Here is a 57671-nt window from a genome sequence, read left to right on the forward strand (position 1 = left end):
TTCGCAGATCAACGAGGCGATCCAGCAGCTCGACAAGGTGACCCAGCAGAATGCCGGTGCCTCGGAAGAAATGTCGGCGACATCTGAGGAACTGGCCGCACAGGCCGAGGAACTGCAGACGTCGATCTCCTTCTTCAGGGTCGACCGGGCTGGCACCCGTGCCAGCGGCTCGCCGCAGCGATCGGCGGCAAAACCCGCCGCCCGGCAGCCGGCCGCCTCATCTGCACCGCGCCGCCCTGCGGCCGCTGCCGATCACTCGATTGCCGCCCAACAGGCCCGGGCCAAGGGCTTTGCCCTCGACCTGTCGATGGGCGGACCAGACTCCGATGACGCTCAATTTAGGGAAAGTGCATGATCATGGCCAATCCTACATCTGAATCGCAATTCGTAACCTTCAGTCTCGGCGAAGAAGTCTTCGCCGTGCCTGTCGAAACCGTCCGCGAAATCCTCGATCACGAGGACGCGTTCAAGATCCCCCATGGGCCCGACTATCTGCTGGGCCTGCGGGACGTACGCGGCCAGGGCGTGCCGGTCATCGATCTCCGGCTGAAGCTCGGCATGACGAAGACCGTCAAAACGCCGCATACCCGCATCCTGGTGCTCGACATACCGCTCAAGGAACGGGTGCTCGCACTCGGCCTGGTCGCCGACAAGGTCTTCGAGGTCACGCCGTTCCGGCGTGACCAGATCGAGACCGCACCGGATATCGGGATACACTGGCGTTCGGACTATATTGCCGGCATCGTCCGGCGCGAAGGCGATTTTGTCGTCATCGTCGATCTGGCACGGCTGTTCTCCGATACCGAAAATACCCTTCTCCACACCGGCGAGAAGTCGATGGCCGTCGCCTAAGGAGCGTAAGAGCGTATGAGTGTGAGTATCGCGGTAAAACCTCAGAGCGCAGACGAGCGCCTGAGCGACAAGAACTTCCAGCTGCTGTCGGGCTATATCTATAACTACAGCGGCATCAAGATGCCGCAGACCAAGATGACCATGCTGGAGGGTCGGCTGCGCAGGCGCGTCCGGGCGACGGGCCTGCAGGGTTTCAACGACTATTGCGACTACTTGTTCAAGCACGGCGGGCTGGAAGCGGAGAGCGTCTATCTGATCGACGCCGTCACCACCAACAAGACCGACTTCTTTCGCGAACCCAACCATTTCACCTATTTGGAACAGGTGATCCTGCCGGAGTTCAAGGCCTCCGGCCTGCGCCGCATCCGGGCCTGGAGCTCGGCCTGCTCGACAGGTGCCGAGCCTTATACGATGGCGATGGTGCTGGCTGAATATGCGGAAAAAGGCGGTCCGGATTACTCCATTTTGGCCACAGACCTGTCCACCGAAGTGCTCTTAAAGGCACGGTCCGGCATCTACCAGGCCGAACTTCTCAAGCCCGTTGCGCCCGACCTGATGGCCAAATATGTCATGCAGGCCGTCGACAGGACCCGCCATGACGTGCGGATCACGCCGTCGCTGCGCGCCAAGGTCGGGTTTGGCCGGCTCAACCTGATGGACCAGAGCTATCAGGTCGGCGAACCCATGCATTTGATCTTCTGCCGCAATGTGCTCATATACTTCGACAAGAAGACCCAATCCCATGTTCTGACGCAGCTTTGCAAACATCTCGCACCGGGAGGCTATCTGTTCATCGGTCACTCGGAATCGGTCACCGGCATCGATCTGCCAGTGCGCCAGGTCGCTAACACCATTTTCAGAAAGGACTGACAACGTCACACGATGGGAAAAAAGATCCGCGTCCTAATCATTGATGACTCCGCGAGCGTCCGGCAAACGCTGACCACCATCCTGCAATCCGATCCGGCAATCGAGGTGCTCGGCGCGGCGTCCGATCCCTTCATCGCCGCAAAGCGGATTCAGGAGGACATCCCGGATGTCATTACATTGGATGTGGAAATGCCGCGTATGGACGGCATCACCTTTCTGCGCAAGCTGATGTCGCAACGGCCGATCCCGGTCGTCATGTGTTCATCGCTGACCGAATCCGGCTCGGAAACCCTGCTGCAGGCGCTGGAGGCCGGTGCTGTCGATGTCATTCTGAAGCCCAAGATCGGCGCCGCCGACTATCTGGCCGAACAGGCGATGCGGATCTGCGAAGTCGTCAAGAGTGCGGCCCATGCCCGGGTGGGTCCCGGCCGTGCCGCCAGCCGCTTTGCCGTTGCCTCTGGCCCGGCCGCCAAGCTGACGGCCGATGCCGTACTGCCGCCGCCGACCGGCAAAGCCATGGCCCGTACCACGGAAATGGTGGTCTGTGTCGGCGCCTCGACCGGCGGCACGGAAGCCCTGCGGGAAATGCTGGAAAAGCTGCCCGCCAATGCGCCGGGCCTGGTGATTGTCCAGCATATGCCGGAAAAATTTACCGCTGCCTTTGCCAAGCGCCTCAACAGCCTTTGCGAGGTGGAAATCAAGGAGGCCGAGGACGGTGATCCGGTTCTGCGCGGCCATGTGCTGATCGCTCCCGGCGACCGGCACACCCTGCTGGAGCGTCAGGGCGCGCGCTACCAGGTCTCCGTCCGTGCAGGACCGCTGGTGTCCCGACACCGGCCTTCCGTCGACGTGCTGTTTCGCTCGGCTGCCCGCTCGGCCGGCTCGAATGCCATGGGCGTCATCATGACCGGAATGGGCGACGACGGCGCAAAAGGCATGGAGGAAATGCACCAGGCCGGTGCCTTCACCATCGCCCAGGATGAAGCATCGTCGGTTGTCTTCGGCATGCCGAAGGAGGCCATTGCGCGCGGTGGCGTCGACAAGATCGTGCCGCTCAATCAGATTGCGCGGGAAATCCTGGCGGAGGACAAGCGGCGCTAGCCTTTGGCAAAACGTCGAGCGGCGCCCTGTTTACAACTTATTAACCATAATTCGCAACTATGGGATCGGGACCATGTAACGGTGCCGGTGTTGAGCGATGACGGCTCGTATGCTCTGATGGAGATCGAAAATGCCAGTCGTCACATTTGCCAACACCAAGGGCGGAGCGGGCAAAACCACGGCGGTGCTGCTGCTGACAACGGAACTCTTGCGTCGCGGTTATCGCGTCTGCCTGATCGATACGGATCCGCAACGCTGGATCTCGAAATGGTTTGACGCCGCCGAGCGACAGCACAATCTGACCGTCGAGACATTCGTATCCGCTGCGTCTCTGCAGCGGACCGTCAATGATTATCGCGCTGTGTGCGACTATGTGATCGTTGATCTTCCCGGCGCCCAGACGCCCTTGCTGGCGACAGCCATCGGCCTGTCCGACCATGTTCTCATCCCGATCCAGGGCAGTTCGATGGATGCCCAGGGTGGCGCTCAGGTGCTGGACCTGCTGCGCTATCTCGACCGCAAAGCCGACCTGCGCATTGCCCATTCCGTCGTTCTGTCGAGGGTCAATTCCTTTGTGACGACCCGTGCCCTGCAGGCCGTCAAGCAACTGCTGGCCGAGCAGAGTGTGCATGTACTCGACACCCCGATCATCGAGCGTTCCGCCTATCGCGACATGTTCGATTTCAAGGCTTTCCTGCACACGATGGACGGCGCCAAGGTCAGCAATCTCGACAAGGCGATCGAAAATGCCGTCAGCTTTGCAGACGAGGTGCAGCGCCTGGTGCCCGTTGCACGAAAGGCTGCCAAGAGCGGACAGCTGACAGCCGGCAGCCTTGAAAAGGCCGCCTGAACGAGGCTCTCACTTCAACCAGATCAAAACAGCGCGTCGGCAAAGAGATCGTCGTCATTGACGATCTCGGCCTTCGGCGGTTCCTGAGCCAAGGCGAATGTGCCGGCGGAGGGCAGATAACGGGTGTGGATGTCGCGCTCCTGCACCATCGTATAGATCCGGTAGATCTGCGCAGACAGAGGCGCTGCCTTTTCGGCCATGCCTGAGAGATCCGGTTCGTTGCCGGGCGACAGATCGGCGGCGAGCGACAGGCATTCGTTCAGCACATCACCCAGTTCACTTTCGAAATCGAGCTTGGTCACGGCAGCACTGATCCGGCTAAACACCGCCTGGCCTTCGTTTGCAAATTCGCCAAGCCCCTTCTCCATCTCGGCACTGACGCCCTGGATGGCCGACAGCGCATCCTGCAGCGGGCCGGCGATATTGCTGATCTCGACCGATGCTTCGCTCGCCAGATATTGCGTGGCGGTTTCGACACGCTGCAATTCCGTGACGATGGCATCCGCCGGCGTTTCAAGCCTGGCGGCAAAGGTGCGCAGCTCGCCGCTCACCACATTGACGGACCGGCCTTCATCGCCAAGCCGCGAGCAGCGCAGATTGGAGTTCAGCGCCATATAGTGGATATCCGTCTTGATCGAGCGGATCACTTCGATGCCCATCAACAGGTCATGGGCGGTCTTGGTCACCGACCCGACCACCTCATCGGAATCGGTGCTGCGCTCCTGGACACGGGTCGCAAGCTGGCAACCGTTTTGCATATCGACTTCCATCGATTTCAGCGCATTCTGGTCCTGACCGCTGCCCTGTTCGGTCAGCTTGTCGCGCAGCACCAGGATCTGCGTGGCATTCTCGGTGAAACTGGAAATATTGGTGAAGATGCTGCGGCACTGCTGGCGGAAATCGGCAAGTGTCTCATCGAGCTGCGCATGGGCAAGGTGGAAGATCGCTGTCTGCAGGTCGTCAATCTCCGTAGCGCTCAGCGCCGCACCGTCCGGTGAGGACACGAAGGTATCGAACATCTCCATGGCGCTCTGGATATGTTCGATCCGCTGACGGGTGATGTCGCCGATCTGCAGGGCCGAAAGCACCGAGGCGATCTTGTTCTGCACGTTGCGCGTCACGGCCTTGACCTGCGCGGCAACGGAAACCATCTGCTCATGCTGCTTGGCGATCTGGCCGGAACTTTGGTTGAGATTGAGGACGATCTGCGGGATGGTGGCGTCGAAATCCTGGCGGATACCCTGCGAGAAGGTCCGCGCCCGGTCGAGCTGCGAGCGCATCAGTGCCAGTTGCCCGCCGAACTTTTCGACTTCCATGGCGCCCGACTGGATACGGTCACGGATCTCGTCGGCAAACTCGCCGAAGCCCGCAAGCCCCGCCCCGGTGATCTTCACGGTGATCGCAAACGTTCTGAGGTAGCGAATGGATTCCTGCATGTCCTGAACGTGCTGGAAGGTCGAGTGGCAGATCTCGGATATCTCGCTGAAGGTCGACTGACGCATCTCGGCCAGCTGCGGCAGGGTCGCCAGATCGGCAACCGTCTGGCGAAGCCCGTCGATCGTGCTGGCGGTTTTCTGTCCGTCCAGGGTTCCCGTCAGCCGATCGAGGATATCGACCAGACCGTTGAGGATTTCCATGACGGAGACCAGAACGGCCCCGCCATCGAGAAACGCCTTTTCGATTCGGGAATGCGCCAGCGTCAGCTTGGCTTCAAGCTCGGCACGATAATCCGGCTGTGCCGAAATGACCTTGAGATTATGCTTCACATTGCACCCCAAACTATAAATCTGAGGCAACACTAGCGCAAATGTGGAAACGAGCCGTAAACCCAAGACCCTCGCCAGGTCCAATAGTGTCGGCGATCGCTTTTAAGGTTAACCGTCACTGTCTGCAGTAAAACGCAGACGGTGACGACACTTAGGCTCAGGTCCGCAGCACCCGGTAGATTGCCGGAATGACCAGAACCGTCAGCAGAGTCGACGATGCAAGACCGAATAGCAGGGAAATCGCCAATCCCTGGAAGATCGGATCGGTCAGGATGACCACCGCACCAATCATCGCCGCAACGGCCGTCAGCAGGATGGGCTTGAAGCGGATGGCGCCGGCTTCGATCAGCACATCGGTCAGCGGACGGTCTGGCCTGCTGGCGTGGCGGACGAAATCGACCAGCAGGATGGAGTTCCGCACGATAATGCCGGCCAGGGCTATGAAGCCGATCATCGAGGTGGCCGAGAACGGCGCGCCGAACAGCCAATGGCCGGTCAGGATGCCGATAAAGGTCAGCGGGATCGGCGTCAGAATGACCAGCGGCACCTTGAACGATCCGAACTGCGCGACCACCAGGATATAGATGCCCAGCAATGCGACGATGAAAGCAGCCCCCATGTCGCGGAAGGTGATCCACGTCACCTCCCACTCGCCGTCCCACAGAAGGACAGACTTGCTCTGGTCGATCGGCTGGCCATGCAGAACGATCTGCGGCTTCTGCAAGCCGGTCCAGTCCATCGCGTCGATTGCATCCTGCACGGCAAGCATGCCGTAAAGCGGCGCTTCGAAGGCACCGGCGAGTTCCCCCGTGACCATTTCCGCATAGCGGCCATTGTGCCGGAAGATCGGGAAGGAGGCCCGCTCCTCGCGGATGCGCACCACGTCGCCCAGTTCCACCACCGAGCGCGACCCGGGCAGCACATTGGCGGGGATCGGCGTCGCAAGCAGGGTCTCGTCCATCACTTTCATGCCCTTCGGCCGGCCGATCTCGATCGGGATCGGCGCTCGGCCCTCGCCGCGATGGGAGTATCCGATGACGGTCGTATCGTTGAGGATGGACAGCGTGTCGAAGACGTCGCTTTCGCTGACCCCGAAGAAATCGAGATCGTCGGTCGAGATCGTTGCTCGCAGGCGCCTGGCCGGCTGGCCGAAACTGTCGTCCACGTCGACGATGAACGGCACGGACCGGAACGCCTCCGTCACCTGTCGCGCCGTCGCCCGGCGGCTTTCGGCATCCGGCCCATAGATCTCGGCGAGCAGCGTCGCCATCACAGGCGGACCCGGCGGCGGTTCGACGACCTTCAGCGACGTACCGTCGGGAACCTTGACGGAGGACAGCAGCCGCTGGCGAAGATCGAGCGCGATGGCGTGGCTCGATCGGTCCCGCTCACCCTTGGGCGCCAGGTTGATCTGGACGTCGCCCATATACGGACTGGAGCGCAGATAGGCCTGGCGCACCAGCCCGTTGAAGTTGAAGGGCGCCGCAGTCGCGGCATGGGTCTGGACGGAAAGGACTTCGGGCGTATCGAGCACGATCCCCGCCACCGCCTGGGCAACCGCGTCGGTCGCCTCGACTGAGGATCCTTCCGGCAGATCGATCAGAACCTGGAGTTCGGACTTGTTGTCGAAGGGCAGCAGCTTGACCGTGACATCCTGGGTATAGAACAGCGCCAGGGATCCGAGCGTGGCGACACCGACCAGCATCAGGAAGGTCCAGCTGCGCGCCTTGGAGGCAAGGATCGGCCGTGCGACGGCGGAATAGATCCGGCCGAGGTGCCCGCCTGCGGCGTGATCGGCATCATGATGCAGGGGAGCCTTGCCGGCCACCTTCAGCATCAGCCAGGGCGTGACCAGCACGGCCACGAAAAACGAAAAGATCATCGCCGCCGAGGCATTGGCCGGGATCGGGCTCATATAGGGGCCCATCATGCCGGAGACAAACAGCATCGGCAGCAGGGCCACGACCACCGTCAGCGTCGCGACGATCGTCGGATTGCCGACCTCCGCCACCGCTTCGATGGCCGCCTGGCGGCGATCGATATCGGGCGCCATGCCCCAATGCCGCGCGATATTCTCGATCACCACGATCGCGTCATCCACCAGAATGCCGATCGAAAAGATCAGCGCGAACAGCGACACGCGATTCAGCGTATAGCCCATGATATTGGCGGCAAACAGCGTCAGTAGGATGGTAACGGGAATGACCACGGCCACCACCATCGCCTCGCGGCGGCCGATGGCCACCCAGACAAGGGCGATGATCGACAGGGTCGCCAGACCCAGATGCAAGAGCAGCTCATTGGCCTTCTCATTGGCCGTTTCGCCATAGTTGCGGGTCACTTCGACATGCATCGAATCCGGCAAAAGGCTGCCTTCCAGCTGCTCGATTCGCTCCAGAATCTGCTCCGATACCAGCACGGCATTGGACCCCGCACGCTTGGCCACCGCCAGCGTCACTGCCGGGACCCGGCGCACCGCGCCGTCCTCGCCCCGAGTGACCGTTGACGCGCGGGCTTCGCTGGTATCGGTCGCGAAGGATATCTCGGCAACATCCCGCACATAGACCGGCCGGTTGTCGCGGGTGGTCAAAAGCAGATTGCCAATCTCGACGGGTGTCGCCAATGTTTCACCGGCCATCAACTCGATCTGCTCACCCTTGTCGCGCAGAAGTCCCGTCGAGAAGGAGCGGTTGGCCGCCGTCACCTTGGCAGACAGCGTCTGCAGCGTCAGGCCGTAGAGCGCCAGTTTCTCAGTGTCCGGTGCAATGCGGATGGCATCGCCGGTCTCGCCGACCAGATAGCTGATCCCGACATCATCGATCTTGGAGATTTCGACCCGGAGCTCCCGGGCGATGCGCGTCAAAGCGACGGCATCCACGCCGGCGCCCTTGTCGACCGACGGCGTCAAGGTCAGCGAAACGATCGCCACATCGTCGATCGTGCGGCCGACCACCAGCGGTTCGGGAATGCCGACCGGGATACTGGCCATATTGGCCATGATCTTGTCGTGAATGCGCAGCACGGCAGTATCGCCCGATGTCCCAACGATGAAACGGGCCGTGACCAGAACCTGATCGTCCGTCGTGTGGGAATAGACATGCTCGACATCATTGATGCCCTTGACGAGGGTCTCCAGCGGCTCGGTGACCAGCTTGACCGCATCCTCGGCCTTCAGGCCGTCGGCACGCACGATGATATCGACCATCGGCACGGAGATCTGCGGCTCCTCTTCGCGCGGCAATGTCATCAGGGCGATCAGCCCGAGCGCAAAGGCCGCCAGCAGGAAGAGAGGTGTCAAGGGCGAGGTGATGAAGGCTTTGGTCAAGCCGCCGGCAATGCCGAGACCAGGCTTTTTCATGGAATTATGACCTCGTCGCCGGCCGCAAGGCCCGAGACAATCTCGCTCATGACCACGCCGTCCCATGGGATCGGACGGCCCGTGACCACGGCGCGTTCGGCTGTCGCGTCACCACTTTTCACGATGACGAAATCGCTTCCGTAACGGTTGGCAATGGCTGCCAATGGCACCAGCAGGGCGTCCCGTTCGCCGACCGGCACACGCACCAGCAGCCGCCGGTTGACGAAGCCGGTCGGCAGATCGTCCACCTCGACATCGGCGATCACCCGGCCATTGTCGATCTCGGGATAGATCTTCGCCAGGCGGCCGGCACTTTTCAAGCCGTCGCCGCCTTCGATCTCGATCGTGGCATTTTCCTTCAGCAGGTCGGCATGCCGTTCGGGGATCGCCAGCCGCAGAAAAAAGCCTCCGCCGCCAATGGTGGCAACGGTTTCGCCCGCCAGGATCACCGCATCGCGCGTCACGGGAACACTGAGAACCGTACCGGCAACCGGCGCCAGCACGGCACCCTCCTTGCCCTGCTGGACAATCACCGAACGCTCGGCTTCCGCAGCGGCAATCTGGTTGCGGACGACATCGACCTGGGTACGCAATGCATCAAGCCGCTGCGCCGTGGTCACGCCGCGCTTGATCATTTCTTCGCTACGGGCCAGTTCCGACTGCGCATTGTCCATCGAGGCGTGCAGACCCAACAATTGCGCATCGATCGCCGCGATCTGGAATTCGATCTTATCGTCCTTGACCGACGCGATGACGTCGCCCGCCTTGACAGGATCGCCCTCCGTTACCTTGAGGTCGATCAACGTTCCGCCGATCCGCGCCCGTGCCGGCACGCTGTCGCGCGCCTCGACCCGTCCGTAGACAGCCTTCCATTCGGGAATCGACTGTGGCTCGACACGCAGAGTGCCGGCATGAGCGGCACCCGACAGAAGCGCAAGCAGCGCAAGGGAAGGGGCGAATGGCAAGCCGTGCATCGATCTGCTCCTTAAGGACAAAGCCGCTTAGAAGGCGGTTCCGGGGCGGATGCCGAGTTTCCGAAACAGCATCGCAGCCGGGCAGAAACCGGTGAAGGCCGATTGCAGCAGATTGGCACCGATGAAAACCGTGAACCAGACAAACAGCGGATGCACGAAAAGAGTGAGGACAACGGACAGCAGCACCATCGTGCCGGCGAAAGCCAGAACCATACGATCGAGAGACATGGAAACCTCCAAAGAGATGTATCTACATATCTTCGTATATATGATTTAATATATGTTACAAGCACTATTTGTTCATGGGCGACGCCATCATGCAACGAAAAACCCGGGCCTCCCTTGCGGGAAGCCGGGTTTCAGAGGTCAAGCCGAGGAAATGCGTTCGCTCAGACTTCGAGAACGATCAACAAATCCTTGGCGTCAATCTGGTCGCCGGTGCGCACCAGGACTTCGGCGATCTTGCCATCCTTTTCGGCATGCAGGGCCGTTTCCATCTTCATCGCTTCGATGGAGAGCAGCACGTCGCCGGCCTTGACCGCCTGGCCGGCCGTCACGGCAACGGTCGAGATGACGCCCGGCATCGGCGCACCGATATGGGCGGCATTGCCGGCCTCCGCCTTGCGGCGCACGGCACTGGACGCACCGCGGTTGCGATCGGGAACCTTGATCGGACGCGGCTGGCCGTTGATCTCGAAGAACACCTTGACCATGCCCTTCTCATCCACTTCGGCCTGGGCCTGGTTGAGAACGACCAGCGTCTTGCCCTTCTCGATATCGGCAAACAACTCCTCGCCAGAGGCAAGCCCGTAGAAATAGGCCGGCGTCGGCAGAACGCTGACCGGACCATAGGTATCGGCGGCCAAAGCGTAGTCGGTAAAGACCTTCGGATACATCAGGTAGGAGGCGAATTCGAAATCGTTGATCGGCCGCTCCAGCTTGGCCTCGATCTCCTTGCGCTCCGCATCGAGATCGGCCGGTGCCAGAAGCGAACCGGGCCGCACCGTATAGGGCTTTTCACCCTTGAGCGCCTTCTTCTGCAGCACTTCCGGCCAGCCGCCGGGAGGTTGCCCCAGGTCGCCCTTGAGCATCGACACGACCGAGTCCGGGAAGGAGACATCCTTGTCCGGATTGACCACATCGGCCACCGTCAGATCCTGGCTGACCATCATCAGCGCCATATCGCCGACCACCTTGGATGACGGCGTTACCTTGACGATATCGCCGAACATCTGGTTGGCATCGGCATAGGTCTGCGCCACTTCGTGCCAGCGGGTCTCAAGACCCAGCGAACGGGCCTGCTCCTTCAGATTGGTGAACTGGCCACCCGGCATTTCATGCAGGTAGACTTCGGACGCCGGACCCTTCAGGTCACTTTCGAAGGCCGTATATTGATGGCGCACCGCCTCCCAGTAGAAGGAGATGCGGCGGATCCATTGCGGATCAAGACCCGGATCGCGGTCCGTGCCGCGCAGCGCTTCGACGATCGAGCCGAGACAGGGCTGCGACGTATTGCCCGACAGCGAATCCATCGCCGCATCGACCACATCGGCCCCGGCCTCGACGGCGGCCAGGATGGTGGCAGCCGCAATCCCCGACGTGTCATGGGTATGGAAGTGGATCGGCAGGTCGGTTGCCTCGCGCAGCGCCTTGAATAGCACCCGCGCCGCCGCCGGCTTCAACAGACCGGCCATGTCCTTGACGGCGATGATATGCGCGCCGGCCCTGTCGAGTTCGGCGGCCAGCGCCGTGTAGTATTTCAGATCGTATTTCGGCCGGGCGGAATTGAGGATGTCGCCGGTATAGCAGATCGCCGCTTCGCAGATCTTGTTCTCTTCGGCCACGGCATCCATCGAGACGCGCATGTTCTCCACCCAGTTCAGGCAGTCGAACACCCGGAACAGGTCGATCCCGCCGGCGGCGGCCTGGCGGACGAAATATTTCACCACATTGTCGGGATAGTTCTTGTAGCCGACGCCATTGGCGCCGCGCAGCAACATCTGCAGCAGCAGGTTCGGCGCATCTTCGCGAATCTTCGCCAGGCGCTCCCACGGATCCTCGGTGAGGAAGCGCATCGACACGTCGAAGGTCGCACCGCCCCAGCATTCCAGCGAGAACAGATTGGGCAGTGCGCGCGCATAGGTGCCAGCGATGCGGGCGATATCGTAGGTCCGCATGCGGGTCGCCAGCAGCGACTGGTGGCCGTCACGCATGGTGGTATCGGTGATCAGGACCTGCGGCTGGGCCCGCACCCATTCGCCGAATTTCTTCGGACCGAGTTCGTCGAGCTTCTGCTTCGTGCCGGACTTGATGTCGACCGGCGTGAACGGCACGACCGGCTCGGCAATATCCTTGGACGGCTTGGGGCGGCCCTTGGCTTCCGGATGGCCGTTGACGGTCACGTCGGCCAGATAGGTCAGAAGCTTGGTGGCGCGGTCCTGCCGCTTGACCTGCTGGAACAGCTCCGGCGTCGTATCGATGAAGCGCGTCGTATAGGTATTGTCCTTGAACTTCGGGTGGCCGATGATGGCCTCCAGGAAGGTCAGGTTCGTGGCGACACCGCGAATACGGAATTCGCGCAGCGCCCGGTCCATGCGGGCGATGGTCTCCGATGGCGAGGGCGACCACGCCGTCACCTTTTCCAGCAGCGGATCATAATAACGGGTGATCACGGCGCCGGAATAGGCGGTGCCACCGTCCAGCCGGATACCGAAACCGGTCGCGCCGCGATAGGCGGTGATCCGGCCGTAATCGGGAATGAAATTGTGTTCCGGATCTTCCGTGGTGATGCGGCACTGCAGGGCATGGCCGTTGAGCCTGATGTCTTCCTGCTTCGGAACGCCCGATTCCGGCGTGCCGATCGCACAACCGTCGAGGATATGGATCTGCGCCTTGACGATGTCGATGCCCGTGACGACTTCGGTGACGGTATGCTCGACCTGGATGCGCGGATTGACCTCGATGAAGTAGAACTTGCCGCTGTCCATATCCATCAGATATTCGACCGTGCCGGCGCCGACATAATTGGTCGCCTTGGCAATCCGCGTCGAGTAGCTCGCCAGTTCCTGGCGCTGTTCCTCGCTGAGATAAGGTGCCGGAGCCCGCTCGACGACCTTCTGATTGCGGCGCTGCACCGAACAATCGCGCTCGAACAGATGCACCACATTGCCATGGGTGTCGCCAAGCACCTGGCTTTCGACGTGGCGGGCCCGCTCGACCAGCTTTTCCAGATAGACCTCGTCCTTGCCGAAGGCAGCCATGGCCTCGCGCTTGGCTTCCACGACTTCCCGTGCGAGATCCTTGGGATCGCGGATGGCGCGCATGCCGCGCCCACCGCCGCCCCAGGAGGCTTTCAGCATCACCGGATAGCCGATCTCCTCGGCCATCCGGGCCACCACCGCCATATCATCGGGAAGCGGTTCGGTGGCGGGCACCACCGGCACGCCGATCTCGATCGCCAGATTGCGGGCCGCCACCTTGTTGCCGAGCCTGCGCATCGTATCGGCACGAGGACCGATAAACGTAATACCTGCAACGTTGCAGGCGTCTACAAATTCCGGACTTTCCGAGAGGAGACCATAGCCTGGATGAATGGCATCGGCACCTGAGAGCTTTGCGACGCGAATGACTTCGTCGATCGACAGATAGCTCTCGATCGGCCCAAGTTCCCGCGCCAGATGCGGCCCGCGCCCCACCTGGTAGCTCTCGTCGGCCTTGAAGCGGTGCAATGCGAGCTTATCCTCTTCAGCCCAGATCGCGACCGTCTTGATTCCGAGTTCATTGGCGGCACGAAAGACGCGAATCGCGATTTCGGATCGATTGGCAACAAGAATCTTGGAAATAGACAAATTGGTCTCCTCATCTTGCAGACGTCGATATGCTGCGTCTGCGAAGAGATTTCATAGCCGTTTGTCGGGCGATGCGCAATTTCCCGGAAGGCTGCTTGAAGAAATTATGACGATAGTCAGCTGATCAGACCGAGGCGAAATGCCAGCGCCACGACATGCTGCCGATTCTTTGCATTCAACTTGTCCTGGATGCCATTTACATACCAGTCGACGGTGTGATTGGAGATCTCAAGGATCTTGGCCGTTTCGTTCGACGTCATCCCTTCAGCCAGGTAATTGAGGATCTCCATCTCCCGCCGCGTCATGCGGGTGTCGACCTGACCCGCTGCCTCCAGTTCGCCGGCCTGCTTGGTAAGCTCCATCAGCCGCCAGAAAGCCTGTCTGGCAACAGCATCGAACAGCGTCATCTCGACCGGCGACAACTCGATCGCCTTGCCGCCCACACTCAGGTTTCCGAGCAGCCCGCTGCGTCCATGAATCGGGAAATTGTAGCCATCCTCAAGCCCGTAGCGATGGGCCTCGGTCATCATCCGGCCCATGCGCTTGATATGCGGATCGCTTCTGAACGCCATCATCGCATCCCGCCAACGGAACCCGCGCTGCGCTTGGCCGAGATGGCGGACCGTCGGATCGATGAGAACGAATTTCTTGGAAATATAGAGCTCAGGCCACTTCGCCGGCCAGCGTCCGGCCAGGACGAGGGTCATGGGATTTTCGGTCGGCTTGGGATTTCGAACCACGCCATAGTAATCGAATTTGTAGGTTTGGAGCAATTTTTCAAGCTCGGCGACCAGCTCTTCTGCGGTTCTACATGCTCTCGACACGACCAAAAATTGTATAATATGATTTATGCTCACCAATACCTCCTTGTTTGCTTCAAAGAAGACAAACCGTATAATCAATAGTCAAACGAATTTTTTGGTCATGCTGCGTTCATATCTAATGCCCCATCCTCTTATAGGGGTATTAATTCGCTTTTCCGAAATCTTGCATTCGCCATGGTTTCGGAAGGGAAATTAGTCTTCCGGCGATATCGAATCCGGTTTGCGGGATCGATGTCACGAGGTATAGGGCAATTTGCCGGCCATTTTCGCGGGTTATCGACAGGCTGCGAAAAAACGCGCGGCAGCGACCGGAAAGTGCGAGAAAAATCCGGCGTAAGAAGACGAGGTCATCGGTGTCACTCTTCCAAGTCTACATGCGGGCGTTGAAATATCTGGCAGCCTATCGGCTGAAGGTCACGGTGGTCGTGATCGCCAATATCGTGCTGGCCGTGATCACCATTGCCGAACCCATCCTGTTCGGCCGGATCATCGACGCCATATCCGAAGGCGGCGACGTGACGCCTATTCTTGTCATGTGGGGCGGCTTTGGCGTGTTCAACACGGTTGCCTATGTGCTCGTTGCCCGCGAGGCCGATCGCCTGGCCCATGGTCGCCGCGCCACGCTTTTGACCGAAGCCTTCGGCCGCATCATTTCCATGCCGCTGACCTGGCACCACCAGCGCGGCACGTCCAACGCGCTGCATACCCTGCTGCGCGCCAGCGAAACGCTGTTCGGCCTGTGGCTGGAATTTATGCGAACCCATCTGGCAACGGCAGTCGCCCTGGCCCTGCTGATCCCGACCGCCTTTTCCATGGATGTCCGCCTGACCATCGTGCTGCTGGTGCTCGGCGCGCTCTACATCCTGATCGGCAAGATGGTCATGAGCCGCACCAAGGAAGGCCAGGCCTCGGTCGAGGGACACTATCACACGGTGTTTTCCCATGTGAGCGACTCGATCAGCAATGTCTCGGTGGTGCATAGCTACAACCGCATCGAATCCGAGACGCGGGCCTTGAAGGAATATACCGAAAAGCTTCTGGCCGCCCAGTATCCGGTCCTCGACTGGTGGGCGATCGCCAGCGCCCTCAACCGCATCGCCTCCACCATCTCCATGCTGATCATCCTGATCATCGGCACCATGCTGGTCCAAAAGGGCGAACTCAAGGTTGGTGACATCATCGCCTTCATCGGTTTTGCCGGCCTGCTGATCGGACGTCTCGACCAGATGCGCGCCTTTGCCACGCAGATTTTCGAAGCCCGCGCCAAGCTTGAGGATTTCTACCAGCTGGAAGATTCCGTTCAGGAGCGCGAAGAGCCGAAGGGTGCGGCTGAACTCTCAAAGGTCCGCGGCGATGTCGAGTTCCGCAATGTCTCCTTCGATTTTGCCAACACCACGCAGGGCGTCCACGACGTGTCCTTCTCGGTCAAGGCAGGCCAGACCATTGCCATCGTCGGCCCGACCGGCGCCGGCAAGACGACGCTGATCAACCTTTTGCAGCGCGTGCATGAGCCGCAGCAGGGCCAGATTCTAATCGATGGCACCGACATTTCCAAGGTGACGCGCAATTCGCTGCGCCAGTGCATCGCAACCGTGTTTCAGGATGCCGGCATCCTCAACCGCACGATCGGCGAGAACATTCGCATCGGCCGCGAGCATGCCAGCGACGAAGAGATCATCAAGGCAGCCGAAGCAGCGGCGGCCACGGAATTCATCGAAAGCCGGCTCAACGGTTTTTCCACCGAAGTGGGAGAACGTGGCAACCGGCTCTCCGGCGGCGAGCGCCAGCGAATCGCCATTGCCAGGGCGATCCTGAAGGATGCCCCGATCCTGGTCCTGGACGAGGCGACCAGCGCGCTGGACGTCGAGACCGAAGCGCGCGTCAAGACCGCGATCGACCGGTTGCGCCAGGATCGCACCACCTTCATCATCGCCCATCGTCTTTCCACGGTGCGCGAAGCCGATCAGGTCCTGTTCCTTGATCATGGCCGGATCGTCGAAAAGGGCGGTTATGAGGAGCTGAGCCAGATGGGCGGTCGCTTTGCCTCCCTGCTGCAGACCAGCGGTCTTTTGGCTGACGATTGATCGTCTGAATTTCTGCCATCACACAGAAAAACGTCAATGCCCGGCTTGCCGGGCATTGTCATGTCAGGTCTTGGCCAGCCAGGCTTCCGTCAACTCGACCCAGAAATTCGTGCCGATCGGCAGGATGTCGTCGTTGAAATCGTAGCGCGGATGGTGCAGCGGCGGGTCGTTGGGAGTTCTCTGGGTGCCGAGGAAGAAATAGCTGCCCGGTCGCTCGGCCAGCATATAGGCGAAATCCTCGCTGCCCATAGTCGGCCGCTCCATGTCGACCACCTTGTCTTCGCCGGCAAAGCGTCGTGCCAGATCCCGGACGAAATCCGTTTCGGCGGGATGGTTGATCGTCGCATTGTAGCCGCGGCTATAGTCGATGGTGACGCCCATGCCATAGCTGGCCGCCTGGCCTTCGGCGATCATGCGAATCCGGCTTTCGAGCTGGTCGCGCACCGCAGGACTGAAGGAGCGGATGCTCAGCACCATTTCGGCGCGCTCCGGGATGACATTGCTGGCCGCACCGGCGTGAAAGGCGCCCACGGTGATGACACTCGGATCGATCGGATGGATGTTACGCGAGACGATGGTCTGCAGCGCCATGATGATCGATGCGCCGCAAACGATCGGATCGGCGGTATCCTGCGGCTCGGCGCCATGACCGCCGCGACCATCGACGGTGATCCTGCATTCATCGACCGCCGCCATGATCGGCCCCTCGCGCACGGCAAATGTGCCAAACGCAATGCCCGGATCGTTGTGCAGGGCAAAGACCGCGTCGCAGGGGAATTTTTCAAACAGCCCGTCATCCATCATCAGCTTGGCGCCGCCGAAATTCTCCTCGGCAGGCTGGAAGATCAGGTGCAGCACGCCATCGAAATTGCGCCGCTCGGAAAGGATTTTGGCAGCACCCAGAAGCATGGTCGTGTGCCCGTCATGGCCGCAGGCATGCATGACGCCGGGCGCCTTGCTGGCATAGTCGAGGCCGGTTTCCTCCAGGATCGGCAAGGCATCGAAATCGGCACGAATGCCGACGCTTCTGGTGCTGGCCCCGTTGCGCAGCGTGCCGACCACACCGGTCTGGCCGAGCCCCCGCGTCACCTCGTAGCCCATCTTCTGCAATTGCTGCGCGACGAAATCCGAGGTCTTGAATTCGGAAAGCCCGATCTCCGGATTTTCATGGAGAAAGCGCCGCGTTGCCACAAGGTCGGGCATCGAATTGGGGAACTGCATCGTCATCGTCAGGCACCACGGGTTGGAATGCGATTTTCGAAATAGCGGAAGGTCATGACAAGGATTCCGGTCAGGCAAAGATAGATCAGCGCCAGCAGCAACAGCGGCTCATAGGTCAGGAACGTGTCCTGGCGGATCTTGGACACGACGGCATAGAGATCGACAACGGTAATGGTCGCCACCAGCGGCGTCGATTTCAGCTGCAGGACGGTCTCGCCGTTCAGCGTCGGCAGGACGCGGTGCACGGCGCGCGGCAGCCAGATGCGGCGGAACACCGTGAACCGCCCCATGCCGAAGGCGCGCGCCGCTTCCAGCTCGCCCTTCGGCACGCCGGCAAAGGCGCCGCGCATGATTTCGCCTTCATAGGCGGCAAAGGACAGCATCAGGGCGGCAAATCCATAGGGCCAGGCCTGGCGCAGATAGGGCCAGAAAATCGATGAGCGGATCTCCGGATATTGGGCAAAGACGGAACCGAGACCGTAATAGAGCAGCCACAGTTGCAGCAGCAGCGGCGTGCCGCGGATCAGCGTGCAGAAACCCCGCGCCAGCCAGGCCAGCGGCCGCGGTCCGCTGACCTGCACGAGCCCGATCGGCACCGCCAGCAGGAAGCCGACAAAGGCCGTCGAAAACAGCATCAGCAGGGTCTGCCAGAGGCCGGCCAACAGCCGTCCCTGATATTTCGGCAGCCAGTCCCAGCGCATGAACCAGATCGCGCAAAACAGGATCAGCGCAAAGATCGCCATCAGCAGGATGCGATGCGGCTCCAGGAAGCCACGGGCCTTCGGCGGCAGATAGACGGGCATGCCACTCGGCGCTTCGCTCATCCTAGATCGGCTCCGCGATACCGCGCCGCGAACGGCGCTCGATGATGCCGATGACGACATTGGACACCAGCGTCAGCAGCAGGTAGAGCACGCCTGCCGCCAGGAAGAACAGCATATAGGCCTTGGTGCTGAAGCCGACGACCGCCAGAAGGGCCGTGTCCTTGGTGGCGATCAGCCAGAGATTGGAGAGGCCCGGAATGGCATAGGGCAGCATGGCCGGCAGCGTGACGCGGCGCATGACCTTGAGGGGCGACATGCCGAAGGCCCGAGCCGCCTCGATCTGGCCGGGCGGCACCGCTTTGATGGCGCCGCGCAGCACTTCGGTCGCATAGGCGCCCTGCACGACGCCGATCACGAAAATGCCCGCGACCAGCCCGCTGATGTCGACCGGCGGCATGTTCATGAGGCCCAGCAGCGCATTCAGCGCGTCTGTGCCGGCATAGTAGAGGAGCAGGATCAGCACCAGTTCCGGCACGGCACGGATCACCGTCGTATAGACCTCCAGCAGATCTTTCAGGATAGGCCCGCCATAAAGCTTACCGAAGGCGCCACCGACGCCGATCAGCATGCCGAGGATATAGCCGCCGAAGGCCAGTTGCAGGGAATGCAGGAAGCCGACCAGGAGAACCCCGCCCCACCCGGGTGGAGAGAGCGCCAGAAGACTGAGATCGAACATGCCGCCGGTCGGTGCTGCCATGATGAGTGCCCGGTTGCGAGAATGTCGACGCGCCGGACAGGTGCCGGCGCATCGAGACTGTCAGACGAAATCAGCCGCCGTAGACGTCGAAGTCGAAATATTTCTTCGAGAACGTGTCATAGGTGCCATTGGCGCGGATCGCCTTGATGGCAGCGTTGATCTTGTCTTTCAGCTCGGTCTCGCCCTTGCGCAGGCCGACACCGACACCGGCGCCGAGAATGGCCGGGTCGTCCTTCACATTGCCCTTGAGGTCGCAGCAGGCGCCGGGTTCCGATTTCAGGAAGGCGTCGAGCGCAATGGCATCGGCCTGAACGGCATCGACGCGGCCGGAGGCGAGATCCTGGTTGGCTTCGTCCTGGGTCTGGTATTCCTTGATCTCGGCAGCCTTCTCGCCAAAATACTTGGTGGCGTAATCCTGGTGAATGGTCGAGACCTGCACGCCGATGATCTTGCCGGCCAGGCCTTCCGGTGTCGCTTCGAACTTTTCGCTCTTCGGGCCGATGACGCCGGTTGGCGTGTTGTAATATTTGTCCGAAAAATCGATGGTCTTCAGGCGCTCTTCGGTGATCGACATGGAGCCGACGATCATGTCGATCTTCTTCGAGGTCAGCGCCGGAATGATGCCATCCCAGGCAACCGGCGTGATCACGCAGGTGAGTTTTGCTTCAGCGCAGATCGCCTCCATGAATTCGACTTCCCAGCCGACCCATTTGCCGGAGGCATCCGGCGAGGTGAACGGCGGATAGGGCTCGGCGGCAAAGCCGACCTTGACCTCCTGAGCAACTGCGCCCATGGCGCCGGCACCGAGCGCCACGGCCAGAACGGCGATTTTCAGAGCATTTTTCATGAGACTTCCCCTGTTTTGTTTGATTGGTCTTGTGTCGAAATGGTCTGTATTTCAGTGGATCGAGCTGATGAATTTCTTCAGCCGCTCGGATTTCGGCGCGCCGAACAGCACATCGGGAGGTCCCTGCTCCTCGATGATGCCGTTGTGCAGGAACACCACGTGGCTGGCGACCTCGCGGGCAAATTTCATTTCATGGGTGACGAGGATCATCGTCCGTTTTTCGCGCGCCAGGTCGGCGATTACCGAGAGCACCTCGCCGACCAGTTCCGGATCGAGCGCCGATGTCGGCTCGTCGAACAGCATGACCAGGGGCTGGATGGCCAGCGCCCGGGCAATGGCCGCACGCTGCTGCTGGCCGCCGGACAGGAAGGCCGGATAGGCATCGCGCTTCTCATAGAGACCGACACGCTTCAGCAAGGTCTCGGCGATCGCCATGGCCGCATCCCGCTGGACACCCAGCACATGGATCGGCACTTCGACGACATTCTGCAACACCGTCATGTGCTGCCACAGATTGAAGCTTTGGAAGACCATGCCGAGCCGGCTGCGGATCCGCTGGACCTGCCGCCGATTGGACGGCATGAGCCCGCCGTACCCATCCTTTTTCATGGCGATGGTCTCACCGTGGATGGTCACCGAGCCGGCGCTCGGCAGCTCCAGCATGTTGATACATCGCAGAAAGGTTGATTTCCCAGATCCGCTGCCGCCGATAATGGCGATCACATCACCCTGTCGGGCCGACAGGGAGACCCCTTTCAGGACCTCAAGGGGTCCGAAACGCTTATGCAGGTCCCGAACGTCTATGGCTTGCGCCGGTTCCGTCATCAATACCGCCAATGCCCGGAGAAGCCTCCGGTTTCGCTGCTGCAACTGTTCCCGCCAGCTTCTGGTTAACCCGGTGCGGCGCTGGCTCCGCCCGGCTATTGGCAGCGAGTTTTGCACTTGTGCCGTAATTATTCAAGCGTATAATAAAAAGAAATTAGATCGCCGGACAGCGTGGGGCATTCGGTGCGAAACGGGAAGCACATCATGAAGAATTACGGATCGCAGGATATGGCCTCGAAGCTCGCACGCGTCCTGATGCGTCGCCCCGGCCCGAGCCTGCTATCCGCCGATCCGGCCAAATGGCATTATGGCCCAACCTTCGACGGCGCAAAGGCGGTTGCCCAATATACCCGGTTTGCAGAACTCGTCGCCCGCTCCGGTGCTGAAATCCTCTGGCTGGAGGATCAGGGCGACGGTCTGGCCGATGCCATGTTCACCCATGATCCCTCGCTGATGTCAGACCATGGCGCGATCATCCTGCGCATGGGCAAGCCCCTGCGCATGGACGAGCCGGGGCTGCATGAAAAGGCCTATGTCGAGGCCGGCATCCCGATCCTCGGCCGCATTGAGGCGCCCGGCACGATTGAAGGCGGCGACTGCGTCTGGGTCGATGCCACAACATTGGCGATCGGCCGCGGCGTGCGCAGCAACCAGGCCGGCATCGAGCAGATGCAGGCCTTGCTGAAGCCGCACGGCATCGACGTTCTCGGCTTCGATCTGCCGCTCTGGCACGGCGAAGCGGCCTGCCTGCATCTGATGTCGGTGATCAGCCCGCTGGCCGCCGACCTGGCGCTGGTCCATACGCCGCTGCTGCCGGCGGCTTTCTATTTCCTGCTCAAGGAGAAGGGCATCCAGCTGGTTGTGGCACCGGCAGAGGAGTTTGCGGCCAGCAACGGCCTGAACCTCAATGTTCTGCCGACCTCGCCGCGCCACGTCATCATGGTCGAAGGTTTCGACAAGACCAAGGCCGCCATGGAAGCGGCCGGCTGCACGGTCGAGACCTTCGAAGCCGATGCGCTCTGCATTGCCTGCGAAGGCGGACCGACCTGCCTGACCCGGCCCATCCTGCGGCAGATGCCATGAACCGACGCAGCTTCCATCGGGTCGGCGAAGCGGAGCGGCGGCAGGACCTGATCACCGCGACGCTCGACTGCATCGCGGAATTCGGCCTGCAGGGCGCAACCGTGCGCCAGATCGCGGCGCGGGCCGGCGTGACCGGCGGACTGATCCGCCATTATTTCGATGGCAAGGACCAGATGCTACAGGCCGCCTATCGCGAGACCATGGTGGCCATGGGCACCCCGGCGATTGCCGCCGCCGATCGGGATGGTGCCACAGCCCGGCAACGGTTGCACGACTTCATCGTCGCCAACCTGACGCCACCGGTGACCGATGCCCGTACCCTGTCGCTTTGGGCAGCCTTTATCAGCCATGTCCGCGTCGATCCGGAATTCGCCCGGATTCATCGGGAAAACTACCTTTCGTTTGTGGACGCGCTGGAAACCCTGGTCCGGCAATTCCTGACCGAAAGCGGACGCCCGGCCGATCCGGCCGAGTGCCGCGATTATGCCATCGCCATCAACGGCCTGATCGACGGCCTCTGGCTGGAAGGATCGCTGGCCGGCGATCTGTTCGACGACAAGCCGCTGCCGGGCCTGGCGCTCAAATCCGTCGGCGCTCTGCTGGGCGGCCTCGACCTTTCGGGCAACGACCAGACCCACTAAAACACCAGAGCCTTTAAGAGAAACGGGATCGCCATGCGCTACGCCTCCATCACCGAACGCCTCGCCCATCTCGGCTCCGGCAAATGGGCCACCCATATCGAGGCGCGCGCCATGGCCGCACAGGGCATTCCCGTGATCGAACTGACGATCGGCGAACCCGATGTCATGCCGGATCCGGCACTTCTGGCCGAATGCAGCCGGGCGATGAATGCCGGACGGACGCGCTATTCGAACGGCCGGGGCGAACAGTCCGTGGTTCGGGCTCTGGTCGGCAAATATGCAAAACGTCGCGCCGACGTGACCGAGCGCAACGTCCTTTGCTTTCCAGGCACCCAGACCGCCCTCTTCGCCGTGATGCTGGGTCTGGTCGAACAGGGCGAAGGGGTGCTGGTCGGCGATCCCCACTACGCCACCTACGAGGGCGTCATTGCCGCAACGGGCGCCGAGATGATCCCGGTGCCGCTGCATCCTCAGAAGCGATTTCACATGCAGGCCACGGATCTGGCAAAGGCCGTGACGGACAAGTCCCGCGTGCTGCTGCTCAACAATCCGCACAATCCGACCGGCGCCGTGCTGTCGGCTGAAGAAATTGCCGAGATCGGTCAGGTCTGCATCGAGCATGACCTGTGGATCGTCTGCGACGAAGTCTATGAGCAACTGATCTTCGATCTCGATTTTGCCTCGCCCTTCGACAACCCGGAGCTCGCCGAGCGCACCATCGTCGTGTCCTCGATCTCCAAGTCCCATGCCGCACCCGGCTTCCGCAGCGGCTGGGCTGTCGGCCCGCAGGAGTTCTGCGACCGGCTGCTGCCGGTCTCCGAAACCATGCTGTTCGGCGTCCAGCCCTTCATCGCCGACATGACCGCCATGGCGCTGACCGAGCCCTTTGAAACATCCACCATCATGCGCGGCAATTATGCCCGCCGGGCCAGACTGGTTGATACCATGCTGAACGAGGCAGGCATCCTGACCCCGATGATGCCGGAAGGCGGCATGTTCATCGTCGTCGACGTCTCGGCAACCGGCCTGACGGGAGCGGCATTTTCCAGACGGCTGCTGCTGGAAAAACACGTCGCGGTCATGCCCGGCTCCTCGTTTGGCGCGCAGGCGGAAACCTTTATCCGAATCTCCCTGACCGTGGCCGACGATCGGCTGGAGACGGCAGCGCAGCGCATGAACGAGCTGGCAGGAGACTTCGTGAACCCGGGGAGAAAGCGTGCATGACGACCGTGCCGGCAAAAACGGTCGGAGAGGCCCTGATCACGCTGCTCGAGGCCTATGGCGTCGAGGTCGTCTTCGGCATTCCCGGTGTCCACACCGTCGAACTCTATCGCGGCCTTGCCGGATCGACGATCCGCCACGTCACACCGCGCCACGAACAAGGTGCCGGCTTCATGGCCGACGGCTATGCCCGCGTCAGCGGCAAACCCGGCGTCTGCCTGGTGATTACCGGCCCCGGCCTCACCAACACGATTACCGCCATGGCGCAGGCCTACCAGGATTCGATTCCGATGCTGGTGATCTCGGGCGTCAATGCCCGCGCCACGCTCGGCCATGGCCGCGGCCGCCTGCACGAATTGCCCGACCAGCGGGCCATGATCGCCTCGCTCGCGCTGATGTCCCACACCCTGATGGACCCGAAGGACCTGCCCGACGTCATCGATCGGGCTTTCCTCTTGATGCAGGCCGGGCGACCGGGCCCGGTGCATATCGAAATTCCAACGGACGTGATGGCAGCACCGATCGAGCTTGGTGAGATAGTCACAGGCTCAATCCCGAGGCCACGGGCAGACGTGGCAACCGTGCTCGATGTCGCCGAGCGCTGCCGGAAGGCCGAACAGGCCGTGATCATCGCCGGCGGTGGCGCCTTATCCGCAGCCCCAGGTATCGAACTCCTGGCCGAACGACTGGATGCGCCGCTGGTCACCACCGTCAACGCCCGCGGCCTTTTCTATGGTCATAAGCTCTCGGTGCCGGCAAGCCCGAGCCTGACTTCCGTCCGGCGCCTGATTGCCGACGCGGATCTCGTGCTGGCGCTCGGCACGCAAATGGGCCAGACCGATTACGACATGTATGCCGATGGTGGCTTTCCGGAACTTCGAAATCTGATCCGCGTCGATGTCGATGCGGCACAGCTGGCGCGCGGGCCTGCCGCGGCGGTCTCGGTGCTGTCCACCGTCAACAATTTCGTCGATGATCTCCTGACCGACATCAACGGCCCCAAGGCCGAGAACCACGGCGAGCGCCGCGCCGAGGCGACCCGGTCTGCAGCGGTCGGTGAACTCTCCGACAAGATGCGCTGCGAGATCTCGATCCTGGAAACGATCCGCGATACCCTGCCCGGCTGTATCATCGTCGGCGATTCCACCCAGGCCGTCTACTCCGGCAATCTTTATTACGAGGCAGGCCGAATGCGCGGCTGGTTCAATGCCGCCACCGGCTATGGCGCGCTCGGCTACGGACCGCCGGCCGCCATCGGCGCCAGCGTCGCCGAACCCCAGACACCCATCGTCTGCCTGGCCGGCGATGGCGGCCTGCAGTTCTCTTTGGCGGAGATTGGCTCGGCGCGAGATATCGCTGCCAAGGTGATCTTCCTGGTCTGGAACAACGACGGCTACGAGGAGATCAAGAACCATATGCTGGAATGCGGCATCGAGCCCGAGGGCGTTACACCGTCTGCCCCGGACTTCCCGATGATCGCCAGGGCCTATGGCGTGCCGGCATGCCGCCTGGCCAACATAAGCGAATTGCCTGAAGCCCTGCGCTGGGCAGCACAACAGCCAGGCCCTGCCCTGATCGAGATCCATGAGCGCAATACGCTCGGCGCAACAGCGTAAACAGCGGTTTCGACGCAGGAGACGATGGATTCCGCCGGCTGGATGGACTACGGGTTTTCCTGAGATGGTTGGAAGCCTTGGGGACCCTTGATGGCGCGTGTGAAATCGGATGGCGACCCCTTGAAGACGGCATCGCCTGCAGCCAGGGCCAAGGCAGCCCTTCGCCAGGACCCGCATGCGCTGCGCGATCCGAAGGAAAACAATCTCGAAATCGCCATCGGCCACGAAGTCCGTGCATTCCGCAAGAAACTCGGCATTACCGGCGCCGATCTGGCATCCGCCACCGGCATATCGCTCGGCATGCTGTCCAAGATCGAGAACGGCAATACCTCGCCATCGCTGACCACCCTGCAATCGCTGGCCCGGGCGCTCGGCGTGCCGGTCACCGCCTTTTTCCGCCGCTTCGAAGAGGTCCGCAATGCGGTTTTCGTCAAGGCCGGCGAAGGGCTGGAGATCGAGCGCCGCGGCACGCGGGCCGGCCATCAATACAGCCTGCTCGGCCATATCGGCAACAGCGCCAGTGGTGTTCAGGTCGAGCCTTATCTGATTACCCTGACCGCCGATTCCGACACCTTTCCGACCTTTCAGCACGAAGGTATGGAATTCATCTATATGCTGGAGGGCGAAGTAAAATACCGCCACGGCGACAAGCTTTACCCGATGGGCCCAGGCGACAGCCTGTTCTTCGACGCCGATGCGCGGCACGGCCCGGAGGTTCTGGTCAGCCTGCCGATCCGCTTTCTCTCCGTCATCTGCTATCCGGATCGCCCGGACGCAGGATGAGATGACGAGTGCAAACTATTCTGCTTATATGGCTGGCGGGAGCGACGGAGGAACAAGCTGCAAGCAATCGCTGCGGAAGTGCTTTGCAATTCCCGGTGAATTGGCTAGATCAAACACGCGACTTTGCGGCTAGTGCTTTGAAAATCGGCATAAAAAAGACGATTTTCACCGCCATGGCTCTCCACGATCCCCGCATGGACCGTTTCTCTATCGGCGCTCTTGCCCATTGCTGGTTTTCTCATGTCACATTTGATAGATGGAAACCGTTTCTGCACCGAGCAAGGGCCGAGACAGGAACAAGTCCAAGCGACACTCATTTTCACTCTGGCTGGTTACAGAATCCGAGAACATGTCCCTTCTTATGACGCCGTCTGCTGCGCCGCGCGACCCGGAAACAAAAACAATCGATCACAATGATTCGATCCGCGCCGCCTATCTCTCCATAGAAGAACTCAAGGTTCAGGGCTCCGATCTGGCCATCCACGGCAGCGATGACCTGCCGGGGTTCTTTGAGTTCAACTTCTTTGCAAGGCACAAGGAGAACGAGAGGGAGATCCTGCGCGTCTATCGCTCGACAGCCGCCGATGTCGAGACCGGTGCAACCATCACGCCGGCCGCCGAATGGCTTCTCGACAACCACTACGTCATCGAGGAAGCCATTCAGGAGGTCCGCCGTGACTTCCCCCGTCGGTTTTATCGCCAGCTGCCGACGGTCGAGATCGGCAAGTCCGTCATTCCGCGGACCATGGCGCTCGCCTGGATCTATGTTGCCCACACCCACAGCACGGTGTCGCAGGAAAGCCTGACGGCACTGGTCGAAGGTTACCAGGCCACCTACCCGCTCGAAATCGGCGAACTCTGGGCGCTGCCGTCGATCATCCGTTTTGTCCTCATCGAGAATCTGCGTCGGATCTCCACCCGCGTCGAACGCTCGCGCCGCATGCGTCGCAAGGCCAATGAGGCAGCCGACGAGGTGATCCGCCTCAACGACCCGCTGACCTGCGCGGAGTTTTTGAAGCAGATCGAGCCTATGGCCGATGACAATACCTTTGCCACCCAGTTCCTCTACCGCTTGCGCAACGGCTCGCAGACCTCCAGCTTCGCCGTGTCCTGGCTTGAAGACCATCTGGAAAAATCCGGGCGTAATGTCGAAGAGGCAATGACCGCCGAGCACAATCGCCTGTCATCCGGCAATGTGACGATGGGCAATATCGTCAAAAGCCTGCGGGAAATCGACGATACGGAATGGGCGGTCTGGGTCGAGGAGGTCAGTCACGTCGACAAGATCCTTCGCCAGCACAGCGACTACAACGAACTCGACTTCGGCTCGCGCAATACCTACCGCAACACGATCGAACGCCTGGCCCGACGCTCCGACATGAGCGAACTGGAGATTGCCCAGACCGCAATCGACATGACCTCGCAAGCGTCCGAAGGGCTGGACGATCCGTCCGTGCCGGCAAATGTCGGCAATCTTCTCGTCGGCATGCACCGCAAGAAACTGGAAACGGCAATCGACTACCGCCCGCCGCTGGTCCAATATATGGTGCGGATCATCCGTCACCTCAATTGGCTGGCCATCGCGGTTCCTGTGATGTGCCTGACAGCGCTGGCGCTGGCGCTGGTGGGCTGGTATCTGATCGATGCCGAGCTGTCGCTGCCGATCGTCGTCATCCTGCTTGTGCTGTTTTCTCTTCCCGCATCGGAAGGTGCCACCGGCCTGTTCAACACGCTGGTGACCTTTGTGCTCAAGCCGGCCCGCCTCGTCGGCTACGAATTCAAGGAAGGTATTCCGGAGGACGCGCGGACCCTGGTCGCCGTCCCCTGCCTGATTTCCAATCGTGACCATGTCGACGAACTGATCCGCAATCTTGAGGTCCATTATCTGACCAATCCGCGCGGCGAGATCTATTTCGCGCTGCTCAGCGACTGGCCGGACAGCAAGATCGAAGAAAGCCCGGATGAGCTGGAAGTGCTGGCCTATGCCAAGCGCGAGATTGCCACGCTCAGCGCCCGCTATGCTCAGGACGGCAAGACCCGCTTTTATATTCTGCATCGCCGCCGGCAATTCAATCCCTCTGAAGGCGTTTGGATGGGCTGGGAACGCAAACGCGGCAAGCTGCACGAACTGAACATGCTGTTGCGCGGCGATCGCGACACGTCCTACCTGCCGGGTGCCAATGTCGTGCCGGAAGGCGTGCAATATGTGATGACCCTGGACGCCGACACGCGCCTGATGCGCGATGCGGTGACCAAGCTGGTCGGCAAGCTGCACCACCCGATCAACCGTCCCGTCGCCGATCCGAAAACCGGCAGGGTCGTCAGCGGTTATGGCCTGTTGCAGCCGCGCGTCACGCCATCGCTGACCACCGGCGAGGACGCCTCGGTCTTCCAGCGGGTCTTTTCCATCAATCGCGGCGTCGACCCTTATGTCTTCACCGTTTCCGACGTCTACCAGGACATAACAGGCGAAGGCAGCTTTACCGGCAAAGGTCTCTATCACGTCGATGCCTTCGAAACCGCCCTCAAGGGTCGTATCGACGAGAATACCGTTCTCAGTCACGACCTTCTCGAAGGCTCCCTGGCCCGATGCGCACTGGTCACCGATGTCGAACTGGTCGAGGATTTCCCGACCCGCTATGAAGTCGAGATTTCGCGCCAGCATCGCTGGGCTCGAGGCGATTGGCAGCTGCTGCCCTATATCTTCGATCCGAGTCGTGGCATCACGGCGCTCGGCCGCTGGAAGATGTTTGACAACCTGCGCCGCTCGCTGACCCCGATTGCCTGGCTGCTAGCCTCGCTGATCGGCTGGTACGCGATGAGCCCCACCGGAGCCGTGATCTGGCAGCTCCTGCTGATCTTCTGCCTGTTTGTCGCGCCCACCCTGTCGCTGCTGTCCGGCGTGATCCCGCGCACAAGCGATATCGTGCCCAGCGCCCATTTCCATTCCCTGTGGTCTGAAATGCGCGCCGCCAATGCGCAGGTCGCCCTTCGCATCGTCTTCATTGCCGATACGGCCTGCGTGATGGCCGATGCCATTGTCCGGTCGATCTATCGCCTCGCCTTCAGCCGCCGCCTGCTGCTCGAATGGAAGACTGCGGCCAGCGTTCAGTCCTCCGCCCAGGGCTCCATTGCCACCTACTACAAGTCGATGCGCCATGCGCCGCTCATGGCGCTCGTGGCCCTGGCACTCGCCTACGGCCAGGTCGGCTACGGCGCCCTTGTCGGCATCCCCTTTGCCCTCCTCTGGCTCGCGTCACCTCTGATCGCCTGGTATGTCAGCCAGTCGGCCGAAACCGAAGACCGTCTCGTCGTTCCCGAAGAGACGTCCATCGAACTGCGGCGCATCGCCCGGCGGACCTGGCGCTATTTCGAAACCTTCGTCACGGCCGGCGAGAACTTTCTGCCGCCGGACAATTTCCAGGAAACGCCGGAACCGGTCGTGGCACGGCGAACCTCGCCCACCAATATCGGCGTCTATCTCCTCTCCGTCGTCTCCGCCCGGCATTTCGGCTGGCTGAGCTTTGAGCAGACGCTCGAGCGGCTGGAGCAGACCGTGGCGACTGTCGAGCGGATGGATAAGTTCCGTGGCCATCTCTACAATTGGTATCACACCGACAGCCTGAAGACGCTCGGGCCTCGCTATGTGTCGGCGGTGGACAGCGGCAACCTCGCCGGTCACCTGATCGCCGTCTCGTCGGCCTGCCGCGAGTGGGCCGAAGCACCGTCTGCCCACCTTCAGGGCAATCTCGACGGCATCGGCGATGTCGGCGGCATCCTGATCGAAGCCCTGCGCGAACTGCCCGACGACCGCAAGACCGTGCGGCCGCTGCGCCGCCGCCTGCATGAGCGGATCGTCGGCTTCAACAACGCGCTGGCCGCCGTCAAGCGCGAGCACGAATTCGCCTCGATCCGCGTCATCAATCTGGCGGTGCTGGCCCGCGACATCCAGAAGCTCGCCGCCAACCTGCACCATGAAGTGCGCACCGAGCAGAGCGGCGAGATCATCCGCTGGACGGAATCGCTGGTCAATGTCTGCGAGGCGCATATCTCCGACACCGCCTTCGATCTGTCCAATATTGAGCCCCTGCGCCAGCGGCTTGCCCATCTGCGCGACCGGACCCGCGACATCGCCTTCTCGATGGATTTCGCCTTCCTGTTCCGTCCGGAACGGCGTCTTCTGTCGATCGGCTACCGGGTCGAAAGCCGCGAACTGGATGAAGCCTGCTACGACCTTCTGGCCTCCGAATCCCGTCTGACCAGCCTTTTCGCGATTGCCAAGGGCGACCTGCCGACGGAACACTGGTACAGGCTCGGCCGCCAGGTCGTGCCGGTCGGATCGCGTGCCGCGCTGATCTCCTGGTCGGGATCGATGTTCGAATATCTGATGCCGCCGCTGGTCATGCAGGAGCGCCAGGGTGGCATTCTGAATCAGACCAACAATCTCGTGGTCAAGGAACAGATCAGCCACGGCAAGCGCCTGAACATTCCCTGGGGGATTTCGGAAGCGGCCTTCAATGCCCGCGACCATCAGCTGGCGTATCAGTATACCAATTTCGGCGTGCCGACGCTGGGCCTGAAGCGCGGCCTCGGCCAGAATGCCGTCGTCGCTCCCTATGCCTCGATCCTGGCCAGCCAATACGATCCGAAGGCGGCCCTGGAGAACCTGGAGCGGTTGCGCAAGCTCGGCGCGCTCGGCGCCTACGGTTTCCACGACGCGGTCGACTTCACGCCGACCCGCCTACCCGATGGCAAGACCTGCGCGGTGGTCTACAATTATTATGCCCACCATCACGGCATGTCGATTGCAGCCGTTGCCAACGTCGCCTTCAACGGCCTCTTGCGCGAACTCTTCCATTCCGATCCGGTGATCGAGGCTGCCGAACTGTTGCTGCAGGAAAAGGCACCGCGCGAAATTCCTGTCATGAGCGCCAAATACGAGCCGCAGACCCCGGGTAAGGGCCAGTCCGACCTGCTGCGCCCGGAAATCCGCACCGTCACCGACCCGGCCGCCAAGGACCGCGAAGTCGTGCTTTTGTCGAACGGCCACTACTCGGTGATGCTGACGGCCACCGGTTCCGGCTTCTCCCGCTGGAATGGTTTGTCGGTGGCGCGCTGGAAGGCGGATCCGACCGAGGACCGCTGGGGCACCTTCATCTTCCTGCGGGACACCACAAGCGGCCAATGGTGGTCGACGACCGCGACGCCGCGCCGGGCGGAAGACGAGAAGTGCAAGTCGATCTTCGGCGACGACAAGGCCGAATTCTACAAGACCGTTGGCGATATCACCAGCAACGTCGAATGCATCGTCGCCACCGAGCACGATGCCGAAGGCCGGCGCGTCACCCTCCTCAACACCGGGGCGGAGGACCGCTTCATCGAGGTGACCTCCTACCTGGAGCCAGTGCTGGCAGCAGACGATGCCGACAATGCCCATCCGCTGTTCTCGCGCATGTTCGTCAAGACGGAACTTGGCCGCCGCGGCGATGTGATCCGCGTTGAGCGCAACAAACGCAGCCCATCCGATCCCGATGTCGGCGTCGCCCATCTGGTCTCCGACAATGCCGGGCTCGGCCGCTCGACCGAATTCGAGACGGACCGCAACCGCTTCATCGGCCACGGCCGCACGCTCGCCGATGCCGCCGCCTTCGATCCCGGCGCGACCCTGTCGGGCACCGATGGTTTCACGCTCGATCCGATCCTCAGCCTGCGGCGCACCGTGCGCGTTCCCTCCGGCAAGAAGGTCAGCCTCGTCTTCTGGACGATCGCGGCACCGAACCGCGAGGAAGTCGACCAGGCAATCGAGCGTTACCGCCACCCCGACACGTTCAGCCATGAGCTCATTCATGCCTGGACACGGGCCCAGGTCGAAATGCGCCATATCGGCATCACGTCGCAACAGGCCGCAGCCTTCCAGCACCTGGCCCGTTACCTCGTCTATCCCGATACCCATCTGCGCGCCGATCCGGAGACGGTAAAGGGCGGCCTTGCCTCGCAATCGGCCCTCTGGCCGCTGGCGATATCGGGCGATCATCCGATCTTTGCCCTGCGCATCAATGACGACATGGACATCGAGGTCGTCCGCGAAGCGCTGAGCGCTCAGGAATATCTGCACAAGCGTGGCGTGATCGCCGATCTGGTGATCGTCAACGAACGGGCCACCTCCTATGCCCAGGACATGCAGCATGCCCTGGAGCACCTGTGCGAGAACCTGCGCCTGCATCAGGGCGATGGCGCCCAGCAGCACGTCTTCGCGGTCCGGCGCGATCTGATGGAAGAAAGCACCTGGCAGGCCCTGCTGGCCGCCGCCCGCGTTGTCTTCCATGCCCGCAACGGCAAGATCGTCGACCAGGTCAACCGGGCAACCTCGCTGTTCGCCTCGCCGCGCGTGCCGGACGGCATGGACATGGAATGGCAGGGTCTGCCCCCCACCCTCGCCCTGTCCGCCCCCGCAGCACCCGTGGAAGACCTCGGTTCGGGCCTCGATTTCTGGAACGGTTACGGCGGTTTCACGCCAGACGGTTCGGAATATGTTGTCCGGCTGGCTGCCGGCCAAACCACGCCGCAGCCATGGATCAACGTCATCTCCAACGAGCATTTCGGCTTCCACGTCTCGGCCGAAGGCGCCGGTTTCAGCTGGAGCCGCAATTCCCGCGATTACCAGCTGACCCCCTGGAGCAATGATCCGGTCAGCAATCGACCGGGCGAAGCCATCTATGTCGCCGATCTCGATGACGGCGCCGTCTATTCGCCCTTTGCCGCGATCGGCCGTCGTGAGGACAGCCGTTTCGAAAGCCGCCATGGCCTTGGTTACTCCGTTTTCAGAAGCGACAATCGCGGTCTGGAGCTGGAGGTCATGCAGACCGTCGATGCCAGAGAACCGGTGAAGCTCTCAAGGCTCATCATCCGCAACTCGAGTAACCAGGCACGCCGCCTGCGGGTCTACGGCTATGTCGAATGGGTGCTCGGCAACAATCCGCAGAAAACGGCACCGTTCGTGCTGGCCTCGAAGGATGAGGAAACCGGGGCGCTGTTTGCAACCAATCCCTATAGCATCGACTATTCCGGCAGGATCGCCTTCCTGACGGCCGACCTGCCGGCCAGCGGCTTCACCGCCAGCCGGCGCGAATTCGTCGGTCGCAACGGCACCGTCCAGCTGCCTCAGTCCGTTGCCAAGGCGTCGCCGCTCTCCAACAGCGTGGAGACGGAGGGAGATCCGTGCGCAGCTCTTGCCTACGATCTCGAACTGTCCGCCGGCGAGGAGCGCGAAATCTGCTTCATCCTCGGCGACACAACCGATGTCCAGGCTGCCCGCGACCTGATCACCGCGAGCCGTGCGAAAGGCTTCGCCGGGTCGCTTGAGGAGACCAAGACGTTCTGGACGGGCTTCTCCGGCCACCTGAAGGTCAAGACGGCCGACAAGGCCTTCGATCACCTCGTCAACAACTGGCTGCCCTACCAGACGCTCGGCTGCCGGATCCGCGCCCGTGCCGGCTTCTACCAGGCCAGCGGCGCCTTCGGCTTCCGCGATCAGTTGCAGGACAGCCTGGCCTTCCTGCTGTTCGAGCCTGCGCTGGCCCGTCGGCAGATCCTGAACGCTGCCGCCCGGCAGTTCCCGGAAGGCGATGTGCTGCACTGGTGGCTGCCGCAGACCGGCGCCGGTATCCGCAGCACGATTTCGGATGACGTCGTCTGGCTGGCCTATGCGGTCGACAGCTACATCAACGCGACCGGCGACAAGGCCATTCTCAAGGAAGCGATCGCCTTTATCGAAGGCCCGCAGCTGGCTGCCGGCCAGCACGATTCCTTCTTCCAGCCGACCGTCTCGACCGAAAGCGCGCCGCTTTACGAGCATGCGGCGCGTGCGCTGGACCTTGCCGTATCGCGAACCGGCATTAATGGCCTGCCGCTCATCCTGGGCGGCGACTGGAACGACGGCATGAACCGCGTCGGCATCGAAGGCCGTGGCGAAAGCGTCTGGCTCGGCTGGTTCCTAGCCAGTGCCCTGAACACCTTCATGGCCCATGCCCTGGAGCGGGGCGATCGCGCCCGGATCGACCGGTGGAGCGCCCATCTGACGGTCCTGAAGGATGCGCTGGAAACGGCGGGATGGGACGGCGAATACTATCGCCGCGGCTATTTCGACGACGGCTCACCACTCGGCTCGGCGACGTCGGAGGAATGCAGGATCGATTCGATCGCCCAATCCTGGGCCGTGCTCTCCTCGCAGGCCAACCCTGACAGAGCGCAGTCGGCCATGAGCGCCGTTCTGGCCAATCTGGTGGACGAAGAAAAAGGCATCGTGCGTCTCTTCACGCCGCCATTTGAGAAGAGCAGCCAGGATCCGGGCTATATCAAGTCCTATCCGCCCGGCGTGCGCGAAAATGGCGGCCAGTATACCCATGCGGCCATCTGGGCGGGCCTCGCCTTTGCCAAGCTGGATCGGCCGGACGATGCCTGGAAGGTGTTTTCCATGCTGAACCCGGTCAACCATGCCCTTAACCGCGACGCCGCCGACCAATACCGGGTCGAGCCCTATATCGTGACGGCGGACGTCTATGGCGGCGATGCCTATGCCGGCCGTGGCGGATGGTCGTGGTATACGGGATCGGCCGGTTGGCTGTACCGTTTCGCGCTGGAGGGTATCCTGGGCATCCGCAGGCAGGGCAAGTCCCTCCTCCTGTCGCCCGCCCTTCCGTCCGAGTGGACCGGCTTCGAGGCGGAACTGACCGTCCTGGACAAGACCTACCAGATCCAGGTCACCCGCAAGGCCGAAGGCTACGCGGTGACCGTCAATGGCAAGACGCTCAAGGCAAAGCCCGAGGGCTTCAGCATCACCCTGTAAAGACCAGAAGAGCCACCCTTTACCGGGTGGCTCTTCCATTTTTAGCAGATCGCGCGAAGCTCCCCCGTCGCGCCAGTTATGCCGTGCGCTTCGCCAATGGCGCAGACGCCGGATAGGGTGTCCTCAGCAGCATCACGAGGCCGACGGCCAGGAACACAACGAGGCTCGCCATTCCGGCCCGGGCCGACCCCGTCCAATAGGTGATCAACGAAAAACTCAAGGTCGCCATGAAGCTCGTGGCGCGACCCGACAGGGAGTAGAGCCCGAAATAGCGGCCCGCCTCCTCGACGCTGACGCTGCGCGCCAGATAGGAGCGCGACGAAGCCTGCACCGGACCAAAGGCAATACCGACCAGCAGTCCGTAGAGGATATAGACCTTCTCGGCAGCCGTGCCGAAAATGCCGCCAGAATCGGCCATCGGCAGGCCAACCAGCCCGAACAGCGTAAAGCCCGGCCCGGTCGAGACGATGCCGAATGTCGCGACCAACAGTAAAAAGAGGCTGATCAGCACGGTGATCTTCGAACCGAGCCGCCGATCCACCGATCCGGCCGCAAGGCATCCGACAATGGCCACGACATTGAGAATGATCCCGTAAATGCCGATTTCCATGGTCGACCAGCCGAACATCGCCGCGGCAAACACCCCGCCGAGGATCAAAAGGCCATTGACGCCGTCCTGGTAGATCATCCGGCTCACCAGAAACCGCAGGATGCCGGGCCGGTCTTTCAGCCCGACAATCGTCTGGCCGATTTCCCTGAGACCCGAACGCACCGCCGCAACCAACGGTTTTCCCGCCCCCATATCGGGCGTGAACAGGAACATCGGCAGGATGAAGACCAGATACCACAGCGCCGAGATCGGCCCGGTGATGCGGGCATCTTCACCCGCTGCCGGATCGAGCCCGAACAGGGGGGTGATGCCGAGCACCGTTCGCCCCGTCTCCGGGCTTGCGGCCAGAAACAGCACAACCGAGATCAGCACGATCATGCCGCCGAGGTAGCCCAGCCCCCAGGCAATGTTGGAGACACGGCCGACATTGTCGCGATTGACGAGCCGGGTCATCATCGAATCGTTGAAGACGATCGAAAACTCCGCCGAGATCGAAGCGAGGATGACGAAGATCGCCGGATAGATGACCGCCGAACCCGGCACCGCTGTCCACAGCAGGCACAGGCTGATGATCTTGATCGCCGCAAAAAAGGCGATCCATGGCTTGCGTGGCCCACTTTCGTCGGCGATCGAACCCAGGATCGGCGCCAGGATGGCAATGATGACAGACGAGATCGTGGCGATATTGCTCCACGTCGCCTGGGCGGAAATCGGATCATCGGTCATCCGCGAGACGAAGTAAGGCCCGAAGATAAAGGTCGTGACCACGGTAAAGAACGGCTGCGCCGCCCAGTCGAAAAACATCCAGCCCCAGACCCCTCTGCGGGACACCTGGGGCTGTTCCATTGCCGCCATCTTGTTCTCGTTCACTGGTCGCCACCTTCCCCTGCCCGTTACGGGGCAGACAGTGGCATCAGGAGCGGTTATGCGCAATATCACTCAGCAGCCCGGCGGCCACCGTGATCCGCGAAAGACTGGGCTCACCGCCTTCGCTGAGCGCCACGAGCTCGGCGCCCAACCGGTCGATGCGGATACTGTCTCCGGCGCGCCAGGCCTCAATGGGATTGCGTTCATCGCGATATTGCGACAGGGCCGCGATGACAATGTCGCGCCGTGCCGCAGCGATCCGGTCGAGACTGCGGGTCAAGGCGAGGCTATCGTAGTGGTCGCTGGTCGAGACGCGCTGCGCAGTCTCCAGCAAGCGGCCGATCCGGAAGGTCTCCGTCGCCGCATGATATCCCTCTGCGGCGCGCACGAGCTTGGTCTCGGTCGTACTGGCGATCTGCATGATCTCCGGTGACAGCGCCAGCAGGGACAGGCGAACGACATCGCGGGCAAGGTCCTCTGCAACGCCAGCCTTGGTAAACTCCGCAGCCTCCTCCCGCATCCGTTCAGAGACGTCATCGGGCGCGACCGAGATGATCAGCTGGAGGAGCGACCGAACCGCAGTGTTCAGCCTTTCCACGGCCTCGGCCATCGGGCCGCTGGCATTGCCGGTCTCGATCAGCAGCTTCGTCACATCGCAATAGACCTGACCGACCTTGGCATAGAGGTCATTCTGGACCTTGCCCGGGATCTTGCCGTCAAGAGCATCGATCCTGGCCCAGATGGCCGGAAGCTCAAACCCGTCGCGCGCCAGCAATGCGGCTTTCACCACCTCGGACGGCAGGGCACCCGTGGCATCGCTGACGCTCGCCACGAAGCCTGGGCCGCCGCGATTGATGACGTGATTGGCAAGGACGGTGGAGATGATCTCGCGATGCAGGCGATGGCCCGAAATTTCCTCTGCATAGGCCTTGCGCATCTTCTCCGGAAAATACTGGAACAGGATCTGGTGGCAGTAGGGATCGTCCGGCAGGCTGCTGTCCACCAGGGCATCGAACAGAACGATCTTGGCATAGGACAAGAGGACGCCGATCTCGGGACGGCTGAGCGATTTGCCCGAGGAATAGCGCTCGCTGATCGCTGAGTCGTCGGGAAGCATTTCGACCTTGCGATTGAGCCGTCCGGCTTTTTCCAGCACGTAGATAAGCCGGCTAAGTTCTTCCCGGTTGCCGGTGCCTTGCCGCTCGGTCAACGAAAGTGCCAGCGGCTGCAAATAGTTGTTGCGCAGAACCAGATCCGCCACCTCTTCGGTCATATCGACCAGCAGCTTGTCCCGCTTGGCGAAGGTGAGCTTGCCGGAGGCGATTGCAGACGAAAGCGCGATCTTGATATTGACCTCGATGTCGGACGAGTTGACGCCGGCGGAATTGTCGATCGCATCGGAATTGCAGCGCCCGCCCTGCAGCGCATAGCCGATACGGCCCTTCTGCGTGACACCGAGATTAGCACCCTCGCCGATCACCTTGGCCTGCACGTCGGCCGATGTGATGCGGATGGCATCATTGGCACGGTCGCCCACCTCGGCGTCGGTTTCCGCCGCACCCTTGATATAGGTGCCGATGCCGCCGAACCACAGCAGGTCGACGGGCGCCTTGAGGATCGCCGTCATGATCTCGAACGGCGTTGCCGTCAGCTTCTCAAGCCCGATCGCCTGCGCCGCCTCAGGCGTCAGGACCACCGATTTCTCGGCCCGGGAAATGATCATGGCGCCCTTGGACAGGATGGCGCGGTCATAGTCCTGCCAGCTGGAACGGGCGAGCCCAAACAGCCGGGTCCGCTCAGTGAAGGAGCGTGCCATATCCGGCTCCGGATCGATGAAGATATCCCGGTGGTCGAAGGCGGCGATCAGGCGGATCTTCTCTGACAGCAGCATGCCATTGCCGAACACGTCGCCCGACATGTCGCCGACGCCGGCAACCGAGAACGGCGTCGTCTGGATATCGATATCCATTTCGCGGAAATGCCGCTTGACCGCCTCCCAGGCACCACGGGCGGTAATGCCCATCTTCTTATGGTCGTAGCCAGCCGAGCCGCCAGAGGCAAAGGCGTCGTCCAGCCAGAAGCCGGCATCGCGCGCCAGCCCATTGGCGGTATCGGAAAACGTCGCTGTGCCCTTGTCCGCCGCCACGACAAAATACGGATCGTCGCCGTCCAGCCGGATCGTTTCCGGCGGCGGCACGATCTCGCCGTCGCGGATATTGTCGGTGATCGACAGCAGGGTGCGGATATAGGTCTTGTAGGCTTCCTTGCCGGCGTTCAGATAGTCCTCGCGGCTGCCGCCGCTTGGCAATTGCTTCGGATAGAAGCCACCCTTGGCACCGACCGGTACGATCACGGCGTTCTTGACCTGCTGCGCCTTGACCAGCCCCAGCACTTCCGTTCGGTAATCCTGCGCCCGGTCCGACCAGCGCAGGCCGCCGCGGGCGACCTTGCCGAAGCGGAGGTGAATGCCCTCGACCTCGACGCCATAGACGAAGATTTCCCGGAATGGCCGTGGCTCCGGCAGGCCCTCGACCCGTTGCGGATCGAACTTGAAGGCCAGCATCGGGCGGGCGGCTGCAGCCGCCTGCTTCTGGAAATAGTTGGTCCTGAGCGTGGCATCGATACTGGTGACATAGCGCCGCAGGATGCGATCTTCGTCCAGGCTCGGAACGCCAGCCAAAGCCGCCTCGATCTGCTGGTGCGCATCGGCCTGCCGCCGTGCCCGGCTTTTATCCGTAAGAGCCGGATCGAAAGAGACCTCGAACAGACGAAGAAGGCTGGCGGCGATCACCGGATACTTGTTCAGGGTATCGGCAATGTAGCTCTGCGAATAGACGATGCCGCATTGCCGGAGATAGGCGGCATAGGCTCTGAGCACCGTCACCTGCCGGGCTGTCAGGCCGGCGCCGAGCACCAGGCGGTTGAAGGCATCATTGTCGACGCGGCCCGAAAAGGAATCGAGAAATGCTTCCTCGACCAGCGCACCTTTCGCGTCGAGCCGGAACGGCTGACCGCCCTGGACCTGCAATTCCATGTCATGGAGAACAATCTCTTTGAGCTCTCCGTTGGCAACCGGCACCTCGATGTCGAAGGTTCGCTCGCTGATGACGCTGAAACCAAGGTTTTCCAACAGCGGCACCCGCCGGGACAGCGGCAGGTGCGCGCCGCTATGGAAGACCTTGAGATAAAGGGCCTTGCCCTCATCGGTCGCCTGCTCGTGAAACGCAATGCTGATCGTCTCACCGTTCAGGCAGGCTTCGAAATGGGAAAGGTCGGCAACGGCTTCTTCGGCAGCAAAAGCTTCCTGATAGGCAGTGCTGACGATGAGGTGCGGGGCAGAGGGACCGGCCAATGCGACAAACCGGTCTTCCCATCGGGTGGTGATCTGCCGCACGGCGTCTTCGAGCCGCGACTGCGCTATTCTGGGCGTCTTGCCTTCAGCCCGGCCGATGATGAAATGAACACGCGCCACGCCGCCTTCGGGGAAGGCCGGATAATAGGCCGAGACATGGCCATCATAGACGGTTGCCAGATAGGCACCGATCTTTTCGCGAACGGCGGAATTGTAGTCCTCGCGCGGTACGTAGACGATCAACGAGACGAAGCGGTCAAAGTGATCGATGCGCGGCAGGACGCGGACACGCGGACGCTCGGTCAGGTCGAGGATCTGCTCGCAGAATTTTGCCAAGGTCTCCGCATCGATCTGAAAAAGGTCATCGCGCGGATAGGATTCCAGCGTGTTCTGCAAAATGCGCCCGGAATGGCTCAGAGGGTCGAAGCCGAAGTGACCGACCACCTTGTCGATCTTGGCCCGCAGCAGCGGAATATGATTGACGGATCGTGTGTAGGCGGTCGCGGTGAAAAGTCCGACGATCCTCAGTTCGCCAATCACCTTGCCTTCGGCATTGAACCGCTTGACGCCGATATAATCCATGTAGGCGCGTCGATGGACGACGGATTTGACGTTTGCCTTGGTGACGATCAGGTAGTCCGGCCCCTGCAGGAAGGCGAGAATCTCCGGCGTCGTGGTGACGGCCTGGCGGCCCTGGCGCAGCACGAGCACATCGGGATCCGACAGGATGCCGAGACCGCGTCCCTTGCCCCGTTCGACCTGCGCATCGGCACCCTCGCCCGAATAGGTATAGTCCCGCATGCCGAGGAAGGTGAAATTGTCGTCTCGAAGCCATTGCAGGAACGCGAGGGCCTCATCACGATCGCCCTTGCGCCGCGACACCGACTGGGCGGCCAGCTCTGCAAGTGCTGTGTCGAGAACGGACAGCATCGGCTTCCAGTCGGCTGACGCGACGTCCACCTGGGCCAGGACCGCTTCCAGCCGTCCGATCAGACCGGCGGCCTGCGCTTCGGACAGGGCCGACAGATGCAACTGGATATAGCTGACGCGATCCTCGGCCTTGGCATCCTTGTCGGCCAGCACCCACTCGGCCTTGCCGCCGGTCAGGATTGGGTGAACCGCCAGGAAGATATCGCGATATTGGCTGGTGACCTCGCCCATCACCGAATCATAGAGGAATGGCTTGTTGCGATCGACGATCGACAAGACGCTGACCGCCGTACCGTTCTGCTCGATGCCTTCGACCGTGTCGATCGTGATACGGGCCGACGTGCCGTCCCAGGCCTTCAGGTCGTGGGCCGCACGGGCGGCGGCACGGGCAAGCATGTCGGGCGTGTAGATGTCGAGGTCATCCTCGCTGGCCCGTCCAAACAGCGCAAGCGGTTCGACCAGCACCTTGCCTTGTGCCGCAGCAATCGCCGCTGCCTGCTCGAACTGCTTTTCCCGCTTCGATTTTCTGTTTGTGACCATAACGGTTCCCCCCGGTTCATTTCCAAGAGCAAGCTGCGCAAGAATGCTTGCAGAAAGGTGTATTAAGCCCGAATATTGACGGGCATGTTGCTCTTTTCGTGTCTGCTTCGGCAGAAGCACACAATTATTGCCAACCATGCACTCGATGGCCGAGACCACAGGTCCTGAGCAACACCGTTGTTGACAGCCTGGCCCGAAAAGGATGATCAACGCGCACGCGGTAACATTGACGCATTGGATCGGGATTGCATGTCAGAGAATTCGGCGGGCGCCGTCATCGTTATTTCCAGTCATGTGGTGCGAGGGTCCGTCGGCAACCGTGCCGCGGTATTTGCCCTTGAGGCGCTCGGCTTTCCCGTCTGGGCGCTGCCGACGGTGGTCCTGCCATGGCATCCGGGACATGGTCCTTCGACCCGCATGACCTTTCCCGATGACGATTTCGAGCGGGTCATCGACGATCTCATTCGGGCACCGTGGATTTCCGAGGTGAAGGGTGTTCTGACCGGCTATTTCGGCAGCCCGGCACAGCCGAAGGCGGTGGCCCGCCTGGTCGCTGCGCTGAAGGAACACAATCCTGATCTCACCTATGTCTGCGATCCGGTGGTCGGCGACATGGGCGGACTCTATGTTCCCGAAGCGACAGCCGCGGCGATTCGCGATTTCCTGATCCCGCTGGCAACCATCGCCACACCCAATCGATACGAACTCGCCTGGATGGTCGGCAGCGAACTCACCGACAACAACATGATCACCCAGGCGGCCCTATCGCTCGGCCCGCCGCGCGTTCTGGTCACTTCGGCAGTGCCGATGATGAGCGGCGGCACGGGCAATCTTCTGCTGTCCGGCCGACATGCCCTGCTGGCCGAACATCGCCTGGTCGACGATCCGCCGAATGGCCTCGGCGACCTGATCGCCGCCCTGTTTCTCGGTCGCCTGCTGGCCGGTCTCGATGAGGAAAAGGCGCTGCAGCTGGCCACAGCCAGCGTATTCGAGATCCTGGCGCGCACCAAGAAAAGAGGCAGCGACGAACTGACCCTGGAGCGCGATCAATCCAGTCTGCTGACCCCCATGGCGCTGGTGCAGATGCGCCGGCTGATGCATCCCGCCCAAAGGCCAAAACGACCCTCGTGAGGCACCGCCTGTGAACAGGTGTTGCCAACCGTGCTGCGGCGCGGTAATTCATGGCCATGCAGCGTTTTCCAAGCTCCCTACTCGCGGGTTACCGCAATTTCATGGACGGTCGCTATAGCGACGAGCGAGAACGCTATCGCGCTCTCGCCGAACAGGGTCAAAAACCCCATACCATGGTGGTCGCGTGCTGCGATTCCCGCTCGGCGCCCGAGACGATTTTCGATTGCGGTCCCGGCGAGCTTTTCGTCGTGCGCAATGTCGCCAATATGGTGCCGCCCTACGAGCCGGACGGCCAGTATCATTCCACGTCGGCGGCGCTGGAATTCGCCGTACAGTCCTTGCGCGTCCGCGACATCATCGTCATGGGCCATGGCCGCTGCGGCGGCATTCGCGCCGCACTCGATCCCAATGCCGAACCGCTGTCTCCCGGCGACTTCATCGGCAAATGGATGGGCCTGGTAAAGCCGGCGGCCGAGCAGATCCAGAATAATCTTGTGATGACCGATGCCGAGCGCCAGACGGCACTGGAGCGGATTTCCGTTCGCAACTCGATCATCAATCTGCGGACCTTCCCCTGCGTCAAGATTCTGGAAGAGCGCGGCAAACTGCAGATTCACGGTGCGTGGTTCGACATTTCCAACGGTGAATTGTGGATCATGGACGGCAATACGCGCGATTTTACCCGCCTGGAAGCCTGAGCCAAAACCCTCGAAGCTCCTCCACTTTAGAAATTGTTCAGGTAAGTCGTTTATTTTTTCGGAATTGGTCTGCGTGCGGCGACCTTTGGTGTGGAGGAGCGCTGAATGCGTTTTGGCATGATCAGACGGGCGGTGATGGCAGCATTGATCCTGCCATCGGCGGTGATGGCTGTCGAGACCGCCTTTCTGCTCAGCCTTTACTATGGGGAATACAGGAAACTCGAGGTCGGCAAGGACCATGCCTATGTGGTGTTTTCTGCCGCCAGGATTGCCTCGCAGACGATGCCGGCGGAAGCCAGCGCGACAGCGTTGTATCTTGAGGATCCAAGTGAGCCCAATCGGCTGATCCTGCAACAGGCCCGCACGGCGCTCGATGACGAGATCAGGTCCTTTCCGCAGCGTACCGTCGACGATCCGGACAACGCCCCGGACCTGCGCCGGATGCAATCCGCAATCGACGCCTTGCTGCGCCAGCGCGACAGCGTCGATACCGAAAATCCATCCGTCGACAGCGTGGACAACGTCTTCAAGTCAGCCTCGCAGGCCTATCTGAATATCGTCGATCGCGTCAGGTCGAACATCGATGACGCAGCATTGCTGCAAGACCTTCAGCTGCTGAGGTACCTGCTCGACATCAACGAGGCCGGGCTGGAATTGACGTATTACGGCGCCGCCTTGCTGTCGGGCAAAAGCCTGGACGCCGAGCAGACGGATGCGCTGGAACGGGCGATCGTCGTGGACAAGGCAGGTCGGATCCAGTTACAGCAGTCTATCGACGATCCGCGAGTGAAAGCACTCAGCGAATTCGACCATTCGAGCGATGGCAACTGGCTTGAGGGGGCAATCGCATCGATAGAGCGGGATACCGTGAACAGCGCCGCAACACCGCCCCAAACCTGGGACCGCATCCAGGAGGGGCGCACCAGGCTCTGGCAACAGACGATTGCGGCCCTGATTTCGGATATAGAGCGGCACGGCGATCAACTCGCCGACCGGGCACGCAGCCAATTGATCGTGCTTGTCAGCATCGTCGCCACGCTGGGCTTGCTGATTACGGCGATCATCCTGCTGGCCATGAAAGGGATGAAGCTGATCGCCACCATTCGCAGCGAGCGGGAAGCGATGATCCTGGAACTGCGCGATGCGGCCCAGACCGACCTTTTGACCGGCTTGTACAATCGCCGCGGCTTTCAGTCTGCCGCCTCTGCTCTCTTGCACCAGGCCTCCGCAAATCGTGACTGGGTCTCGGCCATCCTTTTCGATCTCGATCACTTCAAGCGGGTCAACGATACCTACGGCCACGATGCCGGCGATGTGGTCCTGCGTACGGTCGCGATGATCGCTAGGGCGAACTTCCGTCCGTTCGATCTGCTGGTGCGTCACGGAGGCGAGGAGTTTCTGGCCCTGCTGCCCGGCAGTTCCGCCGAAGACGCCGCCGCTGTGGCCGAGGGCGTACGCCAAGCCATCGAAAACGCCGACATAAAGCTGCCCGACGGCACCACGCTGCGCGTTACAGCCAGCTTCGGATGCGCCGGCATAAGTGCGCCGGCCCACCAGGACCTGTTGACGGAGCTTTTAAAGAGAGCCGATCTTGCGCTGTACGCTGCAAAAGGCTCCGGTCGCAATTGCATTGTCGTGGACGCTGGAACGGCGTCCGACGCGGAAAACCCGAGCTTCACAACGGCCTGATTATTCGCCGTCGATCCGCGCGCCGATATGGGCGATAGCCTTCTGGTAGACTGTCGCGGCGTTCCATTGGGTCAGCGCCCCGAAATTTGGCTCTCCGGGCTGATATCCCGCCCCTGCCTGCCAACCGTTGCCTCTCAGGAAATTCGCCGTCGAGGCCAGGGCGTCGGCCTTGGAATGAACCAGATCGATGCGACGATCGCCGTCACCGTCCACGCCGAATTTCACGACATTGCGCGGCAGGAACTGGGTTTGCCCGATTTCGCCGTGGGCGGCACCGCGTGCCGACGTGCTCAGCGAATTGTTGGCGACCAGTTGCAGGGCTGCGTAGAGCTGATCGGTGAAATAATCGCTGCGGCGGCAATCGTAGGCCAGCGTCGCAACCGCCGAAAGCGTGTGTTCATTGCCGAGGAAGCCGCCGAACCCGGTCTCCATGCCCCAGATCGCCAGCAAAGGCCCGGCAGGCACGCCGTATCTCTGTTCAATCTTGGAGAACAGCGCGGCATTGTTCTTCTTCATGCCCTTGCCGCGGGAAATGATCGCATTGCCGCCGCGCTTCTGCATGAACTGTTCGAACGACAGCTTGAAGCTCTTCTGTCCTCTGTCGGCCCGGATCGTGGCAGGACTATAGGTTACATTCGCGAAGGCGCTGTTGAGAACACCGGGGCTGATGCCATTGCCGGCAGCCTCTGCCTTGAACTCATCGACCCAACTCGCAAAACCCGCGGATGTATTTCCGCACTGCGCCGCATTCGCGGTGTTGATGGCGCCGGCAAAGGCCGCCGTCACGAGACATGCCGTGGTCAGGAAGTTCGCAAGTCGCATCGATGTCCTCGTCTTAGTACGCGTTTTCTAAAATATTCGGCCGAACATGCCAGTTGCACCTGATTCTGTCACGTGCAACGGAAGTCTTTGCCTCTATATGACAAAGTGTTGATCAACCAGACCCGAATAGAGGTCATTTCAGATATTTGGACGCGCCCAGGCCGTTCGGGCCGACCAGTGACGCAAAAAACGACACCCCGGCATCGCCGAGCGGCAATACCGGGGTGCGGAACATCAGTCTAAGCAATCAGGCGGCGGCCTTGCGCGGCTTGATCAGGCCACGATTGATCAGCAATTCGCCGATCTGCACGGCATTGAGAGCGGCGCCCTTGCGAAGGTTGTCCGAGACGATCCACATGTTGAGGCCATTTTCCACCGTCGCATCCTCGCGGATGCGCGAGATGAAGGTGGCATCCTCGCCGGCGCACTCGTAAGGCGTGATGTAGCCGCCGTCTTCGTGCTTGTCGATCACTAGGCAACCCGGCGCGTCGCGCAGGATGTCACGCGCCTGTTCCGCAGTGATTTCCTTCTCGAATTCGATATTGACCGATTCCGAATGGCCAATGAACACCGGCACGCGCACAGCCGTGCAGGTGACCCTGATCTTCGGATCCAGCATCTTCTTGGTTTCGGCCAGGACCTTCCATTCTTCCTTCGTGTAGCCATCCTCCATGAAGCTGTCGATATGGGGAATGACGTTGAAGGCGATGCGCTTGGTGAACTTCTTGGTTTCGATCGGATCGGCAACGAACACGGCACGCGTCTGGTTGAACAACTCGTCCATGCCATCCTTGCCGGCACCCGACACCGACTGATAGGTCGACACCACGATACGCTTGATCGTCGCGAAATCGTGCAACGGCTTCAGCGCCACGACGAGCTGTGCTGTCGAGCAATTGGGATTGGCAATGATATTGCGCTTGGTAAAGCCGGTGATGGCATCGGGATTGACCTCCGGAACGATCAGCGGCACATCCTGGTCATAGCGCCAGGCCGACGAGTTATCGATGACCACGCAGCCTTGAGCACCAATCTTCGGCGACCACTTCTGCGAAATGGTGCCGCCGGCCGACATCAGGCAAATGTCGGTCGTGGAGAAATCATAGTTCTCGAGATTCTGGACCTTCAGGACCTTGTCACCGAAAGACACTTCGGTGCCCTGGGACCGCGCTGAAGCAAGGGCCACCACCTCATCGGCCGGGAAGTCCCGCTCCGAGAGAATGTTGAGCATCTCGCGACCGACATTGCCGGTGGCGCCCACGATTGCAATTTTGAAACCCATAGTTTTTGCTCTCTTTCTGTCTCTCCGCAGTATGGTGAGGGGAAAAGTCGCTCGACGCGCACTTTCCTTATCCCCGGCCGTGCCGGGGAGAGAGCGGTGGCCAGAGACGTCAGACGGTTTTCGTCGTCGTTTTGGCCGTGGTCAGGATCGGAAGGGGCAATAGGTCACTCGCTCCGGCGTTTGCCGCCAGGCAGGCATTCACAGCAATGGACAAGCCGGAATTGCACATTCGAGATATCCTTCCACGCCTGCATTTAAAAGGTTTTCGGCCCTTGTCAAGCGGGAGCGTCAAAAGGGACGCGCCTGCCGGCCTTAACCCCTGTGCTGAAACCGGCATCAGGTCACCGGGAGTGACCCAACGACGGCCGAAAATGTCGACGGAGCTGCCCCAGTGCGCCATAGTGCGCCATCGTCAGGCCGCAACAGCCTCTGCAGGCTGGCGATCGGGCATAAGGATGGCGGGTGGCAGTTCCGCCGACATCGGAGGGCGGGCCTTGCGGGCGCAACGCGGCCAGAGGCTCTGGCGCAGAACCGGAGCCGCATTGGGGCACGCCTGGAACACCAGACCGTAGCGCGAAAAGACGATCGCCATCATCAGGGAGAACCAGGACCCGAAGGCGAGGCCGGCAATCACATCGCTTGGGTAATGCGCGCCGACCATGACCCGCGACATGGCAATCCAGATGGCCAAGATGGCGAAGGTAACGCGGTGACGCGGCATCAGCAGGGCGAAGATCATGAACAGGGCGCCGATCGTCGTCGAATGCCCTGAGGGAAAACTCTCGAACCGAGCAGTCCCGGCAAAGGGCTCGAACCCGAACGGTCCCCAATGTTCGAAATTGGCCGGACGGGCCCGCCCGACGGCGCGCTTGATGAGATTGGCAGCCATGCCCGACAGGGCGATGCTGGCAAACACATAGAAAGCCAGCTGGCTGAAAAACAGCGCCCGGCAGCGGGCCTTCTTCGAATCGAGGATAAGGGACGCCGCCCAACCCTCAAATGCCAGAAACAGCGCCACGCAGATGATCCAGTCCGATTTGCCGAAATCGGTAATCCCTTCGCCCAGCCAATCCATGATCGGCGCCACATGCTGCTTGGCAGCACCGGCAGGTCCGTCCAGCAGGACGACAGCAAGCATGACGAGGCTTCCGCCGGCCAAGCCATATGTCCTGCAGTGAAAGGAAGGTGTCGGCGTGCGGATACGCTTGTGGCGTCGATCCAACCATGACGATATTCGGTTCATGTGCCACTCCATTGGAGCCAGGACCACGAATACTACTGCGGCTAAGCAATATTTCTTCGCCAGCTATGGATGACACAGGACGCCGTGCGGAGCAAGATGGCGGCACCCCGGAATCCGGAGTGCCGCCATCAAAATCGGCTCTTAGCCGGCCAGCAGCCGGAATTCGGCAAGAACGGCATCGCCCATTTCGGTCGTGCCGACTTTGGTGCAGCTTTCGGCCATGATATCGGCCGTGCGGATACCCTTGCCGAGCACATTGGCGATCGCCGTTTCCAGGCGGTCGGCGAGGTCCACCATGTTGAACGAATAGCGAAGGCACATGGCGAAGGAGGCGATCATGGCGATCGGATTGGCGATACCCTTGCCGGCGATGTCGGGCGCCGAACCGTGGACGGGCTCATACAGCGCCTTGCGCTTGCCGGTCTTGGCATCCGGTGCACCGAGCGAGGCCGACGGCAACATGCCGAGCGAACCGGTCAGCATGGCGGCAACGTCCGACAGCATATCGCCGAACAGATTGTCGGTGACGATGACGTCGAACTGCTTGGGCGCGCGCACCAGCTGCATGCCGCCGGCATCGGCCAGCATGTGCTCCAGCTTGACATCCGGGAACTTGGCCTTGTGGGTCTCGGTCACCACCTGGTGCCACAACACGCCCGACTTCATGACATTGCGCTTTTCCATCGAGCAGACGGTGTTCTTGCGGGTGCGCGCCAGTTCGAAGGCAACCGAGGCGATGCGTTCGATTTCATAGGTGTCATAGACCTGGGTATCGATCGCCCGCTTCTGGCCATTGCCAAGGTCGGTGATCGTCTTCGGCTCGCCGAAATAGACGCCGCCGGTCAATTCGCGAACAATCAGGATATCGAGGCCTTCGACAAGCTCCGGCTTCAGCGACGACGCGGAGGCAAGGGCCGGATAGCAGATCGCCGGGCGCAGGTTGGCAAACAGCTCCAGATCCTTGCGCAGGCGCAGCAGCCCGGCTTCCGGGCGAACGTCATAGGGAACATCGTCCCACTTGGGTCCACCCACCGCACCGAACAGAACGGCATCGGCGGACATGGCCTTTTCCATATCCGCTTCGGAAATCGCCGCGCCATGGGCGTCATAGGCGCAACCGCCGACCAGTCCTTCATCGGTCTCGAATCCGGTGCCGAAATCGCTGTTCAGATGCGCGATGATCTTGCGGACTTCGTTCATCGCCTCCGGGCCGATACCGTCGCCGGGGAGAAGGAAAAGCTTACGCGCTGTCATGGGGCCAACCTTTGCAAAGTGAAATAGAGGTGCCGCGTTTTATCGACCGCAGGCCCTCATTTCAAGCACGCAACAGGGTGCAGCGGTACGCTGCATCCCGGATTGCAAAGGATTTCGAGATTTGTCTTTAAGATTGAGGCGAGACGGCTACGGACGAATTCGCCGCAGCCGTCCGATCGATCCTCAGGCCCAGGGGCGCGATACGGCGTTGGACTTTTCAAAACTGTCGATGCTGGCGGCCTTCTCCAGCGTCAGGCCAATATCGTCGAGGCCGTTCAGCAGGCAATGACGCTTGAAGGCATCGATGTCGAAGCTGATTTTTCCGCCGTCGGGACCGGAGATTTCCTGCGCTTCCAGATCGACCGTCAGAACGGCGTTAGAGCCACGCTGCGCATCGTCTATCAGCTTTTCCAGATCTTCCGGGCTGACGACGATCGGCAGGATGCCGTTCTTGAAACAGTTGTTGTAGAAGATATCGGCAAAGCTCGTGGAGATCACGCAACGGATGCCGAAATCGAGCAGGGCCCAGGGCGCATGTTCGCGCGACGAACCACAGCCAAAATTATCGCCGGCAACCAGGATCTTGGCGTTCTGATAGGCAGGCTTGTTGAGCACGAATTCCATGTTGAGCGAGCCATCTTCATGGTAGCGCGCTTCGGCGAAGAGACCCGTGCCAAGGCCGGTCCGCTTGATCGTCTTCAGATAGTCTTTCGGGATGATCATGTCGGTGTCGATATTGACAACCGGAAGCGGTGCGGCAACGCCCGTAAGCTTGTTGAACTTTTCCATCGATCCTGCCTTCAATCTACGCGTTTGCGAGTTTGACCCCCGCAATAGAGCAAAAAAGGCGCGATTTGAAGGAAAATATTGCCGGAAGATTTTCCAGCGCACGTATCGCGCCCAGAGCGCCCTGCACGATGTCAGGGCAGCATGTGCGGACCAACGTTAGAGGTCGATGATCGTGCCGCGACCGTCGTTCCAGACCCGCATCGGCTGCGTTTGCGGTTTGGCCCGGACAGGAACCGGTTTGGCGCGCAAAGACAGCATGCGCGCGGCAAGAACCGTTGTCAGGACGGCGCCGGCCAGAAGCGTCAGGGACACCGTGACGACGGCGGCGGCCGCGAAAAGGGCAAGGCCTATAAGGGCGATAGCGATGGAACGCAGATTGTGCATGGTCATATTCCTTTCACAACAACGAAGGTGGCCCTTCTCTCCTGGGATTGCAAGAGCTATTGATGTCACGTCTTTTTGTCCGGTCCTGAAAAGCGCAACCACACGAGTTTCCATGGTTTCCTTTGCCCTTCACCACCCCGCGCGCCTGCGCCGATCTGTCCTCAGCGTGCCGGCCATCAATCCGCGCGCCCTGCAGAAAATCCACGACCTGGACTGCGACGCCGTGATCTTCGACCTGGAAGATTCGGTGGCCTCCGACAGGAAGAACGAGGCTCGCGACAATCTCCGGCGCTTCTTTGCCGAAACGCCTCTTGTCGGCCGTGAGAGCATCATCCGGATCAATGCCCTCGACACCGACTTTTCTGCGGCCGACCTGGACACGGTGCTTGCCTGCGCGCCGGACGCTTTGTTGCTGCCGAAGGTCAACGAGCCGGAGGATGTGCAGATCGCATCGGACTTCCTGGCCGACAGTGACGCACCGGACAGTCTGCGCATCTGGGCGATGATGGAGACACCGCGCAGCATCCTCAATGCGGCGGCCATTGCCGAATACGGACGTACTAGGGATACGCGGCTCGATTGCTTCGTGATCGGCCTCAACGATCTGCGCAAGGACACCGGCGTGCCGGCCGAACCTGGCCGGACCTATCTGGTCCCCTGGCTGATGCAGGTCCTGCTGGCGGCCCGCGCCTACGGGCTGGATGTGATCGACAGCGTCTCGAACGACTTCAAGGATCTGCAAGGGCTCGAAGCCGAATGCCGGCAGGGCAGGGCCATGGGCTTCGACGGCAAGATGCTGATCCACCCGGCCCAGATCCCAGCGGCGAACCGATGCTTCGGCCCGGCGGACGAGGATCTGGTCGAAGCTCGCGCCATCACCGCCGCCTTTGCCGACCCCGCGGCGGCGAGCCTCAATGTGATCAATTCCAACGGGCGCATGATCGAGCGTCTGCATCTTGAACAAGCAGAGCGGCTGTTGCAAAAGGCAGCCCTGATTGAAAACCGAGAGTGAGCGGACAATGAAAGTCTATCGATTCCTGACCGGCCCGGACGATGCTACCTTCTGCCATCGGGTTACGGCAGCCCTCAACCAGGGCTGGGAACTGCACGGCTCGCCCAGCCTCTCCTTCAACGCTCAGACCGGCCTGATGAACTGCGGCCAGGCCGTGGTGAAGACGGTGCATGGCAAGGACTACGACCCGGATATGAAACTCGGCGAGCAATAGTCGGCCCAGCTTCACCCGTCATCGGCAAAGGTGTTTCTCCAGGCGGTGCAATTGTCTTTCGCCGGCGTGTCGGCATTGAATGGCGCCCTCACCACAAAGGAAGAATGCCATGCTGACCATCAAACGCCTCGACCAATCGGATGCACAAGCGCTGATTGCCGGCGCAAGGGCCAAGGCGCAGGACATCGGCGTGCCGATGTGCATCGCTATTACCGACGAGAGTGGCCAGCTGATCGCCTTTGAGCGCATGGATGGCGGCAAGGTCACCAGCACGACGATTGCCATCGACAAGGCCTTCACCGCGGCCGCAGCCCGCAAAGCAACCCATGAATATGGCGAATCGAGCCAGCCCGGCAAACCGGCCTTCGGCATTCATTCTGCCATTTCGGGCCGGCTGATGGTTGTCGGCGGCGGACTGCCTGTCATCGTCGATGGGGATGTGGTCGGCGGTATCGGGCTTAGTTCCGGAACCCCGGCGCAGGACATGCAATGCGCCCAGGCCGGTCTCGACCACTTCCTCGCCTCTCTCTAGCGAAAAGGGCAGGTTGAAAACCTGTCAGTCGCCTAGGAACGATCGCCGGCCGTCGCGTCGGCGAATTCCTCGATCCGCTCCATATCGTCGTCGCTGAGGCCGAAATGGTGACCGATCTCGTGGATCAGCACATGGGTGATGATATCGCCTAGCGTCTCTTCGTTTTCCGCCCAGTAGTCGAGGATGGGACGGCGATAGAGCATGATGCGGTTCGGCAGTTCGCCGGTCTCCATCGTGAACCGCTCCGAAATGCCGCGCCCTTCGAACAGGCCGAGCAGATCGAACGGCGTTTCCAGCGCCATGTCCTCGAAAATCTCATCGGACGGAAAGTCGACGATCTCGATGATCAGATTGCCGGTCAGCGCCCGGAATTCCTCAGGCAAATTGCCATAGGCCTCGATCGCAAGCGATTCGAACGTGCTGATCGTGGGCGCATGGCGTTCGCGCCAATCTTCAGTCTGGTCAATCCGGGCCATGAGAACTCCTACTCAAACCCACCATATAGGTTCTTTGCCCCAGATTTTCGAGTGGGAATTCCCGTGGACCGCAATTTGTCGGCGGCTTGCTATCCTGTCGCATTTTGTCCCAAAAGCAAATGCCTCCCCGACGCTGCGGAGAGGCATTTTCCTGTTCGAAACGGCCAGCCTGGACAGATCAGGCGAGGCGGTTTTGCCGATTGGCAATCAGATCCTCGACCACGGCCGGATCCGAAAGGGTCGACGTATCGCCCAGCGCGCCAAAATCGTCTTCCGCGATCTTGCGCAGGATGCGACGCATGATCTTGCCGGACCGGGTTTTCGGCAGGCCCGGCGCGAACTGGATCTTGTCAGGCGAGGCGATCGGCCCGATTTCCGAGCGCACATGCTTGACCAGCGCCTGGCGCAGCGCCTCGTCGCCATCGTGATCCGCCATCAGCGTCACGTAGCAATAGATGCCCTGGCCCTTGATCGGATGGGGATAGCCGACCACTGCCGCCTCCGACACCAGATGGTGCGACACCAGTGCCGATTCCACTTCCGCCGTTCCCAGACGATGGCCGGATACGTTGAGCACGTCATCGACGCGGCCGGTGATCCAGTAATAGCCGTCCTCGTCGCGCCGGCAGCCGTCGCCGGTAAAATATTTCCCCTTATAGGTCGAGAAATAGGTCTGCACGAAGCGGGCGTGATCGCCATAGATCGACCGGGCCTGGCCAGGCCAGCTGTCGACAATGCAGAGATTGCCGTCCGCCGCACCCTCCAGCACGACGCCTTCATTGTCGACCAGCTGCGGCTTGATGCCGAAGAACGGCAAGGTGGCCGATCCCGGCTTCAAGTCCGTGGCGCCGGGCAGGGGCGTGATCAGGATACCGCCGGTTTCGGTCTGCCACCAGGTATCGACGATCGGCGAAGCGCCATTGCCGACGACGTTGTAATACCATTCCCAGGCTTCCGGATTGATCGGTTCGCCGACCGACCCGAGCAGGCGCAGGGAAGAGCGTGACGAACGCTCGACGAAATGATCGCCGGCGCCCATCAGCGAGCGGATCGCGGTCGGCGCCGTATAGAAGATATTGACCTTGTGCTTGTCGATGACTTCCCAGAAGCGGCCCTGATCGGGGAAATTGGGAACGCCTTCGAACATCAGCGTCGTCGCGCAATTGGCGAGCGGCCCGTAGACGATATAGGAATGGCCGGTCACCCAGCCGACATCGGCGGTACACCAGTAGATTTCGCCGTCCTTGTAGTCGAAGACATATTCGTGCGTCATCGAGGCATAGACGAGATAGCCGGCCGTCGTGTGCAAGACGCCCTTCGGCTTGCCGGTCGACCCTGACGTGTAGAGAATGAAAAGCGGATCCTCGGCCTTCATCTTGACCGGCGGGCAATCCGGCTTCGCCTTGGCGATTTCCTGATGGTACCAGAGGTCGCGGCCCGGCGCCCATTCGATCTTGCCGCCGGTGCGGCGCACCACCAGAACCTTGTTGACGATCACATATTGCCGGGCGGCAATGTCGATGGCCGTATCGGCATTTTCCTTGAGCGGCACCGGCTTGCCACCGCGCAGGCCCTCGTCGCAGGTAATGACGAAGGTCGATTCGCAGTCGACGATGCGGCCGGCCAGCGCTTCGGGCGAAAAGCCGCCGAAGACGACCGAATGAACCGCGCCGATCCGCGCGCAGGCGAGCATGGCAAAGGCGGCTTCCGGGATCATCGGCATGTAGATGGTAACCCGGTCACCCTTCTTGACACCGTTCGACTTCAGCACATTGGCGAGCCGGCAAACGGAATCGTAAAGCTGGTTATAGGTGATCTTCTTGTCGATATAGGGATTGTCGCCCTCCCAGATAATCGCCGTGCGCTCACCATGGGTTTTCAGGTGGCGATCGATACAATTGTAGGAGACGTTGGTCAGACCATCTTCATACCACTTGATCGGCACCTTGCCCTTGAAGCTGGTATTCTTGGCCTTGGTATAGGGCTTGAACCAGTCGATGCGCTTGCCGTGCTTGGACCAGAATTTCTCCGGATCCTCGATGCTGTCCTCATACCATTTCAGGTATTTCTCTTTGTCGATCAATGCGCGGCTCTTGGCCGATTTCAAAACCGGATAGGTCTTGGCAGACATGAACACCTCCTCATGTGAATGCGCCAAAAACAAACGATGGCGGATCTCCTCTCCCCATCTATGTGCCACATTCATAGCAGGTCGTTTAAGCGCAGCAATTAGACAAAGGTCATTTCGACCTTGAAGAATTGCATTTTCGCTACATTGGGCGTATACAGCCGCTGATTTCCCCGAAATTGTGGTTATGTCCACGGCCCGCGGCCCCCCGGCCCGGACGCAGAGAAGGATTGTTACTCCATGGCCCAGACCCTGCTCATGCCAAAGGCGACCGCCGTTTGGCTGGTCGACAATACGGCGCTGTCATTTGAACAGATCGCCCAGTTCTGCAAGCTTCACCCGCTTGAGGTGAAAGCCATTGCCGATGGCGAAGCGGCGCAGGGCATCAAGGGTCTCGACCCGATCGCCACCGGCCAGCTGTCGCGCGACGAGATTTCCCGTGCCGAAGGCGACGTGAACCACAAGCTGAAGCTTTCCGAGCCGAAGGTCAGGGTTCCCGATTCCAAGCGCCGCGGTCCGCGTTATACGCCGGTGTCCAAGCGTCAGGACCGGCCGAACGCCATTCTCTGGCTGGTGCGCAATCATCCGGAGTTGAAGGACGCCCAGATTTCCCGCCTGGTCGGCACGACCAAGACGACGATCGAACAGATCCGCGACCGCAGTCACTGGAATTCGGCAAACCTTGCGCCGATGGATCCGGTAACGCTCGGCCTTTGCAGCCAGATCGATCTGGACCTGGAAGTCGAAAAGGCATCGAAGGGCCGGCCGCTGCCGACCGCTGCCGAACTCGGCGCCACCCTGCAGGCGACGACGGCCACCGAGAACCTCGGCCTCTACGGTCAGGAAGAGGAAAAGGAAATCGACGCCAACGCAGTCTTTGCGAAACTCAAGTCGCTGAAATCGACCCGCACGGACGACGAAGACGACCAATACTAAGCCGAAGCTTGTAGCTCCGCTAAGAGGCCGGCCTGTGATCCAACACAGGCCGGTTTTTTTTATGAGGCGAGCTTGGCCATGTCGTTCTGGCGCAGCACCTGGCTGATCTCGTCCAGGATTGCCGGATCGTCGATCGTGGCCGGCATTTTCCAAGGCATGCCGTCGGCAATCTTCTGCATGGTGCCGCGCAGGATCTTTCCGGACCGGGTCTTTGGCAGCCGTTCGACCACCATTACCGTCTTGAAGGCAGCAACCGGTCCGATCTCGTCGCGAACCAATTGCACGATCTCCTTGAAAAGGGCGTTGCTGTCGCGATTGACGTTTTTCTTCAGCACCAGGAAACCGCACGGGATCTGCCCCTTCAGCTCATCCGCAATGCCGATCACCGCGCATTCCGCGACATCGGGATGCATGGCGCAAACTTCCTCCATCGCCCCGGTGGACAGCCTGTGCCCGGCGCAGTTGATGATATCGTCCGTGCGCGCCATGACGAAGACATAACCGTCATCATCCACCATTCCGGCATCCGCCGTCTTGTAATAGCCGGGGAACTCATCGAGGCACGACGCACGAAACCGCGCGTCGGCGTTCCAGAAGGTCACCAGGCAACCCGGCGGCAACGGCAGCTTGGCAACGATGTTGCCGAGGGTTCCATTGGCCACGGCATGGCCCGAATCGTCCAGCACCTCGATGGCATAGCCGGGCATCGGCACGCAGGGAGAGCCGTATTTGAGGGGCAGCAGGCCAAGCCCGGCCGGGTTGGCGGCAATCGCCCACCCGGTTTCGGTCTGCCACCAATGGTCGATGACCGGTACCTGCAGCACCCGCTCTGCCCATTTGATCGTTTCGGGATCCGCCCGCTCGCCAGCCAGAAACAGGGCGCGCAGGCCGGACAGGTCGTATCGTTGCACATGCTCGCCCTCCGGATCCTCGCGGCGGATCGCCCGGAAGGCCGTCGGAGCGGTGAACAGCACCTTGACGTCATAATCGGACACCACGCGCCAGAAGGTGCCGGCATCCGGCGTGCCGATCGGCTTTCCTTCGAAGATCACCGTGGCATTGCCGGCCAGCAGGGGGGCGTAGACGATGTAGGAATGGCCGACGACCCAGCCGATGTCCGATGCCGCCCAGAACACCTCCCCGGGCTTGACCCCGTAAATATTCTCCATCGTCCAGTTGAGCGCGACCATATGGCCGCCATTGTCCCGGACCACGCCCTTGGGCTGGCCCGTGGTGCCGGACGTGTAGAGAATGTAGAGCGGATCGGTGGATTGCACCGGCACACAGGGAACGGAGGTTCCGTTGACCTTTTCCACCTCGACGGCATGGGCGAGATCGACATCGCCATGCTCGTAGCGCAGCGGTGCGTGCAGCTGATCCCTCTGCAGGATGAAGCAATATTCCGGCTTGACGGTAGCCATGTCGATCGCGTGATCGAGCAGCGGCTTGTAGGGCACGACCCGGCCCGGTTCCAGACCGCAGCTGGCACAGATCACCACCTTGGCCTGACAATCGTCGATGCGGGTGGCAAGCTCATGGGCCGCAAACCCGCCGAACACCACGGAATGCACCGCACCGAGACGGGCACAGGCCAGCATTGAGAACACCGCCTCCGGAATCATCGGCATGTAGATGACCACACGGTCGCCCTT

General features: G+C 61.2%; 40 protein-coding genes and 1 pseudogene (1 of these 41 running past the window's edge). 19 read left to right on the forward strand and 22 right to left on the reverse strand.

Translation table 11 applies throughout. From position 1 onward, the window contains the following. The 5 genes and pseudogenes from HGO38_RS24545 to HGO38_RS24565 all read left to right on the forward strand — a co-directional run. Positions 1 to 355: pseudogene (locus tag HGO38_RS24545) on the forward strand (methyl-accepting chemotaxis protein); the annotation flags it as partial. Beyond that, positions 352 to 852: a chemotaxis protein CheW gene (locus tag HGO38_RS24550; RefSeq protein ID WP_250958455.1), complete on the forward strand. Its 501-nt coding sequence runs from the start codon at positions 352 to 354 to the stop codon at positions 850 to 852. The pseudogene HGO38_RS24545 and the gene HGO38_RS24550, both read left to right, overlap by 4 nt. 15 nt (positions 853 to 867) lie before the next feature. Next, a complete protein-coding gene (locus HGO38_RS24555; protein WP_250958456.1) occupies positions 868 to 1722 on the forward strand; it encodes a CheR family methyltransferase in 855 nt (284 codons plus the stop codon). Positions 1723 to 1734: 12 nt separating this feature from the next. Continuing rightward, positions 1735 to 2823 carry a protein-glutamate methylesterase/protein-glutamine glutaminase gene (locus HGO38_RS24560; RefSeq protein ID WP_250958457.1) on the forward strand — a complete coding sequence of 363 codons (1089 nt, stop codon included), beginning with the start codon at positions 1735 to 1737 and terminating at the stop codon, positions 2821 to 2823. A 130-nt stretch (positions 2824 to 2953) separates the two neighbouring features. Further along, the gene (locus HGO38_RS24565; RefSeq protein ID WP_250958458.1) at positions 2954 to 3673 is read left to right on the forward strand and encodes an AAA family ATPase; all 720 of its coding nucleotides are present in this window, start codon (positions 2954 to 2956) and stop codon (positions 3671 to 3673) included. A 23-nt stretch (positions 3674 to 3696) separates the two neighbouring features. Here the strand turns inward: HGO38_RS24565 and HGO38_RS24570 are convergent, their stop codons facing one another. The 6 genes from HGO38_RS24570 to HGO38_RS24595 all read right to left on the reverse strand — a co-directional run bounded on the left by HGO38_RS24570 (position 3697) and on the right by HGO38_RS24595 (position 14476). Next, positions 3697 to 5439, reverse strand: a complete 1743-nt coding sequence (locus HGO38_RS24570; protein ID WP_250958459.1) for a methyl-accepting chemotaxis protein — start codon at positions 5437 to 5439, stop codon at positions 3697 to 3699. 157 nt (positions 5440 to 5596) lie between these two features. Then, on the reverse strand, positions 5597 to 8797 hold the full coding sequence (locus HGO38_RS24575; RefSeq protein WP_250958460.1) for an efflux RND transporter permease subunit: 3201 nt from the start codon (positions 8795 to 8797) through the stop codon (positions 5597 to 5599). Beyond that, the gene (locus tag HGO38_RS24580) at positions 8794 to 9771 is read right to left on the reverse strand and encodes an efflux RND transporter periplasmic adaptor subunit (RefSeq protein WP_250958461.1); all 978 of its coding nucleotides are present in this window, start codon (positions 9769 to 9771) and stop codon (positions 8794 to 8796) included. The genes HGO38_RS24575 and HGO38_RS24580 overlap by 4 nt, the downstream gene beginning before the upstream one ends. 27 nt (positions 9772 to 9798) lie before the next feature. After that, a complete protein-coding gene (locus HGO38_RS24585) occupies positions 9799 to 9999 on the reverse strand; it encodes a YgaP family membrane protein (RefSeq protein WP_250958462.1) in 201 nt (66 codons plus the stop codon). A gap of 161 nt (positions 10000 to 10160) precedes the next feature. Further along, on the reverse strand, positions 10161 to 13619 hold the full coding sequence (gene pyc, locus HGO38_RS24590) for a pyruvate carboxylase (protein ID WP_250958463.1): 3459 nt from the start codon (positions 13617 to 13619) through the stop codon (positions 10161 to 10163). 116 nt (positions 13620 to 13735) lie between these two features. Beyond that, on the reverse strand, positions 13736 to 14476 hold the full coding sequence (locus tag HGO38_RS24595) for a LuxR family transcriptional regulator (RefSeq protein ID WP_250958553.1): 741 nt from the start codon (positions 14474 to 14476) through the stop codon (positions 13736 to 13738). A 320-nt stretch (positions 14477 to 14796) separates the two neighbouring features. Here HGO38_RS24595 and HGO38_RS24600 point away from each other — a divergent pair, with 320 nt between their 5' ends. After that, positions 14797 to 16527: a glucan ABC transporter ATP-binding protein/ permease gene (locus HGO38_RS24600; protein WP_250958464.1), complete on the forward strand. Its 1731-nt coding sequence runs from the start codon at positions 14797 to 14799 to the stop codon at positions 16525 to 16527. 63 nt (positions 16528 to 16590) lie between these two features. Here HGO38_RS24600 and HGO38_RS24605 read toward each other — a convergent pair whose 3' ends face one another. The 5 genes from HGO38_RS24605 to HGO38_RS24625 form a co-directional block, all read right to left on the reverse strand. Next, positions 16591 to 17754, reverse strand: a complete 1164-nt coding sequence (locus HGO38_RS24605) for a M20 aminoacylase family protein (RefSeq protein ID WP_250958465.1) — start codon at positions 17752 to 17754, stop codon at positions 16591 to 16593. A gap of 2 nt (positions 17755 to 17756) precedes the next feature. Beyond that, complete coding sequence (locus HGO38_RS24610) at positions 17757 to 18572, reverse strand: ABC transporter permease (RefSeq protein WP_250958466.1); 816 nt, start codon at positions 18570 to 18572, stop codon at positions 17757 to 17759. 1 nt (position 18573) lies between these two features. Beyond that, positions 18574 to 19269, reverse strand: coding sequence for an ABC transporter permease (locus tag HGO38_RS24615; RefSeq protein WP_250958467.1), 696 nt, complete (start codon positions 19267 to 19269; stop codon positions 18574 to 18576). 70 nt (positions 19270 to 19339) lie between these two features. Then, positions 19340 to 20116, reverse strand: coding sequence for a transporter substrate-binding domain-containing protein (locus tag HGO38_RS24620; protein WP_250958468.1), 777 nt, complete (start codon positions 20114 to 20116; stop codon positions 19340 to 19342). A 51-nt stretch (positions 20117 to 20167) separates the two neighbouring features. Continuing rightward, entirely contained in the window at positions 20168 to 20941 is a 774-nt protein-coding gene (locus HGO38_RS24625; protein WP_250958469.1) for an ABC transporter ATP-binding protein, read from the reverse strand. Between the two features lie 204 nt (positions 20942 to 21145). Between HGO38_RS24625 and HGO38_RS24630 the strand changes: the two genes are divergently transcribed. The 6 genes from HGO38_RS24630 to HGO38_RS24655 all read left to right on the forward strand — a co-directional run bounded on the left by HGO38_RS24630 (position 21146) and on the right by HGO38_RS24655 (position 35130). Beyond that, positions 21146 to 22024 carry a dimethylarginine dimethylaminohydrolase family protein gene (locus HGO38_RS24630; protein WP_250958470.1) on the forward strand — a complete coding sequence of 293 codons (879 nt, stop codon included), beginning with the start codon at positions 21146 to 21148 and terminating at the stop codon, positions 22022 to 22024. Next, complete coding sequence (locus tag HGO38_RS24635; RefSeq protein ID WP_250958471.1) at positions 22021 to 22665, forward strand: TetR family transcriptional regulator C-terminal domain-containing protein; 645 nt, start codon at positions 22021 to 22023, stop codon at positions 22663 to 22665. The genes HGO38_RS24630 and HGO38_RS24635 overlap by 4 nt, the downstream gene beginning before the upstream one ends. Before the next feature lie 33 nt (positions 22666 to 22698). Next, on the forward strand, positions 22699 to 23889 hold the full coding sequence (locus HGO38_RS24640; RefSeq protein WP_250958472.1) for a pyridoxal phosphate-dependent aminotransferase: 1191 nt from the start codon (positions 22699 to 22701) through the stop codon (positions 23887 to 23889). Then, complete coding sequence (locus HGO38_RS24645) at positions 23886 to 25502, forward strand: 5-guanidino-2-oxopentanoate decarboxylase (protein ID WP_250958473.1); 1617 nt, start codon at positions 23886 to 23888, stop codon at positions 25500 to 25502. Before HGO38_RS24640 ends, HGO38_RS24645 begins: the two co-directional genes overlap by 4 nt. Before the next feature lie 90 nt (positions 25503 to 25592). After that, positions 25593 to 26285, forward strand: coding sequence for a helix-turn-helix domain-containing protein (locus tag HGO38_RS24650; RefSeq protein WP_250958474.1), 693 nt, complete (start codon positions 25593 to 25595; stop codon positions 26283 to 26285). A gap of 349 nt (positions 26286 to 26634) precedes the next feature. Continuing rightward, complete coding sequence (locus tag HGO38_RS24655) at positions 26635 to 35130, forward strand: glycoside hydrolase family 94 protein (protein WP_250958475.1); 8496 nt, start codon at positions 26635 to 26637, stop codon at positions 35128 to 35130. Between the two features lie 76 nt (positions 35131 to 35206). On the opposite strand, the gene HGO38_RS24660 is transcribed toward HGO38_RS24655, so the two are convergent. Together HGO38_RS24660 and HGO38_RS24665 are read right to left on the reverse strand one after the other, a co-directional pair. Next, positions 35207 to 36595 carry an MFS transporter gene (locus HGO38_RS24660; protein ID WP_250958554.1) on the reverse strand — a complete coding sequence of 463 codons (1389 nt, stop codon included), beginning with the start codon at positions 36593 to 36595 and terminating at the stop codon, positions 35207 to 35209. Positions 36596 to 36653: 58 nt separating this feature from the next. Beyond that, the gene (locus tag HGO38_RS24665) at positions 36654 to 41429 is read right to left on the reverse strand and encodes an NAD-glutamate dehydrogenase (protein ID WP_250958476.1); all 4776 of its coding nucleotides are present in this window, start codon (positions 41427 to 41429) and stop codon (positions 36654 to 36656) included. Positions 41430 to 41678: 249 nt separating this feature from the next. On the opposite strand from HGO38_RS24665, the gene pdxY reads away from it, so the two are divergent. The 3 genes from pdxY to HGO38_RS24680 all read left to right on the forward strand — a co-directional run bounded on the left by pdxY (position 41679) and on the right by HGO38_RS24680 (position 44947). Further along, entirely contained in the window at positions 41679 to 42560 is an 882-nt protein-coding gene (gene pdxY, locus HGO38_RS24670) for a pyridoxal kinase PdxY (RefSeq protein WP_250958477.1), read from the forward strand. A gap of 50 nt (positions 42561 to 42610) precedes the next feature. Next, a complete protein-coding gene (locus tag HGO38_RS24675) occupies positions 42611 to 43258 on the forward strand; it encodes a carbonic anhydrase (RefSeq protein WP_250958478.1) in 648 nt (215 codons plus the stop codon). A 246-nt stretch (positions 43259 to 43504) separates the two neighbouring features. Next, entirely contained in the window at positions 43505 to 44947 is a 1443-nt protein-coding gene (locus HGO38_RS24680; RefSeq protein ID WP_250958479.1) for a GGDEF domain-containing protein, read from the forward strand. Here HGO38_RS24680 and HGO38_RS24685 read toward each other — a convergent pair whose 3' ends face one another. The 6 genes from HGO38_RS24685 to HGO38_RS24710 form a co-directional block, all read right to left on the reverse strand. Beyond that, on the reverse strand, positions 44948 to 45769 hold the full coding sequence (locus tag HGO38_RS24685) for a lytic murein transglycosylase (protein WP_250958480.1): 822 nt from the start codon (positions 45767 to 45769) through the stop codon (positions 44948 to 44950). A 247-nt stretch (positions 45770 to 46016) separates the two neighbouring features. Continuing rightward, positions 46017 to 47051 carry an aspartate-semialdehyde dehydrogenase gene (locus tag HGO38_RS24690; RefSeq protein WP_250958481.1) on the reverse strand — a complete coding sequence of 345 codons (1035 nt, stop codon included), beginning with the start codon at positions 47049 to 47051 and terminating at the stop codon, positions 46017 to 46019. A gap of 412 nt (positions 47052 to 47463) precedes the next feature. Further along, the gene (locus HGO38_RS24695) at positions 47464 to 48189 is read right to left on the reverse strand and encodes a phosphatase PAP2 family protein (protein ID WP_250958482.1); all 726 of its coding nucleotides are present in this window, start codon (positions 48187 to 48189) and stop codon (positions 47464 to 47466) included. Between the two features lie 246 nt (positions 48190 to 48435). After that, positions 48436 to 49548: a 3-isopropylmalate dehydrogenase gene (leuB, locus tag HGO38_RS24700; protein ID WP_250958483.1), complete on the reverse strand. Its 1113-nt coding sequence runs from the start codon at positions 49546 to 49548 to the stop codon at positions 48436 to 48438. A gap of 183 nt (positions 49549 to 49731) precedes the next feature. After that, positions 49732 to 50337, reverse strand: coding sequence for a 3-isopropylmalate dehydratase small subunit (gene leuD / locus HGO38_RS24705; protein WP_250958484.1), 606 nt, complete (start codon positions 50335 to 50337; stop codon positions 49732 to 49734). 156 nt (positions 50338 to 50493) lie between these two features. Continuing rightward, positions 50494 to 50721 carry a hypothetical protein gene (locus tag HGO38_RS24710; protein ID WP_250958485.1) on the reverse strand — a complete coding sequence of 76 codons (228 nt, stop codon included), beginning with the start codon at positions 50719 to 50721 and terminating at the stop codon, positions 50494 to 50496. Positions 50722 to 50833: 112 nt separating this feature from the next. Here HGO38_RS24710 and HGO38_RS24715 point away from each other — a divergent pair, with 112 nt between their 5' ends. From HGO38_RS24715 to HGO38_RS24725, 3 genes are all read left to right on the forward strand, one after another. Then, a complete protein-coding gene (locus HGO38_RS24715; protein ID WP_250958486.1) occupies positions 50834 to 51733 on the forward strand; it encodes an HpcH/HpaI aldolase/citrate lyase family protein in 900 nt (299 codons plus the stop codon). A 7-nt stretch (positions 51734 to 51740) separates the two neighbouring features. Then, positions 51741 to 51947: a DUF1737 domain-containing protein gene (locus HGO38_RS24720; RefSeq protein WP_250958487.1), complete on the forward strand. Its 207-nt coding sequence runs from the start codon at positions 51741 to 51743 to the stop codon at positions 51945 to 51947. A gap of 109 nt (positions 51948 to 52056) precedes the next feature. After that, a complete protein-coding gene (locus HGO38_RS24725; RefSeq protein ID WP_250958488.1) occupies positions 52057 to 52479 on the forward strand; it encodes a GlcG/HbpS family heme-binding protein in 423 nt (140 codons plus the stop codon). Between the two features lie 32 nt (positions 52480 to 52511). Here HGO38_RS24725 and HGO38_RS24730 read toward each other — a convergent pair whose 3' ends face one another. Next, entirely contained in the window at positions 52512 to 52955 is a 444-nt protein-coding gene (locus tag HGO38_RS24730; protein WP_168475553.1) for a metallopeptidase family protein, read from the reverse strand. Positions 52956 to 53133: 178 nt separating this feature from the next. Then, positions 53134 to 55086, reverse strand: coding sequence for an acetate--CoA ligase (acs, locus tag HGO38_RS24735; protein ID WP_250958489.1), 1953 nt, complete (start codon positions 55084 to 55086; stop codon positions 53134 to 53136). Between the two features lie 237 nt (positions 55087 to 55323). Between acs and HGO38_RS24740 the strand changes: the two genes are divergently transcribed. Beyond that, a complete protein-coding gene (locus HGO38_RS24740) occupies positions 55324 to 56019 on the forward strand; it encodes a DUF1013 domain-containing protein (protein WP_250958490.1) in 696 nt (231 codons plus the stop codon). A 59-nt stretch (positions 56020 to 56078) separates the two neighbouring features. Here the strand turns inward: HGO38_RS24740 and HGO38_RS24745 are convergent, their stop codons facing one another. After that, positions 56079 to 57671, reverse strand: partial view of a propionyl-CoA synthetase gene (locus tag HGO38_RS24745; protein ID WP_250958491.1) — the 3' portion only. 327 nt of this gene lie beyond the right edge of the window; 1593 of the gene's 1920 nt are visible here — the last part of the coding sequence; its start codon lies beyond the right edge, outside the window — the gene reads right to left on this strand; its stop codon occupies positions 56079 to 56081.

Origin of the sequence: Rhizobium sp. CG5 (assembly GCF_023701945.1) — a bacterium.
Classification (GTDB): Bacteria; Pseudomonadota; Alphaproteobacteria; order Rhizobiales; family Rhizobiaceae; genus Allorhizobium.

Bases quoted from the DNA above. Each gene is read 5' to 3' on its own strand.
- HGO38_RS24675 (WP_250958478.1), top strand. From the start codon at position 42,611: ATGGCCATGCAGCGTTTTCCAAGCTCCCTACTCGCGGGTTACCGCAAT.
- HGO38_RS24550 (WP_250958455.1), top strand. From the start codon at position 352: ATGATCATGGCCAATCCTACATCTGAATCGCAATTCGTAACCTTCAGT.
- HGO38_RS24710 (WP_250958485.1), bottom strand. From the start codon at position 50,721: ATGCACAATCTGCGTTCCATCGCTATCGCCCTTATAGGCCTTGCCCTT.
- HGO38_RS24585 (WP_250958462.1), bottom strand. From the start codon at position 9,999: ATGTCTCTCGATCGTATGGTTCTGGCTTTCGCCGGCACGATGGTGCTG.
- HGO38_RS24725 (WP_250958488.1), top strand. From the start codon at position 52,057: ATGCTGACCATCAAACGCCTCGACCAATCGGATGCACAAGCGCTGATT.
- pdxY (WP_250958477.1), top strand. From the start codon at position 41,679: ATGTCAGAGAATTCGGCGGGCGCCGTCATCGTTATTTCCAGTCATGTG.
- HGO38_RS24645 (WP_250958473.1), top strand. From the start codon at position 23,886: ATGACGACCGTGCCGGCAAAAACGGTCGGAGAGGCCCTGATCACGCTG.
- leuD (WP_250958484.1), bottom strand. From the start codon at position 50,337: ATGGAAAAGTTCAACAAGCTTACGGGCGTTGCCGCACCGCTTCCGGTT.
- HGO38_RS24660 (WP_250958554.1), bottom strand. From the start codon at position 36,595: ATGGCGGCAATGGAACAGCCCCAGGTGTCCCGCAGAGGGGTCTGGGGC.
- HGO38_RS24665 (WP_250958476.1), bottom strand. From the start codon at position 41,429: ATGGTCACAAACAGAAAATCGAAGCGGGAAAAGCAGTTCGAGCAGGCA.
- HGO38_RS24695 (WP_250958482.1), bottom strand. From the start codon at position 48,189: ATGCTTGCTGTCGTCCTGCTGGACGGACCTGCCGGTGCTGCCAAGCAG.
- HGO38_RS24685 (WP_250958480.1), bottom strand. From the start codon at position 45,769: ATGCGACTTGCGAACTTCCTGACCACGGCATGTCTCGTGACGGCGGCC.
- HGO38_RS24610 (WP_250958466.1), bottom strand. From the start codon at position 18,572: ATGAGCGAAGCGCCGAGTGGCATGCCCGTCTATCTGCCGCCGAAGGCC.
- HGO38_RS24605 (WP_250958465.1), bottom strand. From the start codon at position 17,754: ATGACGATGCAGTTCCCCAATTCGATGCCCGACCTTGTGGCAACGCGG.
- acs (WP_250958489.1), bottom strand. From the start codon at position 55,086: ATGTCTGCCAAGACCTATCCGGTTTTGAAATCGGCCAAGAGCCGCGCA.
- HGO38_RS24655 (WP_250958475.1), top strand. From the start codon at position 26,635: ATGTCCCTTCTTATGACGCCGTCTGCTGCGCCGCGCGACCCGGAAACA.
- HGO38_RS24715 (WP_250958486.1), top strand. From the start codon at position 50,834: ATGGTTTCCTTTGCCCTTCACCACCCCGCGCGCCTGCGCCGATCTGTC.
- HGO38_RS24630 (WP_250958470.1), top strand. From the start codon at position 21,146: ATGAAGAATTACGGATCGCAGGATATGGCCTCGAAGCTCGCACGCGTC.
- HGO38_RS24650 (WP_250958474.1), top strand. From the start codon at position 25,593: ATGGCGCGTGTGAAATCGGATGGCGACCCCTTGAAGACGGCATCGCCT.
- HGO38_RS24740 (WP_250958490.1), top strand. From the start codon at position 55,324: ATGGCCCAGACCCTGCTCATGCCAAAGGCGACCGCCGTTTGGCTGGTC.
- HGO38_RS24560 (WP_250958457.1), top strand. From the start codon at position 1,735: ATGGGAAAAAAGATCCGCGTCCTAATCATTGATGACTCCGCGAGCGTC.
- HGO38_RS24690 (WP_250958481.1), bottom strand. From the start codon at position 47,051: ATGGGTTTCAAAATTGCAATCGTGGGCGCCACCGGCAATGTCGGTCGC.
- HGO38_RS24555 (WP_250958456.1), top strand. From the start codon at position 868: ATGAGTGTGAGTATCGCGGTAAAACCTCAGAGCGCAGACGAGCGCCTG.
- HGO38_RS24575 (WP_250958460.1), bottom strand. From the start codon at position 8,797: ATGAAAAAGCCTGGTCTCGGCATTGCCGGCGGCTTGACCAAAGCCTTC.
- HGO38_RS24620 (WP_250958468.1), bottom strand. From the start codon at position 20,116: ATGAAAAATGCTCTGAAAATCGCCGTTCTGGCCGTGGCGCTCGGTGCC.
- HGO38_RS24580 (WP_250958461.1), bottom strand. From the start codon at position 9,771: ATGCACGGCTTGCCATTCGCCCCTTCCCTTGCGCTGCTTGCGCTTCTG.
- HGO38_RS24640 (WP_250958472.1), top strand. From the start codon at position 22,699: ATGCGCTACGCCTCCATCACCGAACGCCTCGCCCATCTCGGCTCCGGC.
- HGO38_RS24565 (WP_250958458.1), top strand. From the start codon at position 2,954: ATGCCAGTCGTCACATTTGCCAACACCAAGGGCGGAGCGGGCAAAACC.
- HGO38_RS24625 (WP_250958469.1), bottom strand. From the start codon at position 20,941: ATGACGGAACCGGCGCAAGCCATAGACGTTCGGGACCTGCATAAGCGT.
- HGO38_RS24615 (WP_250958467.1), bottom strand. From the start codon at position 19,269: ATGGCAGCACCGACCGGCGGCATGTTCGATCTCAGTCTTCTGGCGCTC.
- HGO38_RS24720 (WP_250958487.1), top strand. From the start codon at position 51,741: ATGAAAGTCTATCGATTCCTGACCGGCCCGGACGATGCTACCTTCTGC.
- HGO38_RS24635 (WP_250958471.1), top strand. From the start codon at position 22,021: ATGAACCGACGCAGCTTCCATCGGGTCGGCGAAGCGGAGCGGCGGCAG.
- leuB (WP_250958483.1), bottom strand. From the start codon at position 49,548: ATGACAGCGCGTAAGCTTTTCCTTCTCCCCGGCGACGGTATCGGCCCG.
- HGO38_RS24730 (WP_168475553.1), bottom strand. From the start codon at position 52,955: ATGGCCCGGATTGACCAGACTGAAGATTGGCGCGAACGCCATGCGCCC.